Source organism: Altibacter sp. (genome assembly GCF_019913785.1).
GTDB lineage: Bacteria > Bacteroidota > Bacteroidia > Flavobacteriales > Flavobacteriaceae > Altibacter.
In genome coordinates this window covers 1-55,005 of sequence record NZ_JAIOHK010000045.1, presented here as the reverse complement: position 1 = coordinate 55,005, position 55,005 = coordinate 1, and the positions used below count along the sequence as shown (strand labels likewise).

The 55,005-nt window shown below is 40.2% G+C and carries 51 protein-coding genes and 1 tRNA gene; 25 read left to right on the top strand and 27 right to left on the bottom strand.

Translation table 11 applies throughout. The annotated features are described in order from the left end of the window. The 4 genes from K8F54_RS07580 to K8F54_RS07565 all read right to left on the bottom strand — a co-directional run. A partial coding sequence (locus tag K8F54_RS07580) for a GIY-YIG nuclease family protein (protein ID WP_290789117.1) occupies positions 1-156 on the bottom strand: 156 nt, incomplete at its 3' end. Between the two features lie 36 nt (positions 157-192). Next, a tRNA-Met gene (locus K8F54_RS07575) sits at positions 193-265 on the bottom strand. A 120-nt stretch (positions 266-385) separates the two neighbouring features. Next, positions 386-568 carry a CPXCG motif-containing cysteine-rich protein gene (locus tag K8F54_RS07570; RefSeq protein WP_290789111.1) on the bottom strand — a complete coding sequence of 61 codons (183 nt, stop codon included), beginning with the start codon at positions 566-568 and terminating at the stop codon, positions 386-388. Positions 569-574: 6 nt separating this feature from the next. Further along, a complete protein-coding gene (locus K8F54_RS07565) occupies positions 575-2,494 on the bottom strand; it encodes an ABC-F family ATP-binding cassette domain-containing protein (RefSeq protein WP_290789109.1) in 1,920 nt (639 codons plus the stop codon). An 87-nt stretch (positions 2,495-2,581) separates the two neighbouring features. On the opposite strand from K8F54_RS07565, the gene K8F54_RS07560 reads away from it, so the two are divergent. Beyond that, positions 2,582-2,962 (top strand): DUF983 domain-containing protein, encoded by a 381-nt coding sequence (locus K8F54_RS07560; RefSeq protein ID WP_290789107.1) that lies wholly within the window; start codon positions 2,582-2,584, stop codon positions 2,960-2,962. Here the strand turns inward: K8F54_RS07560 and K8F54_RS07555 are convergent. The 8 genes from K8F54_RS07555 to K8F54_RS07520 all read right to left on the bottom strand — a co-directional run bounded on the left by K8F54_RS07555 (position 2,949) and on the right by K8F54_RS07520 (position 13,385). Then, positions 2,949-3,998 (bottom strand): FAD-dependent oxidoreductase, encoded by a 1,050-nt coding sequence (locus K8F54_RS07555; RefSeq protein ID WP_290789105.1) that lies wholly within the window; start codon positions 3,996-3,998, stop codon positions 2,949-2,951. The genes K8F54_RS07560 and K8F54_RS07555 overlap by 14 nt on opposite strands. Positions 3,999-4,130: 132 nt before the next feature. Continuing rightward, positions 4,131-5,030, bottom strand: coding sequence for a gliding motility protein GldN (gene gldN / locus K8F54_RS07550; protein ID WP_290789103.1), 900 nt, complete (start codon positions 5,028-5,030; stop codon positions 4,131-4,133). Positions 5,031-5,046: 16 nt separating this feature from the next. Further along, the gene (gene gldM, locus K8F54_RS07545; RefSeq protein ID WP_290789101.1) at positions 5,047-6,603 is read right to left on the bottom strand and encodes a gliding motility protein GldM; all 1,557 of its coding nucleotides are present in this window, start codon (positions 6,601-6,603) and stop codon (positions 5,047-5,049) included. 46 nt (positions 6,604-6,649) lie between these two features. Then, on the bottom strand, positions 6,650-7,291 hold the full coding sequence (gene gldL, locus K8F54_RS07540) for a gliding motility protein GldL (protein ID WP_290789099.1): 642 nt from the start codon (positions 7,289-7,291) through the stop codon (positions 6,650-6,652). Positions 7,292-7,348: 57 nt separating this feature from the next. Then, positions 7,349-8,722: a gliding motility lipoprotein GldK gene (gene gldK, locus K8F54_RS07535; RefSeq protein ID WP_290789097.1), complete on the bottom strand. Its 1,374-nt coding sequence runs from the start codon at positions 8,720-8,722 to the stop codon at positions 7,349-7,351. Positions 8,723-8,836: 114 nt separating this feature from the next. Further along, entirely contained in the window at positions 8,837-10,000 is a 1,164-nt protein-coding gene (locus K8F54_RS07530; protein WP_363299467.1) for a formimidoylglutamase, read from the bottom strand. Continuing rightward, positions 10,000-12,495 carry a type I DNA topoisomerase gene (gene topA, locus K8F54_RS07525; RefSeq protein WP_290789095.1) on the bottom strand — a complete coding sequence of 832 codons (2,496 nt, stop codon included), beginning with the start codon at positions 12,493-12,495 and terminating at the stop codon, positions 10,000-10,002. Before topA ends, K8F54_RS07530 begins: the two co-directional genes overlap by 1 nt. 98 nt (positions 12,496-12,593) lie before the next feature. Further along, complete coding sequence (locus K8F54_RS07520) at positions 12,594-13,385, bottom strand: hypothetical protein (RefSeq protein WP_290789093.1); 792 nt, start codon at positions 13,383-13,385, stop codon at positions 12,594-12,596. 150 nt (positions 13,386-13,535) lie between these two features. Between K8F54_RS07520 and miaB the strand changes: the two genes are divergently transcribed. The 12 genes from miaB (at position 13,536) to K8F54_RS07460 (ending at position 26,679) form a co-directional block, all read left to right on the top strand. Continuing rightward, positions 13,536-14,984, top strand: coding sequence for a tRNA (N6-isopentenyl adenosine(37)-C2)-methylthiotransferase MiaB (gene miaB, locus K8F54_RS07515; RefSeq protein WP_290789091.1), 1,449 nt, complete (start codon positions 13,536-13,538; stop codon positions 14,982-14,984). Positions 14,985-15,013: 29 nt separating this feature from the next. After that, on the top strand, positions 15,014-16,288 hold the full coding sequence (locus tag K8F54_RS07510) for a sigma-54 dependent transcriptional regulator (protein ID WP_290789089.1): 1,275 nt from the start codon (positions 15,014-15,016) through the stop codon (positions 16,286-16,288). Then, positions 16,288-16,800, top strand: a complete 513-nt coding sequence (locus K8F54_RS07505; protein ID WP_290789087.1) for an LptE family protein — start codon at positions 16,288-16,290, stop codon at positions 16,798-16,800. The genes K8F54_RS07510 and K8F54_RS07505 overlap by 1 nt, the downstream gene beginning before the upstream one ends. Before the next feature lie 3 nt (positions 16,801-16,803). After that, positions 16,804-17,688, top strand: a complete 885-nt coding sequence (locus tag K8F54_RS07500; protein WP_290789085.1) for a hypothetical protein — start codon at positions 16,804-16,806, stop codon at positions 17,686-17,688. Then, positions 17,685-18,038: a preprotein translocase subunit SecG gene (secG, locus tag K8F54_RS07495; protein WP_290789083.1), complete on the top strand. Its 354-nt coding sequence runs from the start codon at positions 17,685-17,687 to the stop codon at positions 18,036-18,038. The genes K8F54_RS07500 and secG overlap by 4 nt, the downstream gene beginning before the upstream one ends. 242 nt (positions 18,039-18,280) lie before the next feature. After that, positions 18,281-18,496: a hypothetical protein gene (locus tag K8F54_RS07490; RefSeq protein ID WP_290789081.1), complete on the top strand. Its 216-nt coding sequence runs from the start codon at positions 18,281-18,283 to the stop codon at positions 18,494-18,496. Between the two features lie 213 nt (positions 18,497-18,709). Then, positions 18,710-19,876, top strand: coding sequence for a T9SS type A sorting domain-containing protein (locus K8F54_RS07485; RefSeq protein ID WP_290789079.1), 1,167 nt, complete (start codon positions 18,710-18,712; stop codon positions 19,874-19,876). Between the two features lie 4 nt (positions 19,877-19,880). Beyond that, on the top strand, positions 19,881-20,525 hold the full coding sequence (locus tag K8F54_RS07480; RefSeq protein ID WP_290789077.1) for a hypothetical protein: 645 nt from the start codon (positions 19,881-19,883) through the stop codon (positions 20,523-20,525). A 106-nt stretch (positions 20,526-20,631) separates the two neighbouring features. Further along, on the top strand, positions 20,632-23,721 hold the full coding sequence (locus K8F54_RS07475) for a T9SS type A sorting domain-containing protein (protein ID WP_290789075.1): 3,090 nt from the start codon (positions 20,632-20,634) through the stop codon (positions 23,719-23,721). A 216-nt stretch (positions 23,722-23,937) separates the two neighbouring features. Then, on the top strand, positions 23,938-24,213 hold the full coding sequence (locus tag K8F54_RS07470) for a co-chaperone GroES (protein ID WP_290789073.1): 276 nt from the start codon (positions 23,938-23,940) through the stop codon (positions 24,211-24,213). 32 nt (positions 24,214-24,245) lie between these two features. Beyond that, entirely contained in the window at positions 24,246-25,874 is a 1,629-nt protein-coding gene (gene groL / locus K8F54_RS07465) for a chaperonin GroEL (RefSeq protein WP_290789071.1), read from the top strand. A 142-nt stretch (positions 25,875-26,016) separates the two neighbouring features. Then, on the top strand, positions 26,017-26,679 hold the full coding sequence (locus K8F54_RS07460) for a DUF6090 family protein (protein ID WP_290789069.1): 663 nt from the start codon (positions 26,017-26,019) through the stop codon (positions 26,677-26,679). Here K8F54_RS07460 and K8F54_RS07455 read toward each other — a convergent pair. The 8 genes from K8F54_RS07455 to xrtF form a co-directional block, all read right to left on the bottom strand. Continuing rightward, a complete protein-coding gene (locus K8F54_RS07455; RefSeq protein ID WP_290789067.1) occupies positions 26,676-26,888 on the bottom strand; it encodes a hypothetical protein in 213 nt (70 codons plus the stop codon). The genes K8F54_RS07460 and K8F54_RS07455 overlap by 4 nt on opposite strands. A gap of 307 nt (positions 26,889-27,195) precedes the next feature. After that, on the bottom strand, positions 27,196-27,546 hold the full coding sequence (locus K8F54_RS07450) for a heavy-metal-associated domain-containing protein (RefSeq protein WP_290789065.1): 351 nt from the start codon (positions 27,544-27,546) through the stop codon (positions 27,196-27,198). Positions 27,547-27,548: 2 nt separating this feature from the next. Then, positions 27,549-29,816, bottom strand: a complete 2,268-nt coding sequence (locus tag K8F54_RS07445) for a TonB-dependent receptor (RefSeq protein ID WP_290789063.1) — start codon at positions 29,814-29,816, stop codon at positions 27,549-27,551. A gap of 1 nt (position 29,817) precedes the next feature. After that, a complete protein-coding gene (locus K8F54_RS07440; protein ID WP_290789061.1) occupies positions 29,818-30,645 on the bottom strand; it encodes a hypothetical protein in 828 nt (275 codons plus the stop codon). 213 nt (positions 30,646-30,858) lie between these two features. Next, positions 30,859-31,266, bottom strand: a complete 408-nt coding sequence (locus K8F54_RS07435; protein ID WP_290789059.1) for a hypothetical protein — start codon at positions 31,264-31,266, stop codon at positions 30,859-30,861. A 53-nt stretch (positions 31,267-31,319) separates the two neighbouring features. After that, positions 31,320-31,865 (bottom strand): DUF3347 domain-containing protein, encoded by a 546-nt coding sequence (locus tag K8F54_RS07430; protein ID WP_290789057.1) that lies wholly within the window; start codon positions 31,863-31,865, stop codon positions 31,320-31,322. A 74-nt stretch (positions 31,866-31,939) separates the two neighbouring features. Beyond that, the gene (locus tag K8F54_RS07425; RefSeq protein WP_290789055.1) at positions 31,940-32,365 is read right to left on the bottom strand and encodes an exosortase F system-associated protein; all 426 of its coding nucleotides are present in this window, start codon (positions 32,363-32,365) and stop codon (positions 31,940-31,942) included. Next, positions 32,358-32,906, bottom strand: coding sequence for an exosortase family protein XrtF (gene xrtF, locus K8F54_RS07420; RefSeq protein WP_290789053.1), 549 nt, complete (start codon positions 32,904-32,906; stop codon positions 32,358-32,360). The genes K8F54_RS07425 and xrtF overlap by 8 nt, the downstream gene beginning before the upstream one ends. An 88-nt stretch (positions 32,907-32,994) precedes the next feature. Between xrtF and K8F54_RS07415 the strand changes: the two genes are divergently transcribed. Further along, entirely contained in the window at positions 32,995-33,450 is a 456-nt protein-coding gene (locus tag K8F54_RS07415) for a GAF domain-containing protein (protein ID WP_290789051.1), read from the top strand. 17 nt (positions 33,451-33,467) lie between these two features. Here K8F54_RS07415 and K8F54_RS07410 read toward each other — a convergent pair whose 3' ends face one another. Further along, positions 33,468-34,724 carry an ABC transporter permease gene (locus K8F54_RS07410; RefSeq protein ID WP_290789049.1) on the bottom strand — a complete coding sequence of 419 codons (1,257 nt, stop codon included), beginning with the start codon at positions 34,722-34,724 and terminating at the stop codon, positions 33,468-33,470. Between the two features lie 129 nt (positions 34,725-34,853). Here K8F54_RS07410 and purH point away from each other — a divergent pair, with 129 nt between their 5' ends. The 6 genes from purH (at position 34,854) to rodA (ending at position 41,941) form a co-directional block, all read left to right on the top strand. Then, positions 34,854-36,386, top strand: coding sequence for a bifunctional phosphoribosylaminoimidazolecarboxamide formyltransferase/IMP cyclohydrolase (gene purH / locus K8F54_RS07405; protein ID WP_290789047.1), 1,533 nt, complete (start codon positions 34,854-34,856; stop codon positions 36,384-36,386). Positions 36,387-36,451: 65 nt separating this feature from the next. Continuing rightward, positions 36,452-37,480, top strand: coding sequence for a rod shape-determining protein (locus K8F54_RS07400; RefSeq protein WP_290789045.1), 1,029 nt, complete (start codon positions 36,452-36,454; stop codon positions 37,478-37,480). A gap of 13 nt (positions 37,481-37,493) precedes the next feature. Then, positions 37,494-38,324, top strand: coding sequence for a rod shape-determining protein MreC (gene mreC, locus K8F54_RS07395; protein ID WP_290789044.1), 831 nt, complete (start codon positions 37,494-37,496; stop codon positions 38,322-38,324). Next, a complete protein-coding gene (locus K8F54_RS07390; protein ID WP_290789042.1) occupies positions 38,311-38,820 on the top strand; it encodes a rod shape-determining protein MreD in 510 nt (169 codons plus the stop codon). The genes mreC and K8F54_RS07390 overlap by 14 nt, the downstream gene beginning before the upstream one ends. Beyond that, positions 38,817-40,685, top strand: a complete 1,869-nt coding sequence (gene mrdA / locus K8F54_RS07385) for a penicillin-binding protein 2 (RefSeq protein WP_290789039.1) — start codon at positions 38,817-38,819, stop codon at positions 40,683-40,685. The genes K8F54_RS07390 and mrdA overlap by 4 nt, the downstream gene beginning before the upstream one ends. Next, positions 40,685-41,941: a rod shape-determining protein RodA gene (gene rodA, locus K8F54_RS07380; protein WP_290789037.1), complete on the top strand. Its 1,257-nt coding sequence runs from the start codon at positions 40,685-40,687 to the stop codon at positions 41,939-41,941. Before mrdA ends, rodA begins: the two co-directional genes overlap by 1 nt. On the opposite strand, the gene K8F54_RS07375 is transcribed toward rodA, so the two are convergent. From K8F54_RS07375 to K8F54_RS07365, 3 genes are read right to left on the bottom strand one after another with little or no spacing between them, the layout of a single operon-like run. Continuing rightward, on the bottom strand, positions 41,938-42,756 hold the full coding sequence (locus tag K8F54_RS07375) for a DNA/RNA non-specific endonuclease (RefSeq protein WP_290789035.1): 819 nt from the start codon (positions 42,754-42,756) through the stop codon (positions 41,938-41,940). The genes rodA and K8F54_RS07375 overlap by 4 nt on opposite strands. A gap of 5 nt (positions 42,757-42,761) precedes the next feature. Further along, positions 42,762-43,865, bottom strand: coding sequence for an ABC transporter permease (locus K8F54_RS07370; RefSeq protein WP_290789033.1), 1,104 nt, complete (start codon positions 43,863-43,865; stop codon positions 42,762-42,764). Positions 43,866-43,872: 7 nt separating this feature from the next. Beyond that, on the bottom strand, positions 43,873-46,041 hold the full coding sequence (locus tag K8F54_RS07365; RefSeq protein WP_290789113.1) for a carboxy terminal-processing peptidase: 2,169 nt from the start codon (positions 46,039-46,041) through the stop codon (positions 43,873-43,875). Between the two features lie 150 nt (positions 46,042-46,191). Between K8F54_RS07365 and surE the strand changes: the two genes are divergently transcribed. From surE to K8F54_RS07340, 5 genes are read left to right on the top strand one after another with little or no spacing between them, the layout of a single operon-like run. Continuing rightward, positions 46,192-46,971: a 5'/3'-nucleotidase SurE gene (surE, locus tag K8F54_RS07360; protein WP_290789031.1), complete on the top strand. Its 780-nt coding sequence runs from the start codon at positions 46,192-46,194 to the stop codon at positions 46,969-46,971. Further along, a complete protein-coding gene (locus K8F54_RS07355; RefSeq protein ID WP_290789029.1) occupies positions 46,968-47,267 on the top strand; it encodes a hypothetical protein in 300 nt (99 codons plus the stop codon). Before surE ends, K8F54_RS07355 begins: the two co-directional genes overlap by 4 nt. Next, a complete protein-coding gene (gene lpxB / locus K8F54_RS07350) occupies positions 47,268-48,386 on the top strand; it encodes a lipid-A-disaccharide synthase (protein ID WP_290789027.1) in 1,119 nt (372 codons plus the stop codon). It abuts the gene before it with no gap. A 45-nt stretch (positions 48,387-48,431) separates the two neighbouring features. Further along, entirely contained in the window at positions 48,432-49,010 is a 579-nt protein-coding gene (locus tag K8F54_RS07345; protein WP_290789025.1) for a C40 family peptidase, read from the top strand. A 56-nt stretch (positions 49,011-49,066) separates the two neighbouring features. Beyond that, complete coding sequence (locus K8F54_RS07340) at positions 49,067-51,094, top strand: ComEC/Rec2 family competence protein (RefSeq protein ID WP_290789023.1); 2,028 nt, start codon at positions 49,067-49,069, stop codon at positions 51,092-51,094. 21 nt (positions 51,095-51,115) lie between these two features. On the opposite strand, the gene K8F54_RS07335 is transcribed toward K8F54_RS07340, so the two are convergent. From K8F54_RS07335 to K8F54_RS07325, 3 genes are all read right to left on the bottom strand, one after another. Continuing rightward, positions 51,116-51,649 carry a thioredoxin fold domain-containing protein gene (locus K8F54_RS07335; protein WP_290789021.1) on the bottom strand — a complete coding sequence of 178 codons (534 nt, stop codon included), beginning with the start codon at positions 51,647-51,649 and terminating at the stop codon, positions 51,116-51,118. A gap of 79 nt (positions 51,650-51,728) precedes the next feature. Next, complete coding sequence (locus K8F54_RS07330; RefSeq protein ID WP_290789019.1) at positions 51,729-53,477, bottom strand: oligopeptide:H+ symporter; 1,749 nt, start codon at positions 53,475-53,477, stop codon at positions 51,729-51,731. A gap of 21 nt (positions 53,478-53,498) precedes the next feature. Then, positions 53,499-54,887: a peptide MFS transporter gene (locus tag K8F54_RS07325; protein WP_290789017.1), complete on the bottom strand. Its 1,389-nt coding sequence runs from the start codon at positions 54,885-54,887 to the stop codon at positions 53,499-53,501. Positions 54,888-55,005 lie beyond the last annotated feature (118 nt).

The window sequence follows — 55,005 nt, the reverse complement described above, 5'->3', positions numbered from 1 at the left end:
TACGTAGACCACTCGCCATGGGCGATAGCGAACTGTCCATCCTTTTTTACCCAAAACATTATGTGATAAAAACCTGGACATTAAATTACCAGTACATCCAATATATGTTTTAGAAAAAACATCAGACCAAAGGATATAAACTACAAATTCAGCCATAAAAAAACTCCCCAGAGTTATCTGGGGAGTTTCTAGTAGCGGGAACTGGACTCGAACCAGTGACCTTCGGGTTATGAGCCCGACGAGCTACCTACTGCTCTATCCCGCGATGTATGTTCCAAAACCCTCAACTTGGCGCTTAGCCCTCGGTTCATAGGTCCGACTGAATTATTTTGGAATGCAAAGATACAAAGGAATAGTTGTATCCGCAACCACTTTAATAGAAATATTATTGCTCAATACTATTTGCGGTAAATCCAACCAACATCCCATCCTCAAATTGAGGGGTCACCTCAATAGGATTACAACAAACCTCACAATCTTCTATATAGGTTTGACGGGCCACCGATGGATCCAACACCATGGAAATCTCCTCCCAACAATACGGACATTGAAAAAAGTGTGCTTCCATGAAGTACTAAACGCTAATTGTTTCCAACTGAAGCGTAATCGCTTCCCATTCGGTCATTAATTGACTCAGCTTATCTTTCTTAGCCTGATAGGCATCAAAGAAATTTGGTTTGGCAATGGTCGCATCGTAATTGACAGCAAGCTCTACATCGATCGCCTTAATTTCTCGTTCCAGTTTGTTGATATTGGCTTCAATTTTACTCAGTTTATTGCTAAGCGACTTTAATTTCTTTTGGTTTTCGTACGATTGCTTTCCCGAGGTATCCCCTTTTTTAGATTCTGAAGCCATAACGGTGCGCTTCTCCGCTTCTCGGAGATTCTGAATGTTTCGCTGTTCTAGGAAATAATCAATATCGCCTAAATACTCCTTGATCTTATGGTCTTTAAATTCGTATACCTTGTTACTCAGACCTTGTAGAAAATCCCGGTCATGAGATACCAAAATAAGGGTGCCTTGAAACTTCCGAAGCGAGTCCTTTAATACATTCTTCGACTTTATATCCAAGTGATTGGTAGGCTCATCCATGACCAAGACGTTAAAAGGCTGCAATAACAACTTCGCCAATGCCAGTCGGTTTCGCTCTCCACCGCTTAGTACTCTAACATACTTATCCACCTCATCGCCCCTAAAAAGAAATGACCCCAATATATCCCGAACCTTGGCCCGGTTCTTTTCGTTGGCTGCATCGATCATAGTGTCTAGTACGGTCTTGCTTCCGTCGAGATACTCGGCCTGATTCTGAGCAAAATAGGCAATCTGCACATTGTGGCCCAACTTCATCTTGCCACCGTGTTCAATTTCACCAACAATAATCTTGGCAAGCGTAGACTTCCCCTGCCCGTTCTGACCTACAAAGGCTATTTTACTGTCGCGTTCTACCAAAAGATCTATGTTCTTTAGCACTTTCTTTTCGCCATAGTCCTTGGTAATATGAGAGGCTTCAATAACCACCTTGCCCGGTGTCACCGATACCGGAAAATGAAGCGACATCACACTGTTATCGTCTTCGTCCACTTCAATACGGTCTATCTTGTCCAACTTCTTTATAAGCGATTGCGCCATAGTCGCCTTACTGGCCTTGGCACGAAACTTTTCAATAAGCTTTTCGGTTTGCTCTATCTGCTTCTGTTGATTCTTTTGCGAAGCCAATTGCTGCTCGCGCAATTCAGCTCGCTGCACGAGATACTTTGAATAGGGTTTGTTGTAATCGTAAATCTTCCCCAAAGAGATTTCGATGGTACGATTGGTCACATTATCCAGAAACATCTTATCGTGAGATACTACCACCACCACGCCCGGATAGTTTTTTAGAAAGTCTTCCAACCATAAAATGGATTCAATATCCAGGTGGTTGGTAGGCTCATCTAGCAACAGTATATCGTTGTTCTGCAATAGGAGTTTTGCCAATTCGATCCGCATGCGCCATCCTCCGGAGAAGGTTTCGGTTAACTTATTGAAATCTTCCCGTTGAAATCCCAATCCTTGAAGAATACGCTCTGTTTCCCCTTGATAGTTATACCCCCCATGAATTTCATATTGGTGCTGCACCTCGTTGAGATCGACCATAAGTTGATGATAGGCATCGCTTTCGTAGTCGGTTCGCTCGGCCAATTGGGTATTGATCCGTTCTAAGGTTTTCTCCAGTTTCTTAATTTCGGTAAATGCCTCATACGATTCCTCCAACACGGTTTGCCCCTTGGTAAAATCGATATCTTGTTTTAAAAAGCCTATTGAAACCTCTTTATCGGTTGCAATGGAACCTGTATCGTATTCTTGTTCGTTGGCAATTATTCGTAATAAGGTCGATTTCCCTGCACCATTCTTACCAACCAATCCCACGCGATCCCCCGGTGTGAGCTGGAAGGTGATTTTCTCAAACAAATAGTCCCCTTGAAAAGAAACCGAAAGATTATGAATATTCAGCATTATGTAACTTTTGTGACAAAAATTTTTGCAAAGATGCTTAATTTTGCATTGCAAAAAAAATGGTTGTCAACATCTCAAACAATAAATATGAAGGGCACTAAGATCTATAGTATTTTCACAGGAACTTGTCCGGTGTGTCATTCGGCGAGCATGTATAAATCGGGTAGTCTTTACAACCCGTATGAGACCTTAAGTATGAACGATCGCTGCCCGCATTGTGACACCAAATTTAAAATTGAACCCTCCTTCTTCTACGGAGCCATGTATGTGAGTTATGGAGTAGGAGTCGCGATTGGCGTGGCCGCATTTATCATTGCCTATATCTTTATTGGACTGGATCGTTTTTATACGTTCCTTACTATCGTTGCGGCCCTTATCGTATTATTACCGGTGATTTTGAGACTCTCCCGTAATATCTGGATCAACTTTTTCTTAACCTTCGACAAAGAAAAAGCTACGATCGATTAAATCGAGCCATGTTAACTTCCTTAGGAAGCTCCTTTTCTTCTTCTAAGTGACTGTACAGCATTTTCGCAAGAAACGGGGCCATAAGGATGCCTCGTGTGCCCAAACCATTAAAAAAGACCTTATGCGCTTCGGAGGTATGGGTTCCCAAGATGGGTCTTCTGTCCTTTGTGGTAGGACGAACGCCTGCTATTTGATCGATTACTTCAAAGGGACAGTGTATCATTTGTTGTAATTTAGATACGATCTCTTGTTTTGCCGCTGCTGTTGGGTGGGTGGTGGCGTCTTCCCTACTATAAGTAGCCCCCACCTTATATTGGTGATTGCCCAATGGTATGACGAACACAGGGCCTTTTAACATATACTCCAACTGTAGTTCGGGTGCGGTGATAATGATGTATTCCCCTTTATTGGGTATAAGTAATTGCTTCGGAAAAAAGGGATTATTAATAGCTGCTGCGCCTTCAGCAAAAACAATTTTTCTTGCTGAAATGTCTTTGTATCGAACTCCTTTTTTATTTTCCTGAAGTAAGTCATATTGAAATGCTTCCGGAAATAGCCGCCCGTTCTTTTGCAAGTAGCTACGATACGCCTGAAACAATTGCTTCGGAAAAATACGTCCTGAAACAATCACCTTTCCATATCCGAAGGGTGCATTGATAGCAAGATTTGTGTTTTTGATAATTTCAGAAGAGAGGAAAGAAGAAAGTTCTTTCTTATCACTTGCCACGGTCCAGTTGTTTTGTTCTTCGGCATTTTTCAGAATTCTAAAAACCGGTACCGTTTCGAAGGTAGTAATCTCTAATTTAGCAGCCAGTGCTTTATAAAACGGAACAGCTATATCCAGCTGCTCCCGGGCCATCCAGGTTCCGGTAAAATGTTTGAGTACTACAGGATTAAAAACGCCTCCCGATGCTACCGTAGCACCATGGACTCCGGAATCGAAAACGACAAAGCGTTTGTCTTCCCGCTGCAGCTGTTCACAAAAGGAAAGTCCGGCAATACCTAAACCTACAACAATATAATCAACATCTTTCACCGGGTAAAAATATTATATAATCTTTGAATATCCTTCGGGAGGTTGCAGTATTTGCTTGAAAGTAACTCCTCCCATAAAAAAACCCTCTAGGCAATTGCGAAGAGGGTTTTAAATCTTAATTAACTGGTGAAATTAGTAATTCCACATATCTATTTCGATATTTCTAATTTGCTCACGAATACGATCAGATTCCAACAACTGCATTAAGGCATTGTCGCTAATATAATCTGCTACGCCGCGGTCTCCTTGTACGTTGTCTTCTTTATAAACAACCGCATGAAAACGTCTTGAGTTTAGCAGGTGATCGTAGGTAATAGGCTGTGATGTATTCTTACGGTTAAACGCTTTGGCTTCGTGTAATACTTTACGTGCCGCTGGGAACCATATCCAGAATAACTCAACCTTACTGTCGATATTGTCATCAGGAAATGCTTTTGAACGCGCTTCGTTCGCAACCGGACAAATACCAAGCATACGATATTTTAACTCGCCTTGACGCTTGTCCATATACCAATACCCACGTATTCTCCATTCTTCCACATCGCCTGCATCCAGATTGAATTTTCTAACGTATTGTTCGTCTACAATTCCTTCGGCGTTGTATTGTTCAATACCAAGGTCGGTTGTATCGCTATATACCAAAGAAGCTTCGATATCCTTTAACGTACGTTTTTCAGTAAAATAGGAATCGGCATATACATGTTCAATGTTACCTTCCTTAATCGCTCTTACCAACACATCGTATAAGGAGCGTCTTTCAGCACCAATGTTGTTGGTATCGATAGGATAGTACAAGGGGAAATTGACACGTTCATCAAGATCGATAATTTCCCAGGTAGTTCTGGACCAAAGTACGTCACGATCGTCCACATATCCATAAGGTAGGGGTTCGTCATTATCGTACGCAATTTGCGCTTCGGTCTTTTTACCTATCTCTTCCGGCTCTTTTGCGTTCAATATATTGAGCTGTGCCATAGCACTGGTGCTCAAAAGAACCACAAAAACACATAAGACAACATTTTTAAAATTCATATAAACAGATTTTATTCTAGTTTGTCAATTCAATAATTACAGGAGATGTTTTCTTTAAGATCACCGTACTTCCCGCAACTTTTGCATTGATATCAAATATTTGAACTGCATCTCCACGAGCTGCTCTACGCAGTGCGCCTTTGGCTGCCGTATCTAAACGGGTACCATTAACACGTACCGTTGGCTGACCCGATACTTTAAAGCTAAATCCGGTCACATTCAGGTTTACATCAAAATCGAAGTCTTCTAGAACCGCCGAAACAGTAGAGATCTCTAATCCTTGACGTTGCATACGTACAATACCTGTTTCCCCACGGATCGCACCTTGAGGTGCGGGAATATCCTTGATACGGAATTCGGATGACGTATTTACTCGCTGTCCATCGGGTAAGGTACCCGCAGCAGAAATACTTACGGTTCTACCAGTTCCGGGACGCATTACATATTTACTGCCTGAAACCTTAGTAAGTCCAGATCCGGACGCGCTCACTTTATTGTCAGGGATACCGGGGATAGAAACCGTCATTGGGTTATCCACACCGCGATATACTACATTCATTTTGTCTGCAGAAATTACCGCCGAATTAGGTTTTGAAATTGTAGCAAATCCTAATGATACCGGAATTTCTACTTCTTTCTCATCCTGTAAGAAGATCAAATTACCTTCAATCTTATGATCACCAGGACTACCGGCACTAATATTCAGCATTACTTTACCATTTTGAATGGTGTATTGTTCGGACGTTAGTGGTCTACCATCTAAGGTCAATTCAACACGGTTTGGTTTGGTATTTGGATCTTTACGCCCTAATACGATACCTCCATCAAATTGTTCTCCTGCGTAAAAAGCCGATTTAGAGGCTTCTAATAAGGTGTTGTACTGGGTAAATGACAAGGCACTTGCCTGTTGCCCCGCTAACATCTTTGAAAGCAATTCGTTCTTGGTAGTTTTAATATCGGCCTGTAATTGGGTAAGCTTGGTTTTAGAAGCCACTAATGGAAATCCTTCGTAGTTATAATTTAACCAATCTATTTCCTTACCATCACGGTTTTTTACTTTAGCTGTAGAAAAATTTGCTTCTATAGAGCTTTTGATATCGGGATAGGTATCTCCTAACACAGCAAGCATCTCTGTTCTATACTTGTTGATCTGGTCTAAGAATTCTTGTCCTTCCGGCTTTAGCTTATCACCTTTAAAGAATCGTCTGTCTAAAAAGTCAGGTTTGTCCTGCACCTCATAGTCGTCGGCATCTTCCGGCTTCAACGTTTTCATCATTTCAGCCTTTAATCCTTCCAGATATGTATCAAGGTTATCTGAAATAGCACTTACCTCATCTGCTTTTTGCTTTACCGCAGCATATTGCTCAGGTTGTTCTGATGCTTTGGTACCAAGGCTTTCCATAAAAGCCATGTTACGTTGTGTAGTTGCCACGTTAGCATCGGTTATTTTTTTATCTAGTAATCCAAAGGCTGATAATACTTCCTTAGACATATTCAATGCCAACATAGCGATGAAAACCAGATACATCAGGTTAATCATCTTTTGCCTTGGGGATAATGTTCCTTTAGCCATAATCTTTTAGTTTTTTGTTGTTAATAAAAGTTAGTCTAATAGGAAATTAATTTCTATTGGTCATAGCAGAAAGCATACCTCCATACACTCCGTTAAGAGAAGATAGGTTGGTAGCCAAGTGCTCCATTTGTTGTTTTAGCTGTTCTGCATTTTCTACAACACGTTCGTTAACTTCTGCCTGACGGCTTGTAGATTCTACCTGAACTTTATACAAACTGTTCAACGATTCCATTTGCGCGGCAGCTAAGGCCATTTCTTCACTGTACTTCTTCGTGGAACTCATTGCTTCGGCGGTTGGGGCCATACCTTTAGCAGCACCTTCGAAAGAACGAATACTTGTACTTAAGCTATTCATCAATTCAGAATCGATTCTAGCGTCTTTCAACATTTCGTCTAATTTTTTAGACAGTAGACCTTGGGGATCTTCTTTCTTTTTCTTTTCTCCTGCCATACCTCCAGCTAATTCGGGATATACCAAAGACCAGTCTAAATCATCTTCAACCGGTTCGAATGCAGAGATCGCAAAAATAATTGCTTCCGTAATTAAACCAACCGCTAGTAGTAGCCCTCCATTAAGTGGTCCTAACTCCCAGTGAAGAATTTTAAACAATGCACCTAAAATTACAATAGATGCTCCCAGCCCGTAGGCCATATTAAATAATTTTTTTGATGATCTAGATTGTGCCATAATACAATAGTTTTTAGTTAAGTTAAGATTTAGTTTTTAAGTATGTTTAGAGTGCTATTAGCGAGCGTCTCCTAGTTTTTCGTTTAGTACTACATCGGTTCCCATATAGTCTTGAACCGTTCTGAAGCCAATATAACTTCTTGCAGAATCGGCATACTCGTAGTCACGAGTACTTACCTGCAAGAAATAAGCAACATCTTTCCAAGAACCTCCACGAACTACTTTACGAGCATTTTCCTCGTCGTTGACATTGGGGTTCATTGTTGACGTGTATTCGTAAGAAGCAGCGTCATAAGAAGAAGCTACCCATTCACTTACGTTCCCTGCCATATTATACAGGTTATAGTCGTTTGGCTCGTATGCATCGGCCTCAACCGTATACAATGCCTGATCGGCTGCATAATCTCCACGTAATGGCTTAAAGTTTGCTAAGAAACAACCTCTGTCGTTCTTTGCATACGGACCACCCCAAGGAAAGGTTGCCGATTCCAGACCACCTCGAGCCGCATATTCCCACTCTGCCTCTCCCGGAAGACGGAAAGAGTTTACATGGTTACGGTTTCTTGATTTTTGATACGAATTCTTATATAATGTTCTCCAAGCACAGAAAGCCTTTGCCTGTTTCCAATTCACTCCTACAACCGGATAATCTCCATATGCCGCATGCCAGAAGTAGTCATTGTGCATCGGTTCGTTATAGGAATAGTTAAAGTCTTTAATCCAAACGGTGGTATCTGGATAGATATTCACTTCTTCTTTTTTGATGAAGTCTTTTCGTCGCTTGCTTTTATCTCTCGCCGCCGCTTGAATATCCATATAGGTATACTGGAACTTCAATTTTTCGACATCGATGGTTCGTTGTCCATTATAGGCTTCTTCGGCAGGGATATACATAGTGTCCATTACTTCCGAATAATATTCGTCGGGGTATTCACTTGTGTCCCAAATTAGATCTACATCACGATTGATCTTTCTACCCGCGTAGAAATCTTCTCCCATTCCATAGTAATTGTCGTACATATATTGGTCATACGGAGTCATTTCGGTATTTTCCTGATCTACAAAAGCAAATTCACCTATACCACCATCTCCGGGTGTAGCGCCCACTTCATCGGCCAGTATTGCCAATTTAAGACGTACCGTAGAGTCGCGAACCCAATTTACAAATTGAAGATACTCCGAATTGGTAATTTCGGTTTCATCCATATAGAATGAACGCACTGTAACCGTTTTGGTTGGTGCGTCGTTTACCGCTACAAAATCATCGTCTGCCTTACCCATGATGAAAGACCCACCAGGGATAAGCGTCATACCGTAAGGCTTTTGAGGATACCATTTCTTCCCTTTTGCGCCAACTAGTTCACCCCTGTCTCCAGAGTTACAACTAAACATAAACGCAACAATCGCAGTTAATGCAATAAACTTCTTCATAGGTATTTAGGTTAAATTTTCGAGATTCAAGGGCGTAAACCTATTTATAAAATTTTAAAAAAACAACAATTTTCTTAAAAAACCCTTAAAGCTCGTTTTACTTAGTTCGTTTGGTTATACTTCATTCTTTCGGCGGGCTTTATACCACCGCTCAGGAATCTCCTGATTTGTTGCACTCAAATATTCGCCATAAGTGCATGGTAATAACGTTCTACTTTTTAATTTATTATTAGCATTTGAAATAAAAGGCAATTCTATCCACCAACGACCCGTTTTATTACTTTTTTTAAATACGAGTACTTCATCATCAACAGGAACCTTATACGTTGTATAGAGATCGGCATTGCCAAAGTCCTCATCGGCAATTCTAAAATTAACCCCTTCTACAAAATACCAAAGCATCTGGGCCACCAACATAGCCCCACTTTCGGCGCCCTGGTAATCGGCTAATTCATAAACGCCAAAGGAAGTTGATTTATTACTAATGCCGGCATATCTTGCAATGGCACATATTTCCCGGCCGTCAAACCCGTTAGGACTTGCACTATTCTTATAACTTATTTCCGCACTTTTTATTGCGGTCACATCTATGGCTACAATATCAGTATTTCTCAAAATAGGTTCCACCAAAGTAATATCGGCAGTTACCTCACCCAATCGATACGCATCGAAATAGAGTTTTTCCATCAAGGCAATCTCTTCGGGAGGGTTAAAATACGATTGGTACCCAATCACACTATAATTAAAGAGATTGTACGGTTTGTCTACAATCACTTTTCCTACATACGACTTATTCGAAATAGGCTTTTCGGCATCACCCAGATCAAAATTACAATCGACATTGACCATATTTACCATCGTACCCACACTATCGTAGGCCCTGTATTGTGCATATAGCAAATCTTGACTACCACCTAAAATAAGCGGGATGATCTTTTTCTTCAGTAAGGCAGTAAGCACTGTTCGCATCGCGAAATAGGTGTCGGTAACGGCTTCACCCTTCTCAATATCACCTATATCTACCATTTTATGCGACCAGTTTCCGGGATATAGACTGTACAATGCCTTTCTAAAGGCATCGAAAGAGACCTCCTTACCTATATAATTAACATCATTTCGATTTTCCTTAACACCCAGCAGTGCAAATTTTACGTTCGCCAAATCCGGAAGCGCCCCTTTTTTATGATGGATCTCAATCTGTTTCCCCAAGACACCGGCGGGCAAGATCTCTCTATGCGCAAGGACAGCTTTCGAAATAGGGCTTAGAAACTCAATCATTATTTTTTCTTAGAAGTAGTTTTTTTCTTTGCTGCTTTTTTCTTCGGGGCTTTCTTTTCGATAAGGGCTTGTGCTTCCTCCAGTGTTATCTTATCTGCCTTGGTCGATTTGGGCAATTCAACCTTAGTCTTTCCCTTTATCAAATTAAAACGACCCCATCGAGCCTTTTCAATTCGAATTCCTTCTGCGGGCCATTCATTGACTAACTTATCAATTTCCTTTTGCTTTTTATCTTCGATAAGTTGTTTTATATCTGCTTCGGAAAGATTGTCAAAATCGTACTTCTTGTTCACATTGATGAACATATTGTTCCATTTTATAAAAGGACCGAAACGACCTGTTCCTTTTTGAACGGGCAAATTTTCGTATACATAGATAGGTGCATCGGCCTTTTTCTTTTCTTCGATCATTTCTTTGGCCATGGTCATATCAACGTCCAGAGGATCCACACCTTTTGGCAGGGAAATAAACTTTTTACCCAGTCGTATATAGGGTCCGAAGCGTCCATTGTTTACCTCCACCTCTTCATTGTCATATACCCCTAGGGTTTTCGGAAGTTTAAACAAATCCATCACTTCTTCAAAGGTCACCAAATGCAATTGTTGATCCGGCCGTAAGCTGGCAAATTTCTTTTCGTCGTCGTCCGGCGCGCCAATTTGTGCCATGGGGCCAAATTTCCCCAAGCGCACTAAAACTGGCTTTCCTGTTTCGGGATCATCTCCCAAAATACGCTCACCACTTTCTCGGTCTGCATTTTCCGAAACATCTTCCACTCTAGGGTGAAACTTTCCGTAGAAGTCTTTCATCATTTGCTTCCACTCCTCCTTGCCTTCGGCTATATCATCAAAATCCTGTTCCACCTTGGCCGTAAAATTATAATCGAGTATGCTGGAGAAATGTTCCACCAAAAAGTCGTTCACAATCAATCCAATATCGGTAGGCACCAGTTTTCCCTTATCGCTTCCTACGGTCTCCTTTAATTTTTTTTCTGAAATTTTTTGAGATGTCAAGATCAATTGCAGATACTTTCGCTCCACGCCCTCGATCGTTCCCTTTTCAACATAATTCCGATTGATGATCGTAGAAATGGTTGGTGCGTAGGTGGAAGGACGGCCAATGCCCAGTTCTTCCAGTTGCTTCACCAAGGAAGCTTCGGTATAGCGATACGGCGGCCTTGTAAAACGTTCGGTTCCCGTGATGTATTCATTCTCCAAGCTATCGCCTGTTGAAAGTTTAGGCAGCATCCCTTCTTGTTCTTCTTCTTCAAAATCGGTTCCTTCCAAATACACTTTTAGGAAACCGTCAAATTTTATCATTTCACCATTGGCGGCAAAGTGTTCTTCTATCTTTTCAGACGCCTGAATGCCAATCTTGACATTGGTGCGTTCCAACTGCGCATCACTCATCTGAGATGCCAAGGTTCGCTTCCAAATAAGGTCGTACAATCTCGCCTGGTCATAATCTCCTTCAATTGTTTGTCGGGACATATCGGTAGGACGAATCGCCTCATGGGCTTCCTGGGCGTTTTTTGACTTTCCTTTAAAATTTCGGGGATGGCAATACTGACTTCCATAGGAAGACTCAATCTCTTTTTGGGCCGCATTTTTTGCGTCATTGGAAAGGTTTACACTGTCGGTACGCATATAGGTAATTAGACCTGCTTCGTACAAACGTTGAGCAATGGTCATGGTTTTCCCTACTGAAAAATATAATTTCCTAGCTGCTTCCTGCTGAAGCGTAGAGGTGGTAAACGGTGGCGACGGTGATTTTTTTGCCGGTTTTTTTACCAGCTCCGAAACCGTATAAGAAGCACCAATATTCTTCCGAAGGAATTCACGCGCTTCGGCTTCGGTATCAAAATTCTTAGGCAATTTGGCTTTAAAGGAATTCCCTTCCGAAGTGATAAATTCGGCATCAATACGATAGGATCCAACCGGTGTAAAGGCTTCGATCTCCCGTTCGCGTTCTACGATCAACCGCACTGCCACAGATTGAACACGGCCGGCAGACAGCCCTCCTTTCACCTTTCTCCACAATACAGGGGATAATTCATATCCTACCAAACGATCGAGCACACGGCGCGCCTGCTGCGCATTCACCAAATTATAATCAATCTGACGCGGATTCTCAATGGCCTTTAGAATAGCCGATTTGGTGATCTCATGAAAAACGATTCGTTTTGTCTTTTCACTATCTAGGTCCAAAGTTTCGGCCAAATGCCAAGCGATGGCCTCTCCTTCTCGGTCCTCATCACTCGCCAACCACACCATCTCTGCCTTCTTGGCCAGTGATTTTAATTCTCTCACCAAACTTTTCTTATCACTCGAGACAATATATTTAGGAGTAAAATCACCCTCTACATCTACACCCAATTCCTTTGATGGAAGATCGGCAATATGTCCGAAGCTGGACGCTACCTTAAAATCTTTTCCGAGAAATTTTTCTATAGTTTTTGCTTTTGCAGGCGACTCAACGATCACTAAATTCTTTGCCATGTTCATGTAGTTTGGGCTACAAAAGTATCTTTTTTTTTTAATACGCAACTTGAACCTTAGAAAATAAGGGTTCTGTTAACACCGCAATGTACATGCTTTTAGGAAGTGACCTGCGTAGTATTTTCTTCCGGAACATCATCAAACCCTAGCGCATCTTTGTAAACGTAATACATAGGAATGTGTACAAAATAGGCTGTAAAAAACACCCCGACAATACACAATAAGATACCCAATTGCGCAATTAAGGAGGAGATAATTATGAGTCCGAAGATCGTTAACCAAAATTTATGGCCCAATTTAAAACTCGCCTTTACCAAGTCGGAGACAGACATTTCGGGGTGAAAAGCATAGAAGACAACGAGCAATTGCAGAGGGACCATAACATAAAATATAGGTAGATAGCAGGCCAATGTAGCCAGCAATGCAATTCCGAAGGAAGCCAATGACAAAAGAATCAATTTCATATAATTTCCCTTAATAAGAGAAAAATACCCCCCAACATCTTCAGCCGAACCGGTATCCACCTTTTTTAATACCTTGACGAAGTGCGCGGTAATTCCTAAGACAAAGGCCTGAGCCAAAAAGATAATCACCAAAACGACTATTACATAAACGATTAAAAAAGGAATATAGGGCGCTAAATTAGGCTCTCTGTAAAAACCATAATCATCGTAATACCCATACGAATCGAAGCCGCCCATTTGAAATATAAATAGGATATAAGGAATATAAATTAATAGAATTACCGGAAGCATTACCGCCAGTGTAATGAGCACATGATATAAGGCCTGTTCCCACACCTTTTTAAACAATTCAAAACTTTTGGAAAGAATAGCACCAAAATCCGGTTTTTTTGCGTTTTCAATTTTCGTGAAGATAGGATGTTCCATGATTTTTTAAGTTAGCTGTTGTAAATTTACAAAAAAGAAATCTGCCACTTTGTCACATACCCCAATTTAATCGTATCTTTGCAACTGCCGGACAGAAACTGGCGTTATTATTGACGATAGGAATATGCTATCGATTGACGATTGTTATTTATGGAAGAGAAAATAATAGACGAAAAGAAGCAAGGACAAGCTTTAACATTAGAACCAAAGGAAGAGAACTCCCGGAAGCTTTACATTGAAAGTTATGGGTGCCAGATGAACTTTAGCGACAGCGAGATTGTTGCTTCCATACTCGCCGACGAGGGTTTTAACACTACCAACAAATTGGAGGATGCAGATCTCGTATTGGTCAATACCTGCTCTATTCGTGATAAGGCCGAACAATCGGTTAGAAAACGTCTGGAAAAGTACAATGCGGTTAAACGTAAGAACCCAAAAATGAAGGTAGGTGTCCTGGGTTGTATGGCAGAGCGTTTAAAGGATAAGTTCTTAGATGAAGAAAAGATCGTGGATATGGTCGTAGGACCAGATGCATATAAGGATCTTCCCAATTTGGTAAAGGAAATAGAAGCAGGCCGTGATGCCGTAAATGTAATTCTGTCTAAAGAAGAAACCTATGGTGACATTTCCCCTGTACGGTTAGGCACGAATGGTATTAACGCCTTGGTAAGTATTACGAGGGGTTGTGACAATATGTGTACGTTTTGTGTGGTGCCTTTTACCCGCGGACGTGAACGCAGTCGTGACCCGCAAAGCATCCTGTCCGAAATACAGGATTTAGCTGAAAAAGGATACAAGGAAGTGACACTGCTAGGACAGAATGTGGATAGTTATCTCTGGTATGGTGGCGGATTGAAGAAGGAGTTTAAAAATGCTTCCGAAATGCAAAAAGCAACTGCTACCAATTTTTCACAATTGTTGTCCTTGGTGGCCGAAGCACACCCAAAAATGCGCATTCGGTTTTCCACTTCGAATCCACAGGATATGACCCTCGATGTAATCCACACCATGGCGAAGTATCCAAATATATGTAACCACATTCATCTACCGGTGCAAAGTGGAAGCACTCGTATTCTAAAAGAAATGAACCGTCAACACACACGGGAAGAATATATTCAACTTATTGATGCGGTTCGGGAAATCATTCCTGACTGTGGCATTTCACAGGATATCATTACCGGATTTCCTACCGAAACAGACGAAGACCATCGAGACACACTTAGTCTGATGGAGTATGTGAAGTACGATTTTGGCTATATGTTTAAGTATTCGGAACGACCCGGAACCATGGCTGCCCGTAAATTGGAAGACGATATTCCCGAAGCTATTAAAAAACAAAGACTTACTGAAATTGTGGACCTACAACTGGAACACAGCGCATACCGAACCCATCAGTTTGTTGGGAAAACGGTAGAGGTTCTAATCGAAAAAGAATCGAAAAAGAGTGATGCACATTGGAGTGGTCGCAATCCGCAAAGTACCGTGACCGTTTTCCCAAAAGAGCACTATAGGCCGGGAGATTTTGTATTGGTACAGGTAGAAGATTGTACCGGGGCGACACTAATTGGAAACGCAATTGGATTTAGTGAGAATAATTAGTAAATAGTAATTTAAATTTTTCTAAGATAGTGGAAAACATTCAAGCAGTAAAACAACGATTCGGAATTATAGGAAACGATCCTAAACTAAACCGTGCCGTGGAAAAAGCTGTACAGGTGGCACCTACGGACATTTCGGTTTTGGTGACCGGTGAAAGCGGTGTGGGAAAGGAAAGTATTCCAAAGATAATCCATTCACTATCACACCGGAAGCACGGAAAATATATAGCAGTGAATTGTGGCGCCATCCCTGAAGGAACCATAGACAGTGAGTTGTTCGGACACGAAAAAGGGGCCTTTACCGGCGCCACGGCTACACGTAGTGGTTATTTTGAAGTAGCAGACGGTGGCACTATTTTTCTGGATGAGGTAGGAGAACTTCCACTTCCTACCCAGGTGCGTTTGTTACGTGTTTTGGAAAATGGCGAATTTTTGAAGGTAGGCTCTTCTAAGAGCCAGAAGACGGATGTGCGAATTGTGGCAGCGACAAACGTAATTATGGGTGATGCCATTGACAAAGGAAAGTTTAGGGAAGACCTGTATTATCGATTGAGTACTGTGGAAATTAATTTACCTCCCTTACGGAAGCGCAGTGAAGACATACACCTGCTATTTCGAAAGTTTGCAGCCGACTTTGCCCAAAAGTATAAAATGCCAACGATCCGCTTAAAGGAAGATGCCGTAAGTCTGTTATTACAATATCGCTGGGGTGGAAATATACGTCAGCTGCGAAACGTGGCCGAGCAAATCTCGGTCTTAGAACACGAAAGAGAGGTATCCTATAAAACCTTAAAACATTATCTTCCTGATGTAGGAAGTAATTTACCGGCGGTAATCACTTCGAAGAAGGCGCAAAGTGACTTTAGTAGCGAGCGAGAGATTTTGTACAAAGTCCTTTTTGATATGCAACGCGATGTGAACGATTTAAAGAAGCTTACCCTCGAGCTTATGAAGACAGGTAATGCTGCAAAGGTTCAGGAAGAGCAGTCTTCGCTAATCAATAAGATTTATAACGAAGAAAAAAGCCATCAGCAGGATTTGGCTTCAATTATAGAGGAAGAAGAACAAGAAGCACAGGATGTGGAAGTAGTAAGTATAGCAGCCTCCCCTTCGGAAGTAAAAAAAGGTAATTACGATTTTGCCGAAGAGATTGAGGAAGAAGAAAATCTTTCCCTTCAGGAAAAAGAATTAGAACTCATTAAGAAATCACTGGAGAAATACCACGGAAAACGGAAAGATGCAGCAGACGAGTTGGGCATTTCGGAACGAACGCTGTACCGGAAGATAAAACAATATAACCTCTAATGAAATACGTTAAAAATATTCTTATTTTACTGTTGTTCGTAAATGTGGTACAAGGATGCAAGTATTATTCATTTACTGGAGCCGATATAGATTATTCGAAGACTAAGACCTTTCAGGTAAGTTATTTTCAGAACAATGCGCCAATTGTAGAGCCCGGAATTGCACGAGATTTTACACAGGAATTGCAGGATTTATTACTGAATCAGACGAGTTTAGACCTGGTGAACAACAACGGCGATCTGGTTTACGAAGGTGAGATCACTCAATATTATATTGCGCCTATTACGGCGACTTCACAAAGTACTGCAGCACAAAACCGACTCACCATTAGTGTGAATGTTCGATTTTACAATACGCAAAACGAAGACAAGGATTTTGAACAGCGTTTTTCCTTCTATTACGATTACCCCGGAGGGACACAACTTACCGGCTCTAGGCTGGATGATGCCGTAGCCGTTATTTTTGAACGGATCACACAAGATATTTTTAATAAATCCTTGGCAAACTGGTAAATTTTGAACACCTCTACCTATACATATCTGCTTGCAAATCCTCAGGAAATTAAAAAAGAGGAGGTAGCCGGTTTGGCTTCGGTGATAGAGAAATATCCTTATTTTCAGAGTGCGCGAGCACTTCAGCTTAAGGGATTAAAAAATGAAAAGAGTTTTCTGTACAACGACTCCTTGAAGATTACAGCGGCCTATACCACAGATCGCGATATTTTGTTTGAATATATTACTTCGGAACGCTTTGTGCAAAATGAAATTGCTCAGGTAATACAGCAACACGATGCGGCCATCTTGGAGTTAGATGTGGTAACTGAAGATGTTTCGGAACAGCTAAGTGTGGCTTTGGACAATCAAATGAAGGTCGAACTTAAAAAGGCCGACGCCATCTTTAATCCCGAATTATTTCAACGAAAGTTAGCATCGGTTAAGGATTTGGCAGAACCTCGGAAGGAGGAACAAACGGAGCCGATAAACAAGCCAGAAACAGCTTTGGAATTGAATAAGCCGTTGGAATTCAAGAAAACGGATACGCATTCATTTGGCGAATGGTTGAAACTGACTTCGGCCACACCTATTAAACGATCTAATGATGAAGAAACTATTTCTGCGCAGACGCGAAAGTTTCAATTGATCGAAAAATTCATTCAGCAGAAGCCAAAAATAAAGCCTGCGGAGCAATTTTCGGCACAAAAAGACTTGTCCGAGCCTTATACGCACGCTTCCGAAGCTCTCATGACAGAGACATTAGCAAAGGTATACCTGCAACAAAAGAACTATTCGAAAGCAATACAAGCATATAAAATTTTAATTTTGAAATATCCCGAAAAAAGTGGTTTCTTTGCAGACCAAATTCGGGCAATTAAAAAATTGATTAATACAGAGGAACAATGAGTACGTTTACCATATTTTTGATCTTGATTATTTTCGTAGCCTTCTTACTCGTAGTAGTAGTGATGGTTCAAAACCCAAAAGGAGGCGGATTGTCTTCGTCTTTCGGTGGTGGTGGCACTCAGCAATTGGGTGGTGTTAAAAAAACAACCGACTTCCTAGATAAGAGTACATGGACACTTGCAGCCTTGATGTTGGCACTTATCCTATTGTCGAACATTCCTATCATGGGTACAACGGCATCAAATGATACGTTTGAAGATGCTATCGAGAATGTAATTCCACCTCCGGCAGATACAACTACAGACATTCCGGCCGATGGAACGACCCCACAGGGAGCCGACAACAACTAGTTGATACTAAAAAATTTACAATATGCCGACTCGAAACGAGTCGGCATTTTTGTTTAGTGTACTCTTTATATATTTAATAATCGGTACAACCGAATCGTAGTGTTCTCCCCGGTTTAATTTTGTTCATCCTGTCTATAAGTATTCCATTTCGCATGAAAGACACAAGATGAATCTTTAAATTCCGCAACATTTCCGCATCGCAAAATCTTGGCATAGTAAAAGGAACCACCAATTGGTTCTCCATGGAAGTTTTTGCCGAGGTTGGTTATTTTTATTTGAGTATGCCAGTTCCCGATACTTCAGATTATATAAAAAAATATACAGTAGGTATCCCTTTACAAACTAGGTTTCGGTTTTTGGCTTCCAATAAAATTAATGTAGGACTCGATATCTACGGAAATATAAATGGAGCAGGAAGCATAATTGCACTTGGCCCCTTTGTACCGTGGACTCCTTAAGCTATTCTTAGCGTATTCTTTACACTTAAAATAAATGTAATAAGGTCGTAATTCGTTAATTACGACTTGAAATCATTTGACAATTTCCTTATTTATTGTACTTTAGGATTACATAAAAAAAATCTTCTCCCCTTTTTGATAAAAAAAAGCAGTAAATCATGAACCACAGTTTCAGCATTGTATAATTGACGAAAGGTCTTTAAATTATTTTTTATGAATCAGGTTGCACCATTCCTATTTCTTGTTTTCTTTTCGAGTTTTATAGCCACTCATGCGCAGATTGTATCCATACCAGATGCGAGTTTTAAAGACAAATTGATAAACCATATTCCATTAATAGATACAAATATGGATGGGGAAATTCAGGTGAGTGAAGCTGAAGCGTTTACAGAAACGATAGATGTAAGCGGCACATCTGCTGTACCCGGTAGCATAAGCGACCTCACTGGTATAGAAGCCTTTGTCAATATTGAAGGTTTGGCTTGTGACTATAATGACATCACTGAATTAAATCTAAGCAGCAATAGTGCACTATTGGAAGTAAGTAGTAGCCACAATATGATTGCTGCTGTTAATTTGACAGGAAACCCCTTGCTGAGAACACTTTCAATTTCTGAAAACGCTATAACGAATGTGGATCTAAGTGCAAACACAGATTTGTTTTTCTTTCAATGTAACTATTGCAATTTAAACACGCTGGATCTAAGTAATAATCCTGCCTTACAGTTTTTATATGTTCAAGGCAATGCCATTACATCGTTAGACCTTAGCGGGAATCCCGGTTTGTTTATTGTAAACCTTGATAACAACCAGCTTGCATCTGTTGATGTAACAGGAAGCCCTTTACTTGACTTTTTGTTTTGCAGGGGAAATAATTTACAACAATTGGATCTAAGCAACAATGTAAATCTACGGCGCTTGGATTGTAAATCGAATAGCGTACTTACCTATATCAACCTACGAAACGGGAATAACGATCAGCTATTCATCGATGGTGCGCAAGCCAGTAATTTTGAAGACCTTCCGGCACTGGAAACGGTCTGTTTGGATGATGCAGGTTCGCCCTTGGCTACTTATATTACAACACAAGTAGGGCATTCGGTAACGTTTATTGAGGATTGTAATCTTGGTATTTCCGAAAATGTTGCTGTATCATTTTATGCCTATCCTAATCCTACCAAGGGTATTTTAAATATTAGGTCACATAATTCCGTTATAAGGGTAGCTATTTATTCCATTCAAGGGAAATTAGTACACAGCGAGGAAGTAAACGCAAACCGTATTACCTTAGACTTGTCGCCTTTGAATCAAGGAATATATTTTTTAAAAGCGTACGATACATTTGGAAATAGAGAACTTAGAAAAATCATTAAAAAATAAAAATATGAAAAACATATGTTTTAAAAGAGGAGTCATATTCGCTTTGACTATGGTGCTCATAGCTTCGTGTGGCAAAGAAAACACTGAACCCTATTATGCTTTCGACAGTGCCGATTATGAGTTTATTCCTAACAATTATGAGGAAATTGGAACCATCTATCGATTTAGAAACGATAACAACCACGAAATTAGAATACAAGTATTGTATTATAACTTCAATAAAGAATTTGACAATAGTTACGGATTTGGCCAAAATGGAGGAGGCGCCGGCTATTTTTACGACAATTTGTTGATTGAAATAAAGCTAATGGATTTTTCGGTGGATGGGCAAATAGATGGGTTTTGCGACAGAATATATATTCATTATTTCAAATATTCAGATGAATTGTATATTGAAACCGAAATTCCCACCTACGAAGCGCCAACTTGTTTACTTGACGGGTTCAATGATACATCTCCATTTGACAACCTAAGCACAATGGAAATAGGCGCTACTGTTTTCAACAAAGTGAAAACTGTTGAAACAAACAGTTACTTTTCACTTTACAACGATTCACAAATTGACAGACTTTATTTTGACTTTGATCATGGTATTATTGGTTTTGACGAAAGTCAGAACAACAATCAATACCGGCTTGTATTGGAGTAAACACTTGACAATAACACAATAAAAAAAGGATGCCACGGCAATGGCATCCTAGATAATAAATAAAACCAGTTCACACTATTGTTTCACCTATTAATACTTTAAAATTATGAAAAATCTTTCATTATGCACCGTTTTTTTCTTTTTCTTAACACAAATCTTCGCTCAAACTACTGAGGAGGTATCTATTGACAGCATGCTTGTCGATATTGACAAGACCCATTTTACATCGGGAGTTTTATACGACAGGGTCTATTCCTGGTCACAACTAGACAAATTTAACGACTCTATAAATATTTCGAACAAAAAATATTTTGAACAGGCGCTATATGAGCTCTTTAAGGCTTCAAATGAAGAAAAATTTGTTTCCCATAAGACGCTAAGAACCTATTACACACCGGATAGCTTACAAAATGTTGTGGATATTGGAGTAATCAATGCCATATATCATTCAGTAAATTATGTTGCCGGGAATGAAGATGAAGGAGGATTACAGATTTCAGCCAACAACAGGTTTGAAAAAATTAACAATGGGAAACCTGCATTTAATCAGAAGCACGTTTTCATGGTTGCTCCGCTGAAATTGAACCTCGTTGGGGAGGAATTTGTCTTTCACTTCGACCATAATTTTCTAATTGAAGAAGCCGAAGGTATGGAAATCACTGACCTAACTGCCAATTTCGATACATCCACCGATTACGCGCTAATGGCCAATGGTAGTATTGTTAATGAAAACATTCCAATCACCTACTCCGAAGGAGGAGAAAAAATACTTACACTAACGGCTACTTTTGGAAATGGTCAAACATTGACCACACAGAGCCTCTTAAAAACAAATGTGGTCACCCTACAACCACCGCAAAATTTAATTCAAGATTATACGCTGAATTCAAACTATCCATTTCAAGGATACGATGAAACTAGTGCAGTCCTCGGAAAGTTGGATTATCGCATATTTTATCATACCGATAATGGCAATAATCAAGCAACGCTATTGCGACCATTAATAATAATTGACGGTTTTGATCCGGGTGACAAAAGACAAATTCAAGATTCCGATCCACATCCCGACTATAATAATGAAGAACATGTCTCCATAGAAGAAATGATGACCTACGAAGACAGTTCGGGAAATACACACAATTTAATTGCCGAATTGAGAGCACTAGGTTACGATTTGGTCATTGTAAATCATCCCACTTATTGGAGAAACGGAGTTGCCATAGATGGCGGAGCTGATTATATTGAGCGTAATGCGCTTACACACGTTACCTTATACGAACACCTTAACGCTATTCTCGCTCAAAACAACAGTTCAGAAGAATTAGTGATCATTGGCCCTAGCATGGGAGGGCAAATTTCCAGATATGCTTTGGCATATATGGAGGGCAATAACATAGATCACAATACGCGACTGTGGGTGAGTGTGGACAGCCCGCACTTGGGAGCCAATATTCCGGTAGGTGCTCAAACATTGCTTAATGTCCTAAAAGATTATACGGATAGTAGCGAAGCTGAAGACTTCGTTGATTTACAATTGGGGTCCGCGGCTGCCAAACAGCAATTGATCGAGCAGCATAAAACAGAATACGTGGTATTCCCCTTCTTTCAATCTGTAGATGTGGGTCAAGAGTATTTAAATGGAAGAACCGTTTCTCAAGGGTTTTCTGAAAATAGAGGGCATCCTTTTTTTGTCCAGTACTACAACAACCTCTTCAACAATGGATTGCCTAACAGCAAAGGGTATCCACAAAACTTACGAAAAATAGCGGTCGTAAATGGCTCCCTTACCAACACGAAAGCCTATCAAAATCCTTACGAAAATAATGGAACGGGGATTAGTGGTTCTTTATTTTCAGACAATTTTGCATCTAATGGCGGGCAAACCTTCAAGATAAAGGGGTACACCAATGTTATAGGACATAGTGTTACCATGGAAACCTATTCAATGCCCACCAGCGGCAGTAATCATAAAATAGCCTATTTCAAAAAGTTAAGTGGTCTTGGATGGAGTTATTTCGACCGTTTTATAGCTAATAATAATTCGAGAGGGAATTTGGATAATACGCCCGGAGGTTGGTTCCCAACACAAAGAGATCTGGGTTATTCCATTGAAAACACAGTTCCTTGCGAATGGTTTATTGGCCAGATATGTGTGAACGATTGGAATATTTTTACGCTAGAACATGTGAATTCATTCATTCCCACCGCAAGTGCTCTTGGTTTCTTGAATCCCGATTTCAACTGGTCTCAAAAATTTAGTAGAAACTTAGTTTGTACAGGTGAAATACCATTTGACTCCTATTTTGGTCCGAAGGATAACGAACGGCATACCTCCTTTACCGCCGAAAGTATTGCTTGGCTTCTAGAAGAACTAGCCGGCAACGAACAAGCCCCAACGGTGTATCTGGAGCCAGATGACCTACAGGGCCCTACCGCTGTCTGCCCAAATAATCCGGTAACATATGATTTTGCATCCTGTCAAGCTCCTCCTGTATTGGATTGGGAAGTTTCCAATAATATTCAAATTTTGACTTCAGACGACACATCGGTAACTGTTCAAGCCTTCCCATCCTCACACAGCAACGGTTTTATCCGAGCCATATTTCCACACAATATTACAGTCCAAAAAGATGTATGGGTGGGTGCTCCGGGTGCTCCAGGATACCTAAATGGTCCCGAAATAGTAACCTCAGGGGCATTGGCCTACTATAGTGGAGGAACCTCCGAAGGTGCAACTTCGTATGAATGGTGGCTTCCTTATCCTTTCGATGTAGTTGCTCCCATTGATTATTTCAACGACAACTGGCAAGTTTTGCCCAATGCGGGTAATGCCACTAACATTTTCACTGGTTATGCCGGAAATAATGGGTATGTTCAACTTATGGGGAAAAACCAATGTGGCCTAGGTGATGCAGCAATCCTATATGTCGAGCATGACAGTGGCGGTGGTGGTAACGTACCGGTAGCACCTTATCCAAATGTAGCCGATGCTGAATTTAACCTGGATTTTAGCACCTATGAGGAAGGAACCTACTATATCTATGTCTACGATATGTATTCGAATATCTATTATCAAGGAGAAAGTTCGAACATCGAAAAAACCATTAATACGTCAAATATTCCTAGTGGAACATACTATTTACACATCCACGACGGTAACGATGTTTCGGCCATGCAGTTGATTATTCAACATTAGGGTAGTTATTTAAATTTTTGTGAGGTTCAAAATGTAGTTAACTTGAAAGTCATTTCACGACTCCATTTAATTGCAACATTGATCCTAAGGTGCCGGCTTCTGACAAGCTGGCATCTTTTTTTTGAATCATGTCAGTTTTAAAGCACTGGCATAGTTTCTGCCTATACGAAGGTCGAAACAATCAAGGAATAATAACAATTTAAAACTATATTGAAAATGGCGTTAAAAATTCAACCACTTTCAGACAGAGTTTTGGTGCAGCCGCAAGAGGCCGAAACCAAAACCGCATCGGGCTTGTATATCCCCGATTCTGCTAAGGAAAAACCACAACAAGGCAAGGTCGTTGCCGTAGGAAAAGGCAAAGAAGATCACAAAATGACCGTTAAAGTGGGTGATGTAGTATTGTATGGAAAATACTCCGGAAGTGAATTAAAATTTGATGGCAAAGATTACCTCATCATGCGTGAGGATGATATTCTTGCAATTATTTAATTAGAATTAGTAACTACCAAAAATTTAAAAAAATGGCAAAAGACATAAAATTCGATGCGGAAGCTCGCGACAGTATTAAACGTGGGGTAGATGCTTTGGCAAATGCAGTAAAAGTAACCTTAGGTCCAAAGGGGCGTAACGTAATAATTAGTAAATCATTCGGTGCACCTCAAGTCACAAAAGATGGTGTAACAGTTGCAAAAGAGATAGAATTGGCGGATCCCTTAGAAAACATGGGAGCGCAAATGGTGAAAGAGGTAGCCTCTAGGACAAACGACTTGGCCGGAGACGGTACCACAACTGCGACCGTATTAGCACAAGCTATCGTAAAAGAAGGCTTGAAAAATGTGGCGGCAGGGGCGAATCCAATGGATTTGAAACGCGGAATTGACAAAGCAGTTGAAGCAATCGTAAAAGATCTGGGTAAGCAATCTACACAAGTAGGTAACTCCAGCGACAAGATCAAACAAGTTGCAGCCATTTCTTCAAATAACGACGATGTTATTGGCGAACTTATTGCCAAAGCTTTTGGGAAAGTTGGAAAAGAAGGAGTAATCACAGTTGAAGAAGCCAAAGGAACCGAAACCTATGTCGATGTGGTAGAAGGGATGCAATTTGACCGTGGATACCTATCTCCATATTTTGTAACCGACAGTGATAAAATGCAAACCGAACTGGAAAACCCAATGATTTTGTTGTACGACAAGAAGATCTCTTCCATGAAGGACCTCCTTCCGGTTTTAGAACCAGTTGCGCAGCAAGGAAAATCACTTTTAATCATTGCTGAAGATGTAGATGGAGAAGCATTGGCTACCTTGGTGGTAAACAAATTACGTGGATCTTTAAAAATTGCAGCCGTTAAGGCGCCTGGATTTGGAGACCGCAGAAAAGCCATGTTGGAAGACATCGCGGTGTTAACAGGTGGTACGGTTATTTCTGAAGAACGCGGATTTACCCTTGAAAACGCTACCATTGATATGCTTGGTTCTGCAGAGACCATTACCATCGACAAGGACAATACAACCATTGTAAATGGCGCAGGAAATAAGGCGGATATCAAAGCACGTGTGAATCAGATTAAAGCGCAGATCGAAACCACCACGAGTGACTACGACAAGGAAAAACTACAAGAGCGTTTGGCTAAATTGGCCGGCGGTGTCGCTGTGCTTTACGTAGGTGCTGCTTCGGAAGTGGAAATGAAAGAAAAGAAAGATCGTGTTGACGATGCACTTCATGCAACCCGTGCTGCTGTTGAAGAAGGTATTGTTGCCGGTGGAGGTGTTGCTTTAGTACGTGCTATCTCGGTACTGCAAAAACTTACTACTGAAACTTTAGACGAAGCAACCGGAATTCAAATCGTAGCCAGAGCTATCGAATCTCCCTTGCGAACAATCGTTGAAAACGCTGGTGGTGAAGGTTCGGTGGTAATTAACAAAGTGCTGGAAGGAAAAAAGAACTATGGGTATGATGCCAAGACCGAAACGTATGTAGATATGCTGAAGGCAGGGATTATCGATCCTAAAAAAGTTACGCGAATTGCCCTTGAAAATGCAGCTTCGGTAGCCGGAATGATCTTGACCACGGAGTGTGCCTTGGTAGACATTAAAGAAGATTCACCAGCCATGCCACCTATGGGTGGAGGCATGCCGGGGATGATGTAAGCCGGAACCCAGACTAGTAATACTAGATTCAGGTATAATTTATTGGAAAGGTCTTTGTGTTGAAACAGAGACCTTTTTCTTTTCATAAAATTGAATAGATTGCTTTAAAATTTCATAGTTTTAACCAACGAAGCTACTCCGTATGAAAAAGCTAAACTGGAAATATGCCCTAGGAGAAATTTTAATCGTTATTATAGGAATCACTATTGCCTTCAGTATGAATAAATGTGCCGGTGAATCTGAAAACAGCGCACAAAAGCAGCAATATCTCATCAATTTAAAAAATGATGTAGCAGCAGACAGGGAAAGGCTTCAGCAAATTGTTGTAGAACTAGATCGGAAAATAGAAACGGCAACGCGTATACTCCCTATATTGAATTCGGATCAACCCGATAAGATGAAGATCATTGGAGATATATTCTCCATTTCAACGATTTCAAATTTTTCGGCAAAGGATATTACCTATCAAACTTTGATTAATTCGGGCGATCTAAAACTCATTGACAATTTTGAACTCAAGACCGCTATCGAGGCTCACTATTCAAATTATAAAGTAATGATGAAGGATTATGAGCGCCAAGAAAATATTCACAAACAATATCTGGGAAATTATTTTATTCACCATGTGGATTATGATGCGTTTAAAAAAGGAATCTTCGGATTTGAAGACGAAAAACTACTGAAGAATATCATACAGAGTATGAACGGTTCCTTCGGAATAAAACGAAGTGCTACCAAAATCGGCATTGAAAGCTGCAATCAATTGTTACTAACACTTTCCGAAGCAATTGAGCAAGAAAACTAAGGAGACTTCTTTTTAAAAAGATGGTATACCGATAAAACCACCAATGTAGTAATCACCGGATAGATTACAAAAAGATCGGTACGCATCACCTGTTCTCCTCCATCGGGTTGCAACGCCAACCACTCCTGCATATATTGATCCCAAATTATCACCGCAATGATAGCGACAATGGTAATTCCGTATAACAAAAATAGCTTTATGTTCTTCATATCCTTAAAAATACAAAAAACCACCCTGTTTAAGGGTGGTGTATCATTGTTTTTTACATTTGGTTTATCGAAATAAACCGGTTGCGAGCTACTTCTTCTTAGCAGGAGCTTTCGCAGGAGCCTTTTTAGCCGGAGCTTTCTTAGCAGGGGCTTTCTTAGGTGTTGCCATAGTTTTGGATATTAAAAGATTCACCTAAATGTACATCACTTTTCGATTCAAAAAATATTTTTTATCGAAGATATGAACCAAAATATGAACAATACATATGCATATTTTGGCTCTTAAAAAACAAATTTTCTACCTGTTTTAGTGATCGTCTCTCACGGCTTGGTCTCTATACCTACAACAATCGTGAACACTGTTGTACGCTTCTTCCGTAGCTTTAATTTCATGGGTGTCATGGCCTACTGAAGCAATGCTAGTCTGTATCGCTGTTATATTTGTTTTGCGTTCATCAAAAATAAGGTTCAGCATATGTGTATCAACATTCCACACTGCCGATTTCACGCCTTTGGTATTTAATGAGGCCCTTTCAATACGCTGTTTACACATTCCACATATTCCATCTACTTCGATAGTAGCTCTGGCATTTTTGTCTTGAGAATAGAGCGTTGCTGTTGTTAACACAACTACTAATAGCATAAGTACTTTTTTCATAGTTAATTTAGTTTAAATCGCAAACCTGCATAATACATGCTTCCAAAAATTGGACCATATACAAAGGTAGTATCAAAATTTGGTCCAAATGGATTTTCAGCACTAATTATTGGGTTTTCTTGTTTGACATTTGTAATATTTTCACCTCCAAAATACAGCTCAAAATTATGAGACAGCACATTGGTTATTTGAGCGTTAAGTGTAGCTATAGTGGGTGAGTATTCAGGTAATTGATACGGTAGCGGATTGTCGCTGGTTTTTGAAAATCGCTGTTTTCCCAACCAATTAAAGGTCCCGTTAATCTTCCATTGGGATCCGTCCTCATGCGGATGAGTTTCATACGATAGATTTGCAAAAAACCGATGCTTTGGAGTGAGTGGTTTCTCCATCAATCCCGAACGATACTCCGTTTGCACATCATAAAATTTATAGGCCGTTCTAAAATCCAATCGGTCTAAAATGTTCATGCTAAATTCAGCCTGAAAACTGTTCGCGAAACTCTTCCCATCAAGGTTATAGAAACGCACCTCTTTCCTGTATTCCCAATCGACTACCACTTGATTTTGGAAATCGGTTCTATAGTAATCGAGTGTTATATCCGACTTTCTTCCGAAGAGATTAAACCCTTGCAAAAATGAAACTCCATAGTTCCAAGCAATTTCAGGATCTAATCCATAGATTTTTCCTCCCGTGCTTAAAATCTCAACACGCCGTGCGGTTGAAAACATACTCTGATTCTCCGTAAAGATATTGGCAGATCGCTTTCCTCTACCCACCGATGCCCTAAATGCCGATTTCCCCCATGGTGTATACCGAGCATGTATACGAGGCGTTAAAAACGTTCCCATTAAATTATGGTGATCTATCCGTACGCCGGCCGTTAGATTTAGACTTCCTAAATTATCATAGGCATATTCAAAAAAGGCTCCGACAGAATTTTCATCCCGCGCATAGTTCGTTGTATTGACCAACTCCTCATAATCATCGTAAGTAAAGCTTATACCGGTCTTTACTTTATGACGTGAGTCGCTTATAATCGAATTGTAGATCGCATTGGCATACACACTAGTGTGTGTTATATCATATGTGTTTAATCCAAAAAACGAGTTCTGTTCATGATTGCTAAAGGCCACTTGCAATCCGGCGCTTTGATACGGAATATCCGGGTTTACGTATCCCAACTTTGCAGAGATATCGTAGCGACGAGTATCGGTCTCGCTTAGCCAGGCATCTATATTTCCTATGCGCTTATGACCACCATCCGTATTTCCGTCTTCGTTGTTAGGATCGTAGCCTACTTGTCCGCTTTGCTTTTCATCATTCAAAAACCGAAAATTCAAAAAACTCACAAAGCCTTTTTCGGTATCGGTATACTGCCAGCGATTCATTACATTGACTTGTTTGGCCAATGGCATATCCAAAAAAGTATCGTGATTCGCATCATGCTTGTTGTCGAGCATATTTCCATGGAGATAAACTCCGGTACTCCATTTTTTTGATACGGGTAAATTTAAATGGGTATTCAGTTCCATCCTCCCTTCCACAGATCCATAGGCATTCACAAAGAGTTTATTGTCGGTAGTGGGTTTCTGTAATTCGGCGTTAATTTGTCCGGCGATACTTTCAAATCCATTGACCACACTTCCCGAACCTTTAGTTATTTGAATACTTTCTACCCAGGTTCCGGGAATAAAACTCAGTCCATAAGCTTGAGAAGCTCCTCGAATTGCAGGAATATTTTCGGTAGTAATTAAAATATAGGGGGTTGTTAATCCCAACATCTTGATCTGTCGAGTTCCGCTAATGGCATCGGCAAAATTCACATCGATGGAAGGGTTGGTTTCAAAACTTTCGGAAAGATTACAACAGGCGGCTTTTAGTAATTCCTTGCTACTTACATTGATCACATTTTCTGCAGCGATATAGGATAATGAACTCGATTTTCTTCGAGTTTGCACTGTCACTTCATCCAAACTGCTATTGGCTATCATGGTGTGACGAATCATCTTAGGTCTGGATATAAAAATGGTGTCGGTTTTATAACCGACAAAGCTTATCACCAATTGGCTATACCCTTTTTTATACGGAATCACAAAACTACCGTCATTATCGGTTATCGTCCCAACCGATTCGTCCAACCAATACACATTCGCACCAAAGAGACCAGTTTGTTCGTTCTTGTCGTTGGTTTCCATAATCATCCCTTCTAATTGATCCTGAGACCACATCACGAAGGGTAGAAATAGAAATATATATAATAGCTGTCTCATACTATTGTTTTGGCAATTTTAATGTCAAGTCTTGTCCGAGAAACATAGTATCTACATGTGCTGCCACATCTGCATGTTGCGCTTTAAAGTGCATATGGGTTTTAGAGCCCTTGTGTACGAAGGTCCCATCATTGCTGTTATCGTAAAATCCTAGAATATCAACATAGGCGTGTGTTAACACACCATTTAATCCCGACTTCATATGACTTTGTTTCGTATTAACCGTACTAAGTTCTTTACCATTCACTACATGCCAATTCAATTTTGCTACGCCTCCAATTAATAAGAATGGGAACGGCTTTGAGGTATCTATTCCTGCTTTTTCGGCTTGCTGCTGTAAGAAGATTTCAAACTGACCATGACTTTTTACCATTGGTGGGATTGTAATTTCATCCCACTCAGGGACAACGGCATACGCCAACAAGGCCGCTGAAGCATTAAAACTATTATCAATCGACATCATCTCCTCAGACCTTCGGCTAATGATAGGTTTTCCATCATAAATCAGAATTTCTCCATCTAAATTTTCAACAGCACCCAGTGCATATAAATGTGGGATGTTTGCGACCTCTTTTAATGAGATGGCAGCAGCAAAATTGCCTTCCATAATTTCGTGTAAAGAACCAAATGTCTGCACATTTGCAGCTTTGTTCGATTTATTCAATTCTTTAGTTTCGTAAACTTGATCCTTGTTAGAAACTACTTCCGGAGTAGCTTCCGTTTCAACAAGGATTTCAGATTCATTTGCTGTACTAACTTCTGTTTCCTTTTCTTTACACCCTAATACACTCAGAAGACTAATACTTATTATTAATCCTATATATCTCATAACAAATTTGTTTTATGTGTTGTCTTTTAATTTTTTTCAATACCGGCCAATTCGTCCAAAAAATATAAATTGGCATCAATCAATTTGTCACTGTTTCATCGTTTTCATTAACAGTTACTATTTCTAAGTAGTAAGGTGCCATAAAATTTATCTTCGAAATAAAATTTCAAAAATAGAAAATCACCTCAACATAGCGATTAGATAACAATAAAATCAAATTAAAAAGGTCTCATACAGTACCTGAAAGTCCTGTTTGAGCGGAGGCGGATGGTATTCCGCGAAGAAATTTGTATTTGTAGGGTAATTATCCGGCCTTTGTACTACAAATACAGAGACAAAAGCCGCAACAAAGGTTTTGTTTAAATCAATATCGAAAGAAGCCTTGGCAAAGGTGTCATCGGTGGTAATCTGAGTGTATTGGTTGTCACAACAATCGTGTTCTTGAGCAATCCCGTCATCACAATCGGGTATTTCCATTGCCATACCACACGACAGGTGTTTTTCTCCCAAGGTTATTTCGGAAAGCATTTCATATTCGCCACAGAAGTGTTGCGCATAGGCAATTCCACTACTGCTCGCCAAAAGCAAAACAGATAATAATATGGAAACAAATTTTTTCAATACATCACAAAATTATATCAAAAGGTGCCAGAAACGATAGCTTTTGTTAAAGTCTATTTAATTTCAGCCTCAACACGGCCACATTTCAACATTTTATCACCAAAATACGGATTGTAAATCTCCTTGCGTTCACTCAGCCATGACGCCCCGGTATTACCAAAGGCCATAGGGCAATGTTGCTTATAGATAGTTCCCTCGGCAATGGCTCCCTGCAACATTTTTTCCACTTCGGCGGTCACGGTAACAAAAGCCGTACGCTGCACCTCAACATCTTTACTGTCCATCATATCTTGTGTAGCCTTTACAGCGGCTTCATTGGCCCCTATTCTTACAAAGACATCCATTAACTTCGACGCTTGCATCCCCGCCCGTTCGGCATTCGTTTTAACCAAGGCCGTTTTTAATTGCACATATTGCTTGAAAACTTCTGCCAGTTTTTCGTCGGTAAAAGTAACATCGATGTTTCCTGAATTATATTCAACACTAGTTTCAGCTGTTTCAACTTCAATTACTTCGGGTTCCGATTTCTTTTTGTCATTCCCGCAGGATAAAAAAGTAAAAACCACTATTACAAAGGATAGACTAAGATATTTTTTCATTTTCTGAATATTTTCTATGAATTAATTTTATACTGAAGTTTTCTTCTAAGCGTACAAAGATACTACATTCCAAGTTATTTATTTTGCTGAAAGTAAAACGCCGGTAATAAAATAAGCAAGAAAAGTGGCTGAATTAAAAACCGCCTCACATAGAACAAAGTAAGATGTTGTCCTATTTCCGAAGCATGGACGAGTACCAAGAACACAGACATTAAAACAACAAAAAGTATCCCGTACAAAACGACCGAAATCTTCACCACAGATCGCTCCTGAAACACTACCCACAATATCGCCAAAGATATCAAGGTATTCAGAAAATAGCGAAGGGAAACATTCCCAATAAGTTTCCACAGGTCAAAATCGGGCAACGGTGCTGTACTGTGATTTGTTTTAAAAAAATCGAGTAGCACATTGTAAAACAATTGATCCTCATACATCCGAATGAGCACCAGCATGGCAGCCAAGAATATTAAGAGCACTATTTTTTTTAGCCTATTCATGAGCTTTCCTCGGTTTAAGGGTACCTACCCAAAGCATCCACAACAAGAATACCATACCATAGATTAAACCGGGGAACACCACCCCATGTAGGATTTCTTTATGCTCAGGATATTCGTAGAGTGCAATCGCCAAAATAACAATACGAAGCACATTCACTGCATAGATCAACACAGCCCCTGCTAATAAAAATATTAATGTCTTTTTAAATCTTTCCGAAAAGGCAATGATAAATGCCATAAAGAGAATGATGATACTAATGGCATTGCATCCTTCAATAATCCTAGCCAAATACTTCCCATTCACGAACAACTCCATATTTGGCGCCGTATCACTTGGCACCACCATGGCATGGTAACCCAGACCAGAAATGATATCACTACTTTGCTTTGCCACCAAATTGGTGATAAAATCGGGTGCGTACAAGCCTCCTTTCGACAACTGAAGATATACTGCATACAAAGTACTCAGCACTAAATACGAACCCATAAAAAGAAGGACAAAGCGGATAACCGACCGATATTTCAGAAATAATGCTTTCAAAATGAGGCTAGTATTTTTAACAAAAATATAGAAATAGAAGTTGGTGTATCTAACTGTTTTAAAATACTTTTACTGAAAACTAATAACAATGCCGTTCGACTCTCTGAAATCTAGAGTAAACACCATTTTAGCGAATGAGGCTGAAACGGTGGACCAACGCCTCACCGAAATATGTGAATTATTACAAACTACCGTCGGCTATTACGACTGGGTGGGGTTTTACTTCGCCAATGAGGCCGAACGCACCTTACACCTTAGGGCATTTGCCGGCGAGCCTACAGATCATACCGTAATCCCTTTTGGAAAAGGAATTTGCGGACAAGTAGCCGAATCGAACCAAAATTTTGTGGTGCCCGATGTAAAAGCACAGACCAATTATATTGCCTGTAGTATCTATGTGAAGGCCGAAATAGTTATTCCATTGTTCAAGGAAGGGAAGAATATTGGTCAGATTGACATCGACTCAAACACGGCCAATCCCTTTTCGGTAGAAGATGAACGGTTTTTAGAATGGGTGAATACACAGATTGCCGAAATTCTGTAACTATAACATCGCGATGATTACATGCCTGTTCTAATGGCTTCCACAGGATCTAATCGTGAAGCCGAAATCGCCGGAAGTATTCCCGAAATTAATCCGATGGCCGCTGAAATAGCCGTTCCAATAAACATATTCCAGGGGGACAATATAAATTGGAAATCGCCCGTAAATTGAGATGCGATCAACGATACGATGAATACCAATACCAGTCCTATCAACCCACCGATAATAGCTAAGATCACTGCTTCAAACAAGAACTGAAGCAAAATAAATCGGTTTTTGGCTCCTAATGACTTTTGAATTCCAATTAAACTGGTGCGTTCTTTTACACTGACAAACATAATGTTTGCAATTCCGAAACCACCCACCAATAATGAAAAGCCACTTATAATCAGTCCAATGATGTTCATCTGCCCGGTAATATTGTCTATAAAGTCACTAAAACCCTGAAGTTCGTTTACAAAGAAATTGTCAATCTCACCCGACTTTAGCCCTCTTGCCATACGAAGTTTTTGAGTTAGTAAGGCTACAAATTCAGCCTGATCCACTCCTTTTTCAGGTTTAATTATAATAAAAGGGAAGAGATTCTTATTGTTATCACCAAAAATCTTTCGTACCATATTGACAGGGAGAAATACAGCTGTGTCTTTGGAGCCCCCAAAAAGTCCGCTACCCTCTTTTTTCAATACGCCAATTACGGTAAACTTCTGTCCGTACAATCTAACTTTCTTTCCAATAGCGGCCTGAGATGATCCAAATAAGGAATTTGCAATTTCATCGCCCATAACAACTACCGGTGCGCCACTGGCCGATTCCGATTCGTTATAAAACCGTCCGGTAGCAATTTGCAGCGCTTCAATTTCATAGTATTCATCAGTAACGGCACCTATTTCAACATTACCCACCGATTTGTCTTCATACTTTATCGTCTCGCTTTGAACATTCAAGGTGTAGGTAGCGGCATAAAGATCGGGCACAGTCCGTTTTAAATATTGATATTCCTCGTAGGTAACATCGGGAAATTGTTCACGCTTCCAGATGGGAACATCGGTTGGCCCAAATGAAAATCGGCCCAAATAGATGGTACTGTTATCCAAGGAAGAAATGCTTCCCTCTATTTCCTGTTTTAAAGAATCGACTGCTGCTAATACTGCGATGATAGAGAAGATACCTATGGTGACCCCTACCAGTGATAAAAAAGTACGTAGCTTGTTGTTTTTTAATGCATTAATTGCAAAATTAAAACTTTCCTTGAGTACTCTTAGGTAGATTAACATGGGTCGGTTTTTATGAATTGAAATTCAGAATAAAGATAAGACGTTTTCTCGTTATTTATGTTACAAAATTCGTGTGTAATTATGTACTTTTGCAGCTGTTAAACAGAAGGCTGGTCTTAAAAATACACCATGAGCAACTCAAAAAAAATCACTTCAGCATTAATTTCGGTATTTCATAAGGACGGATTGGCTCCTATAGTTCAAAAACTAGACGAACAAGGAGTAAAAATATATTCAACAGGAGGTACACAAAAATTTATCAACGATTTGGGGATTGATGTTGTTCCAGTTGAAGACGTAACTGATTATCCGTCTATTCTTGGGGGACGCGTCAAGACGTTACATCCCAAGGTTTTTGGAGGTATTTTAAACAGGCAGGACCATGAGGGCGATGTAGGTGAAATGGAACAATATAAAATTCCACAATTGGATTTGGTAATTGTAGACCTCTATCCTTTCGAAAAGACCGTGGCTTCGGGCGCGAGTGAACAGGATATTATTGAAAAGATAGATATTGGTGGTATTTCGTTGATTCGCGCTGCTGCGAAAAATTTTAAAGACACACTATGTGTTGCCTCCATGGAAGATTATACGGAGCTGTTGGAAATAATTTCAGCAAACAACGGTATGGTAGCACAGGAAGATCGCAAAAGATTTGCTGCCAAGGCCTTCAATGTTTCATCGCATTACGATACAGCAATTTTTAATTACTTCAATAGCGATCACAGCATGGCGGCACTCAAGATTAGCGAAACGAATGGACAGGTGCTTCGATATGGAGAAAACCCGCATCAAAAAGGATTTTTCTTTGGTGAGTTTGATGCCATGTTTGACAAATTACACGGAAAAGAACTGAGCTATAACAACCTTTTGGATGTAGATGCCGCTGTTAATTTGATGGGTGAGTTTACTGATGAAGCGCCAACCTTTGCCATCTTAAAACACAACAATGCCTGCGGAATTGCCCAAAGAAATACCGTATTGGAAGCCTATAAAGATGCATTGGCCGGTGACTCGGTTTCGGCTTTTGGGGGAATATTAATTTCTAATTCTGAAATTGATGCCGCCACGGCCGAAGAAATCCACAAGCTGTTTTGTGAAGTGGTGATCGCTCCTAGTTTCTCTTCCGAAGCCTTAGAAATTCTGAAAGAAAAAAAGAATCGGATTCTGCTTATTCAAAAAGAAGTAGCCTTGCCAAAAACTACCGTTAGAACTTGTTTAAATGGTGCCTTGGTTCAGGATAAGGATTTTATTACGGACACCGCCGAAAATTTAACACAGGCGACAGATACTAAACCTACAGCAAATGAGTTAGAAGATTTGTTGTTTGCCTCTAAAATCTGTAAGCATACCAAATCCAACACCATTGTATTGGCAAAAGGAAAGCAATTGTGTGCCAGTGGAACCGGACAGACATCGAGAGTAGATGCGCTTCGTCAAGCAATTGACAAGGCAAATTCATTTCAATTCGATCTAAAAGGTGCGGTGATGGCTAGTGATGCTTTCTTTCCGTTTCCGGACTGTGTGGAAATAGCAGACAACGCCGGGATTACTGCTGTAATTCAACCAGGAGGCTCAATAAAAGATGAATTAAGCATCGATTATTGCAATGCGCATAAGATGGCAATGGTATTTACAGGCACGCGTCATTTTAAGCACTAAAATTTAGTACATTTGTGATGAGTTGAAACTCAACACGTTTAATTTCAATACCGCCAAAATAGCTTATGGGATTTTTTGACTTCTTAACTGAAGAAATAGCCATCGACTTAGGGACTGCCAATACACTTATTATCCACAACGATAAAGTAGTGGTAGATGCACCTTCTATTGTAGCTCGCGACCGCACCACCGGCAAGATAATAGCTGTTGGACGTGAAGCGGCGATGATGCAAGGAAAAACGCATGAAAATATCAAAACCATCAGACCACTGAAAGACGGTGTGATAGCCGATTTTGATGCGAGTGAGAAAATGATCAATATGTTCATCAATGATATTCCTGCGCTGAAAAAGAGATGGTTAAAACCTTCTTTGCGCATGGTAATATGTATTCCTAGTGGTATTACTGAAGTGGAAATGCGAGCGGTAAAGGAAAGTGCGGAACGTGTAAATGGGAAGGAAGTATATCTAATCCATGAGCCTATGGCTGCCGCTATCGGAATTGGAGTAGATATTATGCAGCCTAAAGGAAATATGGTGGTTGATATTGGTGGTGGTACCACAGAAATTGCCGTAATTGCCCTTGGTGGAATTGTCTGTGATAAATCGGTCAAAATTGCAGGGGATGTATTCACCAACGATATTGTGTACTATATGCGCACCCAGCATAATCTATATGTTGGAGAACGTACTGCTGAAAAGATAAAAATCCAAATCGGAGCAGCGACTGAAGATCTTGAACTTCCTCCTGAAGACATGGCCGTTCAGGGACGCGATTTGCTAACCGGAAAACCAAAACAGGTGCAGGCCTCCTATCGAGAAATTGCTAAGGCACTGGATAAATCTATTCTGCGTATAGAAGATGCGGTGATGGAAACCTTGTCACAAACCCCACCCGAACTAGCCGCCGATATTTATAATACAGGTATCTATCTGGCCGGTGGTGGATCTATGCTGCGCGGTTTAGACAAGCGATTGTCACAAAAGACAGATCTGCCTGTGTATATCGCTGAAGATCCGTTACGTGCCGTAGTACGCGGGACTGGGATATGTTTAAAAAACCTTACTAAATACAAGAGTGTATTGATAAAGTAGTAAGCAACACACTATGCAACAGATTATATTTTTCTTTATACGGAATAAAAATTTCCTGTTGTTTGCCGTATTATTTTTTATTTCGATCTCGCTTATCGTTAGAACACATTCTTATCAAAAAAGCAAATACGTAAGCTCATCGAATTTTATAAGTGGAAGCATTTATGCTATCAAAAGTGATATAACCACTTATTTTGGTTTAAAGCAAGAGAATCGAAAATTGGTAGAAGAAAACCTGCGTCTTCACAAACAATTAGAAAATTTAAAGTCCGGTAATATTCCACCACCTTTAGACAGTACATTATTGCCTTCAAAGTATGTCTTTTTTTCTGCCAATGTCGTCAACAACACCTATTCAAAAACAAAAAACAATATTACGATAGACAGAGGCGCCAATGATGGTCTCGAGATTGATATGGGGGTGATTACTTCTAAAGGAATTGTAGGTATAGTCAACAATGTCTCTAAAAAGTATGCCACCATACAATCCATCCTGAACACAAAAAGTCAGATCAATGCCAAACTCAAAAACTCCGAACATTTTGGCTCCTTAGTTTGGAATACGAAAGCGCCGAACATTGTTCAGCTAATTGATATTCCAAGAATTGCGAAGGTAGAGGTTGGAGATACTATTGTAACGGGAGGTAAATCGACTATTTTCCCAAAAGGAATTCGAATTGGGACTGTAAAAGAAGCGGTTTTGGAACTAGACGACAATTATTACGATCTAAATATCCGGCTTTTCAATGATATGACCAACCTTAAAAATGTCTATATCATCAAGAACATGGATGCCATCGAAATAGAACAATTAGAAAAAGAAGCGGACGATGCAGAACAGTGAGATCTTCAGTAATATCATCCGATTTATTGTATTGGTTCTCGTGCAGGTGCTGCTACTCAATTATATCAACTTTTTGGGTTTTATAAATCCATTTGTGTATATCCTCTTTATCTTGGTATACCCAATTAACGGCAACAAAACGCTGCTTATTTTCTTAAGTTTTTTATTGGGGCTAACCATCGATATTTTTGGGGATTCGGGTGGCGTTCATGCAGCAGCCAGTGTTTTTATCGCTTTTATTCGTCCTCTTATTTTAAAATTTGCTTTTGGAGTGAGCTATGAATACAATATGGTAAAGATCAACAAGGTTCCCCTTACCGAAAGATTGGTCTATATTATGTTGATGGTGTTTATTCATCATTTACTGTTGTTTAGTTTGGAAATTTTTAGTCTTTCCCATATATTATTAATCTTAAAATCCGCGTTATTCTCTGGGATATTCAGTACAATTGTGATTCTATGTACCTTGCTGTTATTTAGCCGAAAATCATCATGAGAAAATTATTACTTCTTTCCATTGTTTTGATTACCGGATTGGTTTTTACGGGTAGGTTGTTCTATCTCCAAATTTACGACACCTCCTTTCAGAAACTATCGGAAGGCAATGCCGTAAAAGTAATTTACGACTACCCACAACGAGGAGAGGTTTTTGATCGAAATGGAAAATTGCTGGTTACCAACCAGCCGTCTTATGATGTCATGGTCATTCCGAAGGATGTAAAGCCATTAGATACCTTGGAATTTTGTTCGATTTTAAAGATTACCAAAGAAGAATTTATAGGAATTTTGAATAAGGCACGTGTCTATTCACCACGACTTCCATCGGTGGTAATTCCACAATTAAACAAGGCAGACTACGCCTATCTTTCCGAAAAAATGCACAAATATGAAGGATTTTATATTCAGAAAAGATCCTTGCGGGATTACCAAGTAAAGCATTCTGCCAATGTGCTGGGATATATTGCTGAAGTAAATAATCCTATTATTGAGAAAAACCCCTACTATCAGATGGGTGATCTTATAGGCATGCAAGGAGTAGAAAAACAATACGAAGAAGTGCTTCGCGGTGTGAAAGGTGTGAAATACATACAGAAAGATCGTTTTAATAGGGATATCGGGGCCTATAAGGAAGGAATCTTTGATACGCTTCCGGAACGTGGTAAGGACATCTCTCTTACTATCGATGCTGTCTTGCAAGAATATGGGGAAGCGCTCATGGTGAATAAACGAGGCGGTATTGTTGCCATCGAACCTGCCACCGGTGAAATTCTTTCACTTGTTACTGCGCCAAATTATGATCCTAGTCTTTTAGTGGGACGCGAACGGTCTAAAAACTTTACCAAACTTTGGTATGACACTATTGCAAAACCATTGTTTGATCGTGGGCTACAAGGGGAATATCCTCCCGGTTCGCCCTTTAAAACCATGACTGCGCTAATTGGGTTACAGGAAGAGGTCATCGATACGAAAGAGTCTATATCATGTCATGGGGGTTATTCCTATGGAAGAGGAAGAAAATTGGGATGCCACCATCATTATAGCCCCTTATCCATGGTCGATGGTATAGCAAATTCTTGCAACGCCTATTTTTGTACGGTCTACCGACGTATTATTGAAAAATATCCTACTCCTCAGGAAGGGATAGACAATTGGAAACGTCATTTAAGCAGTTTCGGACTTGGGAACTATCTGGGATATGATCTTCCCAGCGGCAGGAGGGGATATATTCCAAACTCCGATTATTACAATCGAAGTTATAATTTTCCAACCTATAAATGGTTTGCAACGGCAACGATCTCCAATGCTATTGGGCAAGGAGAAGTATCGCTAACGCCCATGCAAATGGCAAATTTTACGACCATAATAGCCAATAGAGGATGGTACTACAAACCCCATATTATTAAGAATATAAGTGTGGTTGATACCATTCCGAAAATATATACTGAAAAATACAACACCACCATAGATCCCCGGTATTTTGAACCGGTGGTACAAGGGATGTTCGATGTATACAACCATGGTACAGCAGCACATATACAAATTCCGGGCATTGAAGTCTGTGGAAAAACCGGTACCGCTGAAAATTTTATAAGGCTAAACGGGAAACGGATGCAATTAACCGACCATTCCATATTTGTAGCATTTGCACCAAAGGACAATCCTAAAATAGCCATTGCCGTGTTTGTAGAAAACGGTTATTGGGGTTCGCGTTGGGCCGGACGAATCGCAGGTCTTATGATTGAGAAATATCTAAAGGGCGAAATAACACGTACCGATATGGAATCCTTTGTCTTAAACGGGAGTCTTGAGGCAGAATATGCAAAACCATATAGCGGAGCGCCATTTAATATCAATAAGTAATGGCTAGCGGGAAAGGAATTTTAAAATTTGATTGGCTCACTATTTTACTATATGCAGCCTTGGTGGGTATTGGTTGGATGAATATTTATTCGGCATCACTAAGTGACAGCACTTCCGGTTTTTTTGATCTTAGTCAGATTTACACCAAACAATTATTCTTTATTGGTTTAAGTGTTGTCCTTATTGTATTTATTCTCGCCATCGAAGCAAAATTTTATGAACGCTTCTCAAGTATTATTTATATTGTTTCGCTTCTGTCGTTGTTGGGACTATTTGTTCTGGGGAAAAATGTAAATGGGGCTACTTCCTGGTATGCACTTGGAAATTTCAGTCTACAACCCAGTGAATTCGCGAAGGCGGCAACGGCGCTTGCTCTCGCCAAATACGTTAGTGACATTCAAACCAATGTAAAGGAATTTAAACACCAGTTACGGACTTTTATCATTATTGCCCTCCCCGCTATTTTGATAATACCACAACCCGATCCGGGCAGTGCCTTAATTTATATAGCCTTTATTTTTCCCCTCTACCGAGAAGGTTTACATTTTGTGTACCTTTTATTTGGATTCTTTGCCGCTGCCCTTTTTGTAGGAACTTTGGCGGCCGGAGTGATATGGGTGGCTATAGGAGTTGCGGTAATTGCCGGTATTATTTTTCTGAAAAATAGAAAACGTCGCCCAAATATTACTAAGTATGTTATTATAGTTGCTGCCTGTATCGGTTTTGCATTTTCTGTCAACTATATTTTTAACAATGTCTTCGAGCAGCGTCATAGAGATCGATTTAATATTGTGTTAGGGAAAGAAACCGATTCAAAAGGAATAGGTTATAACACCAACCAAAGTGAAATCGCCATTGGCAGTGGAGGATGGACGGGAAAAGGATGGACACAGGGGACTCAGACGAAAGGAAATTTTGTTCCCGAGCAACATACCGATTATATATTCAGTACTGTTGGTGAAGAATGGGGCTTTGTAGGAAGCATGGTCGTCGTCCTATTATTTGTATTTCTGATAGTACGCATTTTACATCTGGCCGAACGACAAAAGAATCAGTTTAGCAGGGTGTATGGCTATGGTGTGGCCTCCATATTGTTTTTACACTTTTTTGTAAATGTGGGTATGGTTACAGGGCTATTTCCAACAGTGGGGATTCCCCTGCCCTTCTTTAGCTACGGTGGTTCCGGCTTGTGGGGTTTTACTATTTTAGTCTTTATTTTTGTGCGGCTGGATGCCTCGAACTACATCAATGCCTAGCGCTTTCCCCAGGCTTTTATATCAATTTTTGACTCTAGTGCATGTTGTTTTTCTGAAGAAATCTTCGGAAAGAAATCGATCCCGGTTTGTGCTTCAATGGCATCGATTGTACTAACAAATTCATAGAATGATTTGTTGGTGGGTTCATTCGGAATTAAAAAAGCAAGCGCCTTATATTGACCTTCCGAAGAGTCCAGAATTATTTTATAAAATGCCTCCGGCACCGAAACTCGTTCAGCGCCAATCGTTTTTAAACCATCTTTCAAGACGCCTCCTGTGACCACATAAACACCATCGTATTTCTTAGCCCAATACCGCACTTTCTGTTCCAGCTTATTCCAAACTCCGCCATTAAAATCATTGTTTTGCGGACTTATATTACTGGTTAAAAAGGTTTCGTGATAAGCTTCAAAAGAAAAACGCCTGTCACCTGCCGGACATAAATGTCCCCGATCAAAACCCGATCCTTTATAGCTTCGCCAATGCGCCGATTTGGATTTCACCTTGCGATCTTCCACAAAATCGGGTCGATCGAAATCGTTCTTAGCGAGCTGGTCTTTTGACAGTTCATAAGCCACCCACTCAGCCTGTTCGTGTGCTTCAGAATAGGACAAGGAAAAATAATTGTGCTTTACAATGACTCCGGTTGTGGAAGTGGGTAAGTAACTATCGTCGAACTCAGAATTTGTTTTATCCCCAACTGTTTTAATGGATTCCGGATATGCTTCATTTTGCCGATCTACATATTGTTCGGCATAATACAACCCAACAATAATAAGTACGGTAAGCAAAGGATAGAGGTATTTTCGGTTCATAAGGTTCAATTTCTAACATCCAGCGCATCCCGCAACGCATTCCCCATTAGCATAAAGGCTGTCACCAGACTCATAATCGCAAGCCCCGGAATAATTGCTAAATATGGTTTTCCTAAAATTATATAGGCGTAATGGTCTTTAATGATACCTCCCCAGCTGGGCATAGGAGGTTGGGCTCCAATTCCGAGGAAACTCAATCCGCTCTCTATCAAAATGGCTCCGGCAAAATTAGCTGCCGATATAATGATGACCGGAGCCATCGCATTGGGTAAAATATGTTTGGTTATAATTCGTAAATTGGAGTACCCAAGGGCCCGTGCTGCGGTTACGTATTGCATCTCCTTTACACTCATCACCTGCCCCCTCACTACTCTGGCCACTTCTACCCACATGGTAAGACCCACCGCGATAAATACCTGCCAAAATCCTTTACCCAGTGCTAAGGTAATCGCAATCACCAATAATAAGGTTGGAATAGACCAGGTTACGTTGATGATCCACATGATAACAGCATCTACTTTCCCTCCGTAATACCCGGCTATGGCTCCCATAGTTATTCCTATCACCAAAGAAATAAACACGGCTACAAAACCTATCGCCAGTGAGATTCGGATCCCTATTAACATACGACTTAACAAATCTCGTCCGTATTTATCGGTCCCTAAAATGAATTTTTTTTCTGAAATATATTGCTTCGGAATAGCTTCTGCATTGCTTGCCTGAGGAAATAAAGACAGGGGGTATTCTTTCTGAAGCCCTTCGGTCCCATCGGGTGTATATTCAATTATCTGAAGGGTTTCCCCCACGACCTCATATCCGGCAATCGGAATTTCGGTATCGGCGTTTTCCTTTCCGAAGAAAAATTCAGAAAACCTATTCCCTTCGCTAACAGGAGACGGAATGGTTAGCATTTGCACTTTAAATCCGGGCGACTTACTGTGAATAGCAAGGTGCATCTGGTTGGCATTTTGCGAATTATCCGGTGCCAAAGCATATGCAAAGACTGCTATTATTACGCAGATCAACAAAAAGCTAAAACTTAAAACGCCCCAAAAGTTTCTTTTAAACTTTTGGAGCGCAATTTTTGTTAAAGATGTCGATCTACTCATTAAAAAATCAATTCTTAATGTCCGCCATTTTTCCTTTTCTAATATTGTTTAACTTCAGATCTTCCAAGACGTGAATGGCTTCTTCTACATATATATCCTTTGCTAAATTTTTATGCCAACGCTTTCTTTTTTCGCGAAGGGTGGTGTCCTGTTTCATTAATTCCACCTCATAGGGAAGCGAACGATAACTCAATTTATTGTCGTATTCATTTATGGCTTCAAATTTCTTAGCTTCTTCCTTTCGTTTTGCTATTTCAGCAGCATAATCGGCGTAATTGAGGTTCACCTCCATTTCATCCCGCTTCAGTCTAATCCAACGAGCATTTTGGTCGATCAACGCCAACTGCTCACTTTTTGCCATTCTGGCTTTACTCTTTTCAATTGTTTCTTCAAAATCTATATAGCCATCCCAAACCTCAAATTTGGCAGGTGCAATTTTATCGTACGGCAGGGGATTATCGTAGTCGCGTTCGCCAACATCAATATAGCTATATCGATCCGGCATGATCACATCACTTTTTACGCCTTCCAATTGGGTAGATCCTCCATTGACACGATAAAACTTTTGAGTGGTTAATTTTAAGGCACCCATATCGCCCATATCATTTTTACGCAACCATTGGTTTAGATCGATTAGGTTTTGAACTGTCCCTTTTCCATAGGTTTGTTCGCTTCCAATGATAATGGCTCTTTTATAATCCTGCATTGCTGCGGCTAAAATTTCGGAGGCCGAAGCCGACAATTCATTCACTAAAATAACAAGCGGGCCATCCCAAACTATTTCGTCATTTTCATCTTTTAAGACTTCTTTTTTACCGCCACCAGAGGCTACTTGTACCATAGGGCCTTCCTTTATAAACAGACCTCCTATATCCACAGCCGTTTTTAGCGAGCCCCCACCATTATCGCGCAGGTCTAAAATAAGTCCTTCCATCCCTTCGCCTTTGAGGCGTTCTATTTCTTTCTTTACATCACTCGCTGCATTTCGTTCTTTATAATTTTCCATATCGAAATAGAACTGTGGTAAATTGATCAATCCGAATTTCCGGTCTTCTTTCTCAATGACCGAAGATTTGGCATAGGTTTCTTCTAATTCAACCACATCGCGCGTTATGATCTCTTCATCTATGGTTCCATCTACACGTTTTATCGTAAGTGTCACCTTCGTCCCTTTTGGTCCCTTGATCAATTTGACCGCATCGTCAATTCGCATTCCAACTATACTGACTGCCTCTTTCTCATCGGCTTGTTTCACTTTTAAAATGATATCACCTACTGCAACGTGTTCGCCTCTCCAGGCAGGTCCTCCGCTTATCACTTCCACGATATTGATATAGTCATTCTTTTTCTGAAGTCGGGCACCAATTCCTTCAAGTTTACCAGACATACGCAGATCGAATCGATCGCGATCCGGCGGAGCAAAATAATTGGTGTGCGGATCGAATTCTTCAACAACAGTTGTTAAAAACACGGCGAAATAATCCTTTCGTTCCAAATCATCCGAAAACTCAAAAAATTCCTTTAATGAAGTTCTGGTAGCGTTTCTCGATTTTTCTTCAAGTTCTGCAAGAGAAAGATTGTCGTTCTCTCCGGCGGTGTATTCTTTATCGTTGAATGCGGCTTCCTTTTTTCTTTCTGCTGCGGCATTCTTGTCTTCAACCAAGTCGTAATAGTTTGCAATGGTTGAAAATTTCAATTGCCATCTCCAACGTTCTTTCAATTCTTTTTTTGAAGTTGCAAAATCCAACTTGTCATAATCTACATTGATCACTTCCTTTTCGGTATAGTCAAAGGGAGTTTCCAACACTTCCTCATACAGTACTTTTGCTTCGTTCATACGTTGCGTAAAACGCTCATACACCACATTGAAAAAGCTAAGGTCTTTATTTTTTATTTGGTCGTCGATTTCAGTTTTATATTTGCTGAATTCTTCAATATCGGAAGCTAGAAAATATCTTTTGATAGGATCCAAACCGTCAATAAAATCTTCGTAAACCCCTTCCGAAAAAGTATCATCCATGTCGGCAGGATCGTAATGTCCTTTTTGAAGGACATAGGTAATGAGATCTATAAGAAGTTTATCTTTATCGGGGTCATTAAATTCTTTGGTGGTAAAACTGCAAGAAGCGGCTGCTACAAATACAGCCAAGAACAGTACTTTTAAATTCCTTTTCATTATGCGCATATCAATCGTCTTAAATTTGAGTCTCCTAAATTATAGAAAAAACCGTGCCATCAAGTTATAATGATACTAATTTTTTGTTAAACAAACTAATTATAACAACGCCTATAAAATGTGTATTTTTGTTTTTTAAAATTCACTTCAATGCCAAAAAACAGACCTCTTATTCTCGTTACTAATGATGACGGTATTACCGCTCCAGGGATTCGCGCTCTTATCGAGGTGATGAATACGCTTGGCGATGTATGCGTGGTGGCTCCGGACTCTCCTCAAAGTGGTATGGGTCATGCTATTACTATCAACAGCACCTTGTATTGTGACAGCCTTAAGGTCGAGAAAGATGCACCTCAAACCGAATACAGCTGTAGTGGTACACCGGTAGACTGTGTTAAATTAGCAGTGAATGAAATTCTTAAGCGCAAACCCGATCTTTGCGTTAGTGGTGTCAATCACGGGAGCAATTCGTCCATCAATGTAATTTATAGCGGCACCATGAGTGCAGCGGTGGAAGCCGGCACACTAGGTATTCCTTCCATCGGGTTCTCCTTGTTGGATTATAATCTGGAAGCCAATTTTGAACCCAGTAAGAAATTTATTCGGGCCATCGCTACCCAATGTCTTCAAAATGGGCTGCCAAAAGGGGTGGTCTTGAACGTGAATATCCCAAAATTAAACGGAGATAGTATCAAGGGCATCAAGGTTTGCAGGCAGGCCAATGCGCATTGGGAAGAGGAATTTGATAAACGCATGAATCCTTTAGGGCGTGAATATTATTGGCTCACCGGAAAATTTGTAAATGAAGATAAAGGGGAAGACACCGATGAGTGGGCGCTGCACAACGGTTACGTTTCGGTGGTTCCGGTTCAATTTGACCTAACAGCACATCATGCAATTGGGGATTTAAATACCTGGGATTTATCATGAAGCAGCAAATCGCCAAAGAAATAGGGGTCGGATTGCTTTTTGGATTGATTTCAAATCTAGCAGGTAGCTATTTATACCTTTTCTTTTTATCTAAAACAAAAGACTTAAGCATTGAAAGTACCTATCTGGTTGCTCTCGAACAAGATCTTCTTGGTAATATTATCGCCCTGGGTGCCTTGCTCAATTTTGTGGTTTTCTTTGTTTTTCTGAAAAAGAAACAATACTATAGAGCCCGCGGCGTGGTATTAGCTACCTTGGTTGCTGCTATTATCATATTGATCTCAAAGTTTTATTAGATGAAGTATTACCTTATAGCCGGAGAAGCTTCGGGCGATCTGCACGGAGCAAACCTCATGAAGGAGCTAAGGAAACAAGATCCCGAAGCATCCTTCAGGTGTTGGGGAGGTGACCTTATGCAACAAGCTCAAGGTGAATTGGTAAAACATTATCGCGATCTGGCTTTTATGGGATTCATTGAAGTGATACTCAATCTGGGTACCATTTTAAAGAATATCAAATTGTGTAAAACGGATATTGCTACTTTCAATCCAGATGTGATCATTTTTATCGACTATCCCGGCTTTAACCTGCGTATTGCAAAGTGGGCCAAAAAACGAGGATACCAAACACACTATTATATTTCTCCACAGATATGGGCCTGGAAAGAAGGGCGCATTAAGGACATAAAGCGCGATGTGGATGCGATGTATGTCATTCTTCCTTTCGAAAAGGATTTTTACGAAAAGAAGCATGATTTTCCAGTACATTTTGTGGGGCATCCGCTCATCGACGCTATATCCAATAGAAAACAAGTACACCCCAACGTTTTTAAAGAAGAGCAGGGCTGGGATGAACGCCCAATCATTGCGCTTCTCCCTGGAAGTAGAAAGCAAGAGATATCAAAAATGCTGCATGTCATGCTTTCTATTGTAGAAGATTTTACGGACTATCAGTTCGTCATTGCAGGGGCTCCTAGTCAGGAAGCCGCATTTTACCAGCCCTTTATTCAGCGACAAAATGTACATTTATTGCTAAACAAAACCTACGATCTGCTAAGCATTTCGGAAGCCGCCTTGGTTACTTCGGGTACTGCAACCTTAGAAACCGCTTTGTTTAAAATACCTCAGGTGGTCTGTTATAAGGGAAGTCGCATCTCTTATGAAATTGCCAAACGGGTGATCAAACTGAAGTATATTTCACTCGTCAATCTTATTTTAGATAAACAGGTCGTTACAGAGCTAATACAAGCCCAGTTTAATGCGAAGCAGTTGAAAACAGAATTGACTCATATTTTAGATCCTTACGTACGAGCCACCCTCTTTTTAGAATACTACGATCTTGAAAAAAAACTGGGTGGGAAAGGCGCGAGTGAAAAAACAGCCCAGCTAATTTTTGAAGCGATTTCTAAAACATAAGTAAATTTTTTATAGTTTTATAGCAAGAAAAGGAATTTGCCCTCTATGAATAAACTATTCCTGCTTGCCCTACTTGCTGTTTTTTTCGCCTCCTGTGGAGGATCGCGATCTACCACTTCGACCAAAGATGTTATCAATATTGAAAATGCCTCGAACAAGACCACAACGGGAAAATCCAATAGAGCTGTACGCGTAAAAAAGGTCAGAGATGCCTCCGAAGCAACCGAAGCTTCAACCAATGCTGCATTTGTAGATAACCTTATCAATGATGCGAAATCGTTTGAGGGTACGCGTTATAAATTTGGAGGAACAACCGAGAAAGGAATGGATTGCTCCGGTTTGGTTTATACAGTATTCAAGAAACAAGACATATTGATGCCCCGTATTTCAAGAGATATGGCTACAAAAGGTGTTTCTGTATCATTGAAAGAAGTTATAAGCGGCGATTTGGTCTTTTTTAAAACAAGCAAGCGAAACACTATTAATCATGTAGGCTTGGTCGTTGAGAACAAGCGAGGCGAGATCTTCTTTATTCATTCTACCACATCGAGAGGCGTGATTATTTCGTCCATGGAAGAGGCATACTGGAAAAAGGCCTTTGTGGAAGTACGCCGTATTATTTAAACTCGTATCTTAGAGCAGCTTCCCGGTTTATTTTAAACATTGTTTAGAATACTGGGATGAAATTTATTAACTATACGGTTGTAAAACTTTCGATTTTCCTCACACTGGGAATCATTGTTGCCCACTATTTCCCTTTTTCCCCTTCTGTTATTTTTTTCATCGCAATAGGTAGTTTTGCGCTACTCCTTGTTAGTTGGTTTACTTCAAAAAGGCAACTTCAGCCTTCTGTTTTCTTCGGAATTAGCGCCTATTGCTGTTTTTTTTGTATAGGCGCTTTAAACTACAGCCTTCGCCTACCCGAATTTCAACCGAACCATTATGCCAAAACGATTGTTGTAAATACTCCTCAAACGCTTCAGCTAAAAATTAAAGAAGTGCTTAAACCGGATCTTTTTAATCAAAAATATATAGCCCAAGTAGCCGTCTTGGATGGTAAAAAAACGTCCGGAAGGGTGCTCCTTAATGTTCAAAAAGATAGTTCGAATGTTCGATTCACCATCGATGATATCCTCTTAGTCGTTTCTGAAGTAGTAGAAGTCCCTGAACCGCTCAATCCGTATCAGTTTAACTATTCAAACTATCTAAAAACCTTGGACGTACATCATCAACTTAGGATAGCTTCAGGTGATATTATAACAAGCTTGAGTGGCATCTGGACCCTTCGTGGTTTGGCCGAAACCTTCCGAAGTCAATTGATAGAAAAACTTCAAGAAACAAAATTAAAAACAGATGAAAGAGCCATTGTTCAAGCATTGGTACTGGGATACCGCAACGATATCGACAAGGAAGTCTATGAAGCCTACGCAGCAGCAGGAGCCATTCACATTTTGGCGGTTTCAGGATTGCACGTAGGTATTTTATATGTATTGCTATCGGGTTTATTAGGCCCCTTAAACCGCTTTCGAAGGGGAGCTTTATTCAAAAGCCTTTTCATCCTGTGTCTACTTTGGTGTTTTGCCCTGGTTGCGGGTTTGTCACCTTCGGTTGTACGTGCCGTTACTATGTTTTCATTCTTCAGTATTGCAAAGGCTAGTCGACGGCCTACCAATAGTATTAACACCTTGTTTCTTTCTTATTTCACACTATTGCTTATCACCCCGCATTGGCTATTTCATGTTGGATTTCAATTGAGCTACCTCGCCGTATTCTTTATACTTTGGATACAGCCTAAGCTATACCAAATGTATTTTCCCAAGAATTACCTGTTAAAAAAGGTTTGGAGCATTTTTACGGTTACCATGGCGGCACAGTTGGGGATAGTTCCCCTTAGCCTGTATTATTTTCATCAATTCCCGGGATTGTTCTTGTTGACAAATTTAGTTGTACTCCCCCTATTGGGTCTCTTATTGATGGGAGGCATCGTTGTGGTGGTCCTCGCTGCCTTCAATATACTTCCTGAAGCCATTACAACTTCTTTTAATTTCTTGGTTGAATTGCTGAACCGTTTTATTGGTTGGATTGCCCAACAGGAGGCCTTTTTATTTGAAGATATCTCCTTTTCAGAAGCAAGGGTAATTACGAGTTATTTAGTCATCACCTCCCTGCTGCTCATGTGGAAAAAATTCAGTCCCCGCCGTTTGATTTACAATTTGCTGTGTCTCGGTTTATTTTTTGGAGTCCTCCTGTTCGAAAAGAAACACTACTCACAGCAGCAGCTGGTGGTATTTCAGAAAAACCGACAAACTCTTCTTGGCTACAAAAATGGTGAGAGCTTGCTTTTATTCGGAAGTGATACGACTTCGAATCAAAAAAATAAGTATCCGATAAAAAGTTATCTGGTGGCACAACACATTACCCAAATTTCAGAAACAGCCATTCCGTTATACCTTAGGTTTAAGAATAAAAAAATACTGATTTTGGATAGTTTGGGCGTTTATCCAACTTCAGAACCTATTGATATCGTCGTATTCACCAAAAGTCCTAAACTACATCTCGATCGATTGCTGGATTCCCTACAGCCAGATTTGATTGTGGCAGATGGTAGCAATTATCCCTCCTATGTGTCTCGTTGGAGAACGACCTGTGAAAAAAGAAAACTCCCTTTTCACCATACCGGTTCAAAAGGAGCATTTGTCTTAGAGTAGCGTATATCGTAATTCTATTTCTTAAAAGGTATACTTAAAATTATCCTGATACTTTTGCCAGGCCTCTGCGGTTGTAAGTTTCTTATAATCATCATTGGCGATCATTTTAAGATAGATCTCTAATTGTTGTGGTGTTTTATACCCGGGCACGGCCTGTATAAGCTCTCCATCTTCCTTAAAGAAAACTAAACTTGGATAGCCTCTAAGTTTTAAGGCATCGGCAAAGAAATGCGTTGCGTTGCGTCCCTTTCTACCTTCCTGATAATTCGGATTGGTATAGGTAAAATCCTGAAAAGTGATCTTTTCTGTGCCTTCGGCGTTAAACTTTACGGCGTAGTAATTCTTATTGATAAATTCGATCACATCCTTATCACTAAAGGTGTTCTTGTCCAATAATTTACAGGGGCCACACCAGGTGGTGTAAACATCCATAAAAATCTTTTTGGGCTGTCTCTTCTGTGCGGCCAAGGCGTCATTCATAGTCATCCAGTTGATCTGCTGGGCAGACACACTTGTAATCGTTAAAAGTAATACGAACAGTAGATATTTCTTCATTGCAACTATATTTGGTCTAAAATCTTATAACAAAAAACGTTCCACAAAATGGAACGTTTTTTTACGATTTGTATTGTGTTTAACGCACTCCGTGCATTAGTTTTTTGATTACAGGATACAGTAAGGCAGACAAGACTCCAAGCCCTACTGCAACGGCTGTCAATAACCAGAAGAAGTAACTCAGTCCTTCTGTTTGAGCAATACCTTCGGAGGCTTCTCCAAAGACACCGGCCAACTTCATTCCAATAGCAACTGCCAAATACCAAATACCAAACATCATGGCTATCATACGTCCGGGCACCAGTTTACTCACGTAGGACAAGGCTACCGGTGAGACACAAAGTTCACCCATGGTGTGGAAAAAGTATACTAGGATCAACCATATCATACTAACTTTAGCCGTTTCGGCTCCTACGGCAATGTCTCCAGCACCAATGGCAACACAGGCCATCCCGATCCCCAGGAGTATCATTCCTAAGGCATATTTCATATTGGCGTTAGGATTGTATTTGCTTTCCCACCATTTAGAAAATAAGGGTGCCATCGCGATTATAAACAAAGAGTTTAACACACCAAACCAAGAGGCAGGTACTTCAGCAATATCCTTTAAAAATTCGGTATACAGCATCCATATCGCGATTCCCCAAATAATGACGAAACTCGTTGCTAAGAAGATATTAGAAGCCGCATATTTTGCAAAGGTCTTCTTAAATAACAACCACAATACCCATGAAATAATTCCCAAAGGTATTAGCGTCATCAAAGAGTTTACTACTTTAAAAATCATAGCCGAATCACCCTCTAAAACACGTTGGGTATAGTCTCTTGCAAAAATGGTTAAAGAACCGGGTGCTTGTTCAAAAATTGCCCAAAAGAAGATGGTAATAAAGGCAAAGAACACCACAGCGAGCATCCTATCACGGATTATACGAGTATATTTAGGAATTCTTATGACCAGCAAGAGTATAAAAATCAACAATGCGGCCAGTATCACAAGATTCGATCCATCAAGTCCGAAGGCAGAAAAATCAAAAAGGTTATAGGCTCCCTCGCTGATCTTGGAAACAGGATCGTTTAAAATCCAGGCTAATCCTAAAATCGCCGCTATCACTATAAGTCCAAGTTGGAAAGGTGTAAACGGATTTAGTTTGGTTTCGTCGGTTTGTAGTTCTTCTGCGATTTTTTCGGCTTTAACCGGTTTCAATCCAATCTTTCCAAAGATATTTTGAGCCAACCAAAACTGTAGCAAGCCAAACAACATAAAGATACCGGCCACACCAAATCCCCAGCTCCAGCCTACTTTCTCTCCCAGGTAACCACATAACAATATACCTAAAAAGGCGCCTGCATTCACTCCCATATAAAAAATGGTATACGCACCATCCTTCTTTTCGGGCTTGTCGACATACATTTCAGAAATAATAGAGGTCATATTCGGCTTAAAAAAACCACTTCCAAATACCAAAAGTGTAAGACCGGTGTAGATAAAGAAAGATGTTTCCAAGGCCATGCACGCATGCCCTAATGTCATTAATAATGCGCCTATTACCACCGCCCAACGATAGCCAATTTTCTTATCGGCCATATAACCCCCCAATAAGGTGGAGAGATAGACCAACGAAGTATAGGTGCCGAAAATAGCAAAGGCATGTTCACGAGGCCAACCCCAACCGCCATCCAAAAGAGAGGCCGTAAAGAACATCACCAATAGGGCACGCATTCCGTAATAAGAAAAACGCTCCCACATTTCGGTAAAGAACAGTACAAATAGTCCGGCCGGATGGCCTATAACTTTATCTTTAAATAGATTTTCAACGTCTGTATTCATAACATATAAATTTAAAACCTATTAATTAATATCCTTATCGGCTACTTCGTAACCTTCGGTTTCTAACATCTCGCGTTCGTTGTCTTCAGCACCATGTGTAAGATGCTCTAATTTCTTTCTGAATAGCATCACGAGTAGTCCGAAAATCACACAAAACACTGCGATACCAGTAAAAATGGTATACTCACCTAGGCTCTCTGAAGCTTCTCCCAACAATCCGGCGAGTTTGTTTCCGAAACCGGTCATTGCAAAATAAACACCCATCATTAAGGATGCATATTTTAGAGGAGCTAACTTAGTGATATAGGATAGTGCCACCGGAGAAATACATAATTCACCAACGGTATGGAATAAGTAAGCCAAAACTAACCAATACATTGCTGAAGAACCATTAGACTCATATTGTCCTGCTGCGGCAGTCATAAAGAAGAATCCTGTACCCATAATGATTAACCCAACGATCATCTTAAACAATGATGAGGATATTTTTCCCTTTAGTTTTCTAGATGCCCAATAGGCCGCTACGGTTGTCCCCAAGAAGATAATAAACATGGCATTCAACGATTGGAACCATGATGCAGGAACTTCCCAACCCATCAACATTCGGTTGGTTTTTTCTGAAGCATAGATATTCATTAAACCTCCAGCTTGTTCGAAGGCTCCCCAAAAAACAATCACCAATAAGAAGGATATAAACAATACAATTACTCTGTCTTTTTCAATCTTGGTAAGTGGTCGCTTCATGGCCGCCTTTTCTTCTTCGTTTTCTGAAGCACCCGTATAATTACCCACTAATTTTAAATGTTTTTGTCCTGCCAAATACTGAATAAGACCCAAGGCCATACCAATTCCTGCCAATCCGAAACCATAATGCCAACCGTGTACTTCTCCAACATAACCAACGATCAAACTGGATAGAAATGCACCAATATTAATTCCTATATAAAAAATAGTAAAACCCTTATCTCTTCGGATATCGCCATGTTGGTACAAACCACCTACCATGGTCGAAATATTCGGCTTCAACAATCCCACACCGGCAATGATCAAACCTAAACCTGTATAGAAAGCATACATTTCTTCAACAGCGAGAATACTATGTCCTAAAACCAAGAGTATCCCACCATAGAGCACCGATTTCTTTTGTCCTAAAAACTTATCTGCGATCCAACCACCAGGAATAGAAGCCACATACACTAACATGGTATACCATCCGTATAGAGCCAAGGCTTCTCCATTCGTCCAACCCAATCCCGCATTAGCATCGGTAGTTGCCCCTACAAGGTATAATACAAGTATGGCACGCATCCCGTAATAAGAGAATCGTTCCCACATTTCTGTGAAAAAGAGGACATAAAGTCCTACCGGATGTCCAAATAGTTGTTTCTGATTTTGGAGAGTTGTCGACATAGTGATTGTATTTAGTTAGAATTTATAGTTGCTAGTTCTTAATTTGAATAAGTTGCTCCTTTGGATCGCCCAAGGTTTCATGGATAAACTTGGTCATTTTCTTGAATAAGTGTAGGCG

Coding starts and splice junctions, on each gene's coding strand:
- gldN (WP_290789103.1), bottom strand. CDS start 5,030: ATGAATTTTAAAAATGTTGTCTTATGTGTTTTTGTGGTTCTTTTGAGC.
- gldL (WP_290789099.1), bottom strand. CDS start 7,291: ATGGCACAATCTAGATCATCAAAAAAATTATTTAATATGGCCTACGGG.
- topA (WP_290789095.1), bottom strand. CDS start 12,495: ATGGCAAAGAATTTAGTGATCGTTGAGTCGCCTGCAAAAGCAAAAACT.
- K8F54_RS07565 (WP_290789109.1), bottom strand. CDS start 2,494: ATGCTGAATATTCATAATCTTTCGGTTTCTTTTCAAGGGGACTATTTG.
- K8F54_RS07375 (WP_290789035.1), bottom strand. CDS start 42,756: ATGAACCGAAAATACCTCTATCCTTTGCTTACCGTACTTATTATTGTT.
- secG (WP_290789083.1), top strand. CDS start 17,685: ATGAGTACGTTTACCATATTTTTGATCTTGATTATTTTCGTAGCCTTC.
- mreC (WP_290789044.1), top strand. CDS start 37,494: ATGCAACAGATTATATTTTTCTTTATACGGAATAAAAATTTCCTGTTG.
- rodA (WP_290789037.1), top strand. CDS start 40,685: ATGGCTAGCGGGAAAGGAATTTTAAAATTTGATTGGCTCACTATTTTA.
- K8F54_RS07325 (WP_290789017.1), bottom strand. CDS start 54,887: ATGTCGACAACTCTCCAAAATCAGAAACAACTATTTGGACATCCGGTA.
- K8F54_RS07570 (WP_290789111.1), bottom strand. CDS start 568: ATGGAAGCACACTTTTTTCAATGTCCGTATTGTTGGGAGGAGATTTCC.
- K8F54_RS07455 (WP_290789067.1), bottom strand. CDS start 26,888: ATGAAGAACATAAAGCTATTTTTGTTATACGGAATTACCATTGTCGCT.
- K8F54_RS07335 (WP_290789021.1), bottom strand. CDS start 51,649: ATGAAGAAATATCTACTGTTCGTATTACTTTTAACGATTACAAGTGTG.
- K8F54_RS07475 (WP_290789075.1), top strand. CDS start 20,632: ATGAAAAATCTTTCATTATGCACCGTTTTTTTCTTTTTCTTAACACAA.
- K8F54_RS07470 (WP_290789073.1), top strand. CDS start 23,938: ATGGCGTTAAAAATTCAACCACTTTCAGACAGAGTTTTGGTGCAGCCG.
- K8F54_RS07340 (WP_290789023.1), top strand. CDS start 49,067: ATGAAATTTATTAACTATACGGTTGTAAAACTTTCGATTTTCCTCACA.
- K8F54_RS07460 (WP_290789069.1), top strand. CDS start 26,017: ATGAAAAAGCTAAACTGGAAATATGCCCTAGGAGAAATTTTAATCGTT.
- K8F54_RS07490 (WP_290789081.1), top strand. CDS start 18,281: ATGGAAGTTTTTGCCGAGGTTGGTTATTTTTATTTGAGTATGCCAGTT.
- K8F54_RS07440 (WP_290789061.1), bottom strand. CDS start 30,645: ATGAGATATATAGGATTAATAATAAGTATTAGTCTTCTGAGTGTATTA.
- K8F54_RS07390 (WP_290789042.1), top strand. CDS start 38,311: ATGCAGAACAGTGAGATCTTCAGTAATATCATCCGATTTATTGTATTG.
- lpxB (WP_290789027.1), top strand. CDS start 47,268: ATGAAGTATTACCTTATAGCCGGAGAAGCTTCGGGCGATCTGCACGGA.
- K8F54_RS07330 (WP_290789019.1), bottom strand. CDS start 53,477: ATGAATACAGACGTTGAAAATCTATTTAAAGATAAAGTTATAGGCCAT.
- K8F54_RS07520 (WP_290789093.1), bottom strand. CDS start 13,385: ATGGAACATCCTATCTTCACGAAAATTGAAAACGCAAAAAAACCGGAT.
- groL (WP_290789071.1), top strand. CDS start 24,246: ATGGCAAAAGACATAAAATTCGATGCGGAAGCTCGCGACAGTATTAAA.
- miaB (WP_290789091.1), top strand. CDS start 13,536: ATGGAAGAGAAAATAATAGACGAAAAGAAGCAAGGACAAGCTTTAACA.
- K8F54_RS07345 (WP_290789025.1), top strand. CDS start 48,432: ATGAATAAACTATTCCTGCTTGCCCTACTTGCTGTTTTTTTCGCCTCC.
- K8F54_RS07430 (WP_290789057.1), bottom strand. CDS start 31,865: ATGAAAAAATATCTTAGTCTATCCTTTGTAATAGTGGTTTTTACTTTT.
- K8F54_RS07485 (WP_290789079.1), top strand. CDS start 18,710: ATGAATCAGGTTGCACCATTCCTATTTCTTGTTTTCTTTTCGAGTTTT.
- K8F54_RS07450 (WP_290789065.1), bottom strand. CDS start 27,546: ATGAAAAAAGTACTTATGCTATTAGTAGTTGTGTTAACAACAGCAACG.
- K8F54_RS07445 (WP_290789063.1), bottom strand. CDS start 29,816: ATGAGACAGCTATTATATATATTTCTATTTCTACCCTTCGTGATGTGG.
- K8F54_RS07370 (WP_290789033.1), bottom strand. CDS start 43,865: ATGAGTAGATCGACATCTTTAACAAAAATTGCGCTCCAAAAGTTTAAA.
- gldM (WP_290789101.1), bottom strand. CDS start 6,603: ATGGCTAAAGGAACATTATCCCCAAGGCAAAAGATGATTAACCTGATG.
- K8F54_RS07410 (WP_290789049.1), bottom strand. CDS start 34,724: ATGTTAATCTACCTAAGAGTACTCAAGGAAAGTTTTAATTTTGCAATT.
- K8F54_RS07560 (WP_290789107.1), top strand. CDS start 2,582: ATGAAGGGCACTAAGATCTATAGTATTTTCACAGGAACTTGTCCGGTG.
- K8F54_RS07400 (WP_290789045.1), top strand. CDS start 36,452: ATGGGATTTTTTGACTTCTTAACTGAAGAAATAGCCATCGACTTAGGG.
- surE (WP_290789031.1), top strand. CDS start 46,192: ATGCCAAAAAACAGACCTCTTATTCTCGTTACTAATGATGACGGTATT.
- K8F54_RS07505 (WP_290789087.1), top strand. CDS start 16,288: ATGAAATACGTTAAAAATATTCTTATTTTACTGTTGTTCGTAAATGTG.
- K8F54_RS07480 (WP_290789077.1), top strand. CDS start 19,881: ATGAAAAACATATGTTTTAAAAGAGGAGTCATATTCGCTTTGACTATG.
- mrdA (WP_290789039.1), top strand. CDS start 38,817: ATGAGAAAATTATTACTTCTTTCCATTGTTTTGATTACCGGATTGGTT.
- K8F54_RS07415 (WP_290789051.1), top strand. CDS start 32,995: ATGCCGTTCGACTCTCTGAAATCTAGAGTAAACACCATTTTAGCGAAT.
- K8F54_RS07425 (WP_290789055.1), bottom strand. CDS start 32,365: ATGAATAGGCTAAAAAAAATAGTGCTCTTAATATTCTTGGCTGCCATG.
- gldK (WP_290789097.1), bottom strand. CDS start 8,722: ATGAAGAAGTTTATTGCATTAACTGCGATTGTTGCGTTTATGTTTAGT.
- K8F54_RS07355 (WP_290789029.1), top strand. CDS start 46,968: ATGAAGCAGCAAATCGCCAAAGAAATAGGGGTCGGATTGCTTTTTGGA.
- K8F54_RS07530 (WP_363299467.1), bottom strand. CDS start 10,000: ATGATTGAGTTTCTAAGCCCTATTTCGAAAGCTGTCCTTGCGCATAGA.
- purH (WP_290789047.1), top strand. CDS start 34,854: ATGAGCAACTCAAAAAAAATCACTTCAGCATTAATTTCGGTATTTCAT.
- K8F54_RS07365 (WP_290789113.1), bottom strand. CDS start 46,041: ATGAAAAGGAATTTAAAAGTACTGTTCTTGGCTGTATTTGTAGCAGCC.